At 52.8% G+C, this 57671-nt stretch carries 48 protein-coding genes and 3 pseudogenes (2 of these 51 cut by a window edge); 32 read left to right on the forward strand and 19 right to left on the reverse strand.

From position 1 onward, the window contains the following. Both LJF34_RS16375 and LJF34_RS16380 read left to right on the forward strand, forming a co-directional pair. Positions 1–798 carry the 3' portion of an ArgE/DapE family deacylase gene (locus LJF34_RS16375; RefSeq protein ID WP_231186378.1) on the forward strand. Its footprint begins 459 nt before the window's first position, so the window shows 798 of its 1257 coding nt (coding positions 460–1257); its start codon lies off the left edge, out of view; it ends in the stop codon at positions 796–798. A 202-nt stretch (positions 799–1000) separates the two neighbouring features. Beyond that, entirely contained in the window at positions 1001–1516 is a 516-nt protein-coding gene (locus tag LJF34_RS16380) for an Lrp/AsnC family transcriptional regulator (protein WP_231186379.1), read from the forward strand. Between the two features lie 23 nt (positions 1517–1539). Here the strand turns inward: LJF34_RS16380 and LJF34_RS16385 are convergent. Then, positions 1540–1680, reverse strand: a pseudogene (locus LJF34_RS16385) (integrase core domain-containing protein); the annotation flags it as partial. 73 nt (positions 1681–1753) lie between these two features. On the opposite strand from LJF34_RS16385, the gene LJF34_RS16390 reads away from it, so the two are divergent. Continuing rightward, positions 1754–2056, forward strand: coding sequence for a hypothetical protein (locus LJF34_RS16390; RefSeq protein WP_231186380.1), 303 nt, complete (start codon positions 1754–1756; stop codon positions 2054–2056). A gap of 266 nt (positions 2057–2322) precedes the next feature. Here LJF34_RS16390 and LJF34_RS16395 read toward each other — a convergent pair whose 3' ends face one another. Next, positions 2323–2793, reverse strand: a complete 471-nt coding sequence (locus LJF34_RS16395) for an ArsR family transcriptional regulator (protein WP_231186381.1) — start codon at positions 2791–2793, stop codon at positions 2323–2325. Positions 2794–2908: 115 nt separating this feature from the next. On the opposite strand from LJF34_RS16395, the gene LJF34_RS16400 reads away from it, so the two are divergent. From LJF34_RS16400 to LJF34_RS16420, 4 genes and pseudogenes are all read left to right on the forward strand, one after another. Further along, on the forward strand, positions 2909–3691 hold the full coding sequence (locus tag LJF34_RS16400; protein ID WP_231186382.1) for a hypothetical protein: 783 nt from the start codon (positions 2909–2911) through the stop codon (positions 3689–3691). 155 nt (positions 3692–3846) lie between these two features. Further along, entirely contained in the window at positions 3847–4338 is a 492-nt protein-coding gene (locus LJF34_RS16405) for a hypothetical protein (protein ID WP_231186383.1), read from the forward strand. 19 nt (positions 4339–4357) lie between these two features. Next, positions 4358–4684 carry a ribbon-helix-helix domain-containing protein gene (locus LJF34_RS16410; protein WP_231186384.1) on the forward strand — a complete coding sequence of 109 codons (327 nt, stop codon included), beginning with the start codon at positions 4358–4360 and terminating at the stop codon, positions 4682–4684. 399 nt (positions 4685–5083) lie between these two features. Further along, positions 5084–5344, forward strand: a pseudogene (locus LJF34_RS16420) (hypothetical protein); the annotation flags it as partial. Between the two features lie 40 nt (positions 5345–5384). On the opposite strand, the gene LJF34_RS16425 reads toward LJF34_RS16420, so the two are convergent. Continuing rightward, positions 5385–6452, reverse strand: a complete 1068-nt coding sequence (locus LJF34_RS16425; protein WP_231186386.1) for a MarR family transcriptional regulator — start codon at positions 6450–6452, stop codon at positions 5385–5387. Between the two features lie 231 nt (positions 6453–6683). Here LJF34_RS16425 and LJF34_RS16430 point away from each other — a divergent pair, with 231 nt between their 5' ends. The 3 genes from LJF34_RS16430 (at position 6684) to LJF34_RS16440 (ending at position 7934) form a co-directional block, all read left to right on the forward strand. Further along, positions 6684–6890 (forward strand): hypothetical protein, encoded by a 207-nt coding sequence (locus LJF34_RS16430; RefSeq protein ID WP_231186387.1) that lies wholly within the window; start codon positions 6684–6686, stop codon positions 6888–6890. A gap of 65 nt (positions 6891–6955) precedes the next feature. Then, complete coding sequence (locus LJF34_RS16435) at positions 6956–7234, forward strand: hypothetical protein (protein WP_231186388.1); 279 nt, start codon at positions 6956–6958, stop codon at positions 7232–7234. A gap of 40 nt (positions 7235–7274) precedes the next feature. Further along, entirely contained in the window at positions 7275–7934 is a 660-nt protein-coding gene (locus LJF34_RS16440; protein WP_231186389.1) for a helix-turn-helix domain-containing protein, read from the forward strand. A gap of 297 nt (positions 7935–8231) precedes the next feature. On the opposite strand, the gene LJF34_RS16445 is transcribed toward LJF34_RS16440, so the two are convergent. The 3 genes from LJF34_RS16445 to LJF34_RS16455 form a co-directional block, all read right to left on the reverse strand. Further along, positions 8232–9437: a transposase gene (locus tag LJF34_RS16445; protein WP_231186390.1), complete on the reverse strand. Its 1206-nt coding sequence runs from the start codon at positions 9435–9437 to the stop codon at positions 8232–8234. 120 nt (positions 9438–9557) lie between these two features. Continuing rightward, positions 9558–9857: a hypothetical protein gene (locus tag LJF34_RS16450; protein WP_231186391.1), complete on the reverse strand. Its 300-nt coding sequence runs from the start codon at positions 9855–9857 to the stop codon at positions 9558–9560. Continuing rightward, a complete protein-coding gene (locus LJF34_RS16455) occupies positions 9850–10545 on the reverse strand; it encodes a nucleotidyltransferase domain-containing protein (RefSeq protein WP_231186392.1) in 696 nt (231 codons plus the stop codon). The genes LJF34_RS16450 and LJF34_RS16455 overlap by 8 nt, the downstream gene beginning before the upstream one ends. Before the next feature lie 154 nt (positions 10546–10699). On the opposite strand from LJF34_RS16455, the gene LJF34_RS16460 reads away from it, so the two are divergent. Both LJF34_RS16460 and LJF34_RS16465 read left to right on the forward strand, forming a co-directional pair. Further along, entirely contained in the window at positions 10700–11002 is a 303-nt protein-coding gene (locus LJF34_RS16460) for a hypothetical protein (protein ID WP_231186393.1), read from the forward strand. Positions 11003–12356: 1354 nt separating this feature from the next. Next, positions 12357–13292, forward strand: coding sequence for an ArdC-like ssDNA-binding domain-containing protein (locus LJF34_RS16465; protein WP_231186394.1), 936 nt, complete (start codon positions 12357–12359; stop codon positions 13290–13292). Positions 13293–13349: 57 nt separating this feature from the next. Here LJF34_RS16465 and LJF34_RS16470 read toward each other — a convergent pair whose 3' ends face one another. Further along, positions 13350–13586, reverse strand: a complete 237-nt coding sequence (locus tag LJF34_RS16470) for a hypothetical protein (protein ID WP_231186395.1) — start codon at positions 13584–13586, stop codon at positions 13350–13352. 333 nt (positions 13587–13919) lie between these two features. On the opposite strand from LJF34_RS16470, the gene LJF34_RS16475 reads away from it, so the two are divergent. The 3 genes from LJF34_RS16475 (at position 13920) to pdhA (ending at position 18099) form a co-directional block, all read left to right on the forward strand. Next, positions 13920–14513, forward strand: coding sequence for a hypothetical protein (locus LJF34_RS16475; RefSeq protein WP_231186396.1), 594 nt, complete (start codon positions 13920–13922; stop codon positions 14511–14513). 208 nt (positions 14514–14721) lie between these two features. Next, positions 14722–15924, forward strand: coding sequence for an MFS transporter (locus LJF34_RS16480; RefSeq protein WP_231186397.1), 1203 nt, complete (start codon positions 14722–14724; stop codon positions 15922–15924). A gap of 1056 nt (positions 15925–16980) precedes the next feature. After that, positions 16981–18099, forward strand: a complete 1119-nt coding sequence (gene pdhA / locus LJF34_RS16485; protein ID WP_231186398.1) for a pyruvate dehydrogenase (acetyl-transferring) E1 component subunit alpha — start codon at positions 16981–16983, stop codon at positions 18097–18099. Between the two features lie 95 nt (positions 18100–18194). Here pdhA and LJF34_RS16490 read toward each other — a convergent pair whose 3' ends face one another. Both LJF34_RS16490 and LJF34_RS16495 read right to left on the reverse strand, forming a co-directional pair. Next, the gene (locus LJF34_RS16490) at positions 18195–19094 is read right to left on the reverse strand and encodes a polysaccharide deacetylase (protein WP_231186399.1); all 900 of its coding nucleotides are present in this window, start codon (positions 19092–19094) and stop codon (positions 18195–18197) included. A gap of 1684 nt (positions 19095–20778) precedes the next feature. Then, a complete protein-coding gene (locus LJF34_RS16495) occupies positions 20779–22785 on the reverse strand; it encodes a glycoside hydrolase family 97 protein (protein ID WP_231186400.1) in 2007 nt (668 codons plus the stop codon). Positions 22786–23327: 542 nt separating this feature from the next. Between LJF34_RS16495 and LJF34_RS16500 the strand changes: the two genes are divergently transcribed. After that, entirely contained in the window at positions 23328–23729 is a 402-nt protein-coding gene (locus tag LJF34_RS16500; protein WP_231186401.1) for a cupin domain-containing protein, read from the forward strand. Between the two features lie 42 nt (positions 23730–23771). Here LJF34_RS16500 and LJF34_RS16505 read toward each other — a convergent pair whose 3' ends face one another. From LJF34_RS16505 to LJF34_RS16530, 6 genes are all read right to left on the reverse strand, one after another. Beyond that, a complete protein-coding gene (locus tag LJF34_RS16505) occupies positions 23772–24512 on the reverse strand; it encodes an ATP-binding cassette domain-containing protein (protein ID WP_231186402.1) in 741 nt (246 codons plus the stop codon). After that, a complete protein-coding gene (locus tag LJF34_RS16510; RefSeq protein ID WP_231186403.1) occupies positions 24509–25252 on the reverse strand; it encodes an ATP-binding cassette domain-containing protein in 744 nt (247 codons plus the stop codon). Before LJF34_RS16510 ends, LJF34_RS16505 begins: the two co-directional genes overlap by 4 nt. 1 nt (position 25253) lies before the next feature. Beyond that, the gene (locus LJF34_RS16515) at positions 25254–26273 is read right to left on the reverse strand and encodes an ABC transporter permease (protein ID WP_231186404.1); all 1020 of its coding nucleotides are present in this window, start codon (positions 26271–26273) and stop codon (positions 25254–25256) included. Positions 26274–26390: 117 nt separating this feature from the next. After that, on the reverse strand, positions 26391–27722 hold the full coding sequence (locus tag LJF34_RS16520; protein WP_231186405.1) for a substrate-binding domain-containing protein: 1332 nt from the start codon (positions 27720–27722) through the stop codon (positions 26391–26393). 139 nt (positions 27723–27861) lie between these two features. Then, positions 27862–28683, reverse strand: coding sequence for a phosphoenolpyruvate hydrolase family protein (locus tag LJF34_RS16525; RefSeq protein ID WP_231186705.1), 822 nt, complete (start codon positions 28681–28683; stop codon positions 27862–27864). A gap of 339 nt (positions 28684–29022) precedes the next feature. Continuing rightward, positions 29023–29715, reverse strand: a complete 693-nt coding sequence (locus LJF34_RS16530) for an ArsR family transcriptional regulator (protein ID WP_231186406.1) — start codon at positions 29713–29715, stop codon at positions 29023–29025. Positions 29716–29993: 278 nt separating this feature from the next. On the opposite strand from LJF34_RS16530, the gene LJF34_RS16535 reads away from it, so the two are divergent. From LJF34_RS16535 to LJF34_RS16565, 8 genes and pseudogenes are all read left to right on the forward strand, one after another. Then, positions 29994–31472: an FGGY family carbohydrate kinase gene (locus LJF34_RS16535; RefSeq protein WP_231186407.1), complete on the forward strand. Its 1479-nt coding sequence runs from the start codon at positions 29994–29996 to the stop codon at positions 31470–31472. Positions 31473–31626: 154 nt separating this feature from the next. Then, the gene (locus tag LJF34_RS16540) at positions 31627–35913 is read left to right on the forward strand and encodes a PVC-type heme-binding CxxCH protein (protein ID WP_231186408.1); all 4287 of its coding nucleotides are present in this window, start codon (positions 31627–31629) and stop codon (positions 35911–35913) included. Positions 35914–36533: 620 nt separating this feature from the next. After that, positions 36534–36896 carry an LLM class flavin-dependent oxidoreductase gene (locus LJF34_RS28985; protein ID WP_255666159.1) on the forward strand — a complete coding sequence of 121 codons (363 nt, stop codon included), beginning with the start codon at positions 36534–36536 and terminating at the stop codon, positions 36894–36896. Next, positions 36848–37516 carry an LLM class flavin-dependent oxidoreductase gene (locus tag LJF34_RS28990; RefSeq protein WP_342765879.1) on the forward strand — a complete coding sequence of 223 codons (669 nt, stop codon included), beginning with the start codon at positions 36848–36850 and terminating at the stop codon, positions 37514–37516. The genes LJF34_RS28985 and LJF34_RS28990 overlap by 49 nt, the downstream gene beginning before the upstream one ends. A 127-nt stretch (positions 37517–37643) precedes the next feature. Continuing rightward, positions 37644–38390, forward strand: coding sequence for a hypothetical protein (locus LJF34_RS16550; RefSeq protein ID WP_231186409.1), 747 nt, complete (start codon positions 37644–37646; stop codon positions 38388–38390). A 546-nt stretch (positions 38391–38936) separates the two neighbouring features. Beyond that, positions 38937–39065 (forward strand): annotated as a pseudogene (locus LJF34_RS16555) (RNA-guided endonuclease TnpB family protein); the annotation flags it as partial. A gap of 74 nt (positions 39066–39139) precedes the next feature. After that, positions 39140–40051: a hypothetical protein gene (locus tag LJF34_RS16560; protein WP_231186706.1), complete on the forward strand. Its 912-nt coding sequence runs from the start codon at positions 39140–39142 to the stop codon at positions 40049–40051. 1285 nt (positions 40052–41336) lie between these two features. Then, positions 41337–42170, forward strand: a complete 834-nt coding sequence (locus tag LJF34_RS16565) for a ZIP family metal transporter (RefSeq protein ID WP_231186410.1) — start codon at positions 41337–41339, stop codon at positions 42168–42170. A 544-nt stretch (positions 42171–42714) separates the two neighbouring features. Here LJF34_RS16565 and LJF34_RS16570 read toward each other — a convergent pair. Next, positions 42715–43662, reverse strand: coding sequence for a thioredoxin domain-containing protein (locus LJF34_RS16570; RefSeq protein ID WP_231186411.1), 948 nt, complete (start codon positions 43660–43662; stop codon positions 42715–42717). A gap of 417 nt (positions 43663–44079) precedes the next feature. Continuing rightward, entirely contained in the window at positions 44080–44889 is an 810-nt protein-coding gene (locus tag LJF34_RS16575) for a hypothetical protein (RefSeq protein ID WP_231186412.1), read from the reverse strand. Positions 44890–45188: 299 nt separating this feature from the next. On the opposite strand from LJF34_RS16575, the gene LJF34_RS16580 reads away from it, so the two are divergent. Beyond that, the gene (locus LJF34_RS16580) at positions 45189–46001 is read left to right on the forward strand and encodes an alpha/beta hydrolase (RefSeq protein WP_231186413.1); all 813 of its coding nucleotides are present in this window, start codon (positions 45189–45191) and stop codon (positions 45999–46001) included. 44 nt (positions 46002–46045) lie between these two features. On the opposite strand, the gene LJF34_RS16585 is transcribed toward LJF34_RS16580, so the two are convergent. Further along, on the reverse strand, positions 46046–47089 hold the full coding sequence (locus LJF34_RS16585) for an acyl-CoA thioester hydrolase/BAAT C-terminal domain-containing protein (RefSeq protein WP_231186414.1): 1044 nt from the start codon (positions 47087–47089) through the stop codon (positions 46046–46048). A 1005-nt stretch (positions 47090–48094) separates the two neighbouring features. On the opposite strand from LJF34_RS16585, the gene LJF34_RS16590 reads away from it, so the two are divergent. The 7 genes from LJF34_RS16590 to LJF34_RS16620 all read left to right on the forward strand — a co-directional run bounded on the left by LJF34_RS16590 (position 48095) and on the right by LJF34_RS16620 (position 56242). Beyond that, complete coding sequence (locus tag LJF34_RS16590) at positions 48095–49144, forward strand: transposase (protein ID WP_231186415.1); 1050 nt, start codon at positions 48095–48097, stop codon at positions 49142–49144. A gap of 266 nt (positions 49145–49410) precedes the next feature. Then, positions 49411–49653 carry a hypothetical protein gene (locus tag LJF34_RS16595; RefSeq protein ID WP_231186416.1) on the forward strand — a complete coding sequence of 81 codons (243 nt, stop codon included), beginning with the start codon at positions 49411–49413 and terminating at the stop codon, positions 49651–49653. Positions 49654–49777: 124 nt separating this feature from the next. Beyond that, positions 49778–50434, forward strand: a complete 657-nt coding sequence (locus LJF34_RS16600; protein ID WP_231186417.1) for a Yip1 family protein — start codon at positions 49778–49780, stop codon at positions 50432–50434. A gap of 116 nt (positions 50435–50550) precedes the next feature. Next, positions 50551–51468, forward strand: coding sequence for an ABC transporter ATP-binding protein (locus tag LJF34_RS16605; protein ID WP_231186418.1), 918 nt, complete (start codon positions 50551–50553; stop codon positions 51466–51468). After that, positions 51465–52292 (forward strand): ABC transporter permease subunit, encoded by an 828-nt coding sequence (locus LJF34_RS16610; protein WP_231186419.1) that lies wholly within the window; start codon positions 51465–51467, stop codon positions 52290–52292. The genes LJF34_RS16605 and LJF34_RS16610 overlap by 4 nt, the downstream gene beginning before the upstream one ends. 1461 nt (positions 52293–53753) lie before the next feature. After that, the gene (locus tag LJF34_RS16615; protein ID WP_231186420.1) at positions 53754–55457 is read left to right on the forward strand and encodes an L-lactate permease; all 1704 of its coding nucleotides are present in this window, start codon (positions 53754–53756) and stop codon (positions 55455–55457) included. A gap of 122 nt (positions 55458–55579) precedes the next feature. Further along, positions 55580–56242: an AIM24 family protein gene (locus LJF34_RS16620; RefSeq protein ID WP_231186421.1), complete on the forward strand. Its 663-nt coding sequence runs from the start codon at positions 55580–55582 to the stop codon at positions 56240–56242. Between the two features lie 272 nt (positions 56243–56514). On the opposite strand, the gene LJF34_RS16625 is transcribed toward LJF34_RS16620, so the two are convergent. After that, a protein-coding gene (locus LJF34_RS16625; RefSeq protein ID WP_231186422.1) for a PQQ-binding-like beta-propeller repeat protein crosses the window boundary here: on the reverse strand, positions 56515–57671 show its 3' portion. Its footprint extends 400 nt past the window's final position; the window shows 1157 of its 1557 coding nt (coding positions 401–1557); the start codon falls outside the window, past its right edge — the gene reads right to left on this strand; its stop codon occupies positions 56515–56517.

Below are 57671 nucleotides of genomic sequence, written 5' to 3' on the forward strand. Positions count from 1 at the left end.
TCAATCACACAAAGCATGACGGTCGACGAAGAAACGGGTGGGTTTACTGGCCTCGGCTATCTCGCACGACAAGGTCATCTCGATGGAACCGATTATTGTGTCTACACCGAATGTTTCGACTCCTCCCGGGTCTGTCTCGGTCATCGTGGGGTTCTGAAGTTCAAGATCGTGACACAGGGACGAAAGGCACACGGCTGTATGGCCCACGATGGGATCAACGCTATCTCGACGATGAATGATTTCTTAACACGCATCGAAGAGTATCGGACCGACCTCCACCAACGGACGACTGATCTTCCGGTCACACCCAGTGAGTCTCGACGGGCGGATATCTCGGTGACGATGATGGACGCGGGCTACTCCGAGAATGTCGTTCCGGATCGCTGTACGGCAACATTCTATCGGGTACTCGTTCCAACCGAATCGGTCGCGGATGTCCGGAACGAGATTCGGGAATTGATAGTCAAAACAGAGAACAGTATGGATGCCTCTCTTGATTATGAGGAAATCATGTTCGCGGAACCGACGAGCGTTTCCGAGGATTGCCAAGTGAGCCAAACGTTTGCCAAGAATGTCGAGTCGTTTTACGGGGATTCGGAATTCGTCATTTCCCCTGGGTCTGACGATCAACGCTTTGTCGTCAACGATGCAGGCATCGATCAGTGCATCGTGTATGGTCCGGGACGTTTAGAACAGGCTCACGTCGAGGATGAATACGTCTCGATCGAAGACATTCTTACTGCAATCAAGGTGATGGCAGTTTCGACTGCGCAGCTCATCGGCGATTTGGACGACTAGTTCGTCAGTCGCTGTCTATCAAAATTTGGTCTCTAACTAAGACGTAATCGTCTTCGATCAAACAGAGACGAACAAACAGAAACTAACTTGCAGAAATGGATGTTGGTCTTGTGAAAGATGACTGCCTCTCGAGACAGTTGAACAATGTTCTGTGGATGGCAATTTAATTAGAAGTATTTACCAAAAAGCGTGCTTTACATATATGTTCGGGCGTGAAACTAGCTTAATGACAAAGGGATATTCAGCGAGTGATGATTTTGATGAGGTCGATATGAAGTTGCTTGCTTTTATCGAAGATGATTTCGACGTTAGTTTGGATAAGCTATCAGATGAATTGGAGCTTTCGAAGTCTGCAGTCCATTATCGTCTCAACAAAATGAAAGAAAGCGGAGTAATCAATGGTATCACCGCCGACTTAAACCCAGAGCCGTTTGACCTGGATATGGTGGCGATCACTGAGGTATCCGTCACCCATGAGAAAGGATATTCGACCGATATCGGGAACAAACTCACAGATATCAAGGGTGTAGAACAAGTATACTATACGATGGGTGATGTCGACTTCATGGTTCTTACTCGTGTACAGGATCGAAATCGGATGAACGAAGTCATCGATCAGATGGTTGCTATCGATGGTGTTAACGAAACCTCCTCTCGTTTTGTGATGGATGAAGTAAAAAACAACCCGAAATTCATGGATAATTTCTCTCAAGAGTGATTTATCGAAGCTAAAGGCACTGTCTAGTTTAGCTCCTCCTCGACAGGTGTTCGGTTGTTGAGCGATTGGTGCGGTCTCTGATAGTTATAGTAATGCACAAACTGTTCAAGCTACCGCTGGACGCTCGGCCGACTTCCCACCCACGACGTATGAAAGCGATCGATGTGCTTCGATCGTTCGGTATTTTTCGCCCCCTGAAGGGTGCGGGGCGAATCAGATGTGCCTCGTGGAGCGAGTATGTCCAGTAACAACGTCCTATCCCAATTGACGTTCACGAAGCGAGTTGCAAAGCGCGCCCAGTACGAAGCCCTCGAATTTTCACTCGAAACGAGGGGTGTCCTCGTTCGGAATACGAGCCATGCAAATCCAGCCGATCATGAATATCTCGTCATCGTTCGCGACAGAATCCCCATCGCCTGTGAGTGTCCTGCTGGTGCACGGTACGACGGTGCATGCAAACACCGTGTTGGCGTTGCGATTCGAACGCCACTCTTGCAGGCAGCGACAAACCACTCCCTCGTCGCGGACGGGGGAACGTAAATTGAGAACAAACCGAAAACCCATGCGGAAGATAGCGACCCAGACCAACCAGAAGACTGTGACTGTGATGGACTGGGTGGCTTTCCGTGTTGGCCCTGTGTGCGATCCGGACGTCGCAATCTTCCGGAAGAGTAGTGCGAATCACGTGTGAGTTTGCTTGTCTCTGTACCATCCTCGCCCGCCGTTTACGGCGGGATTCTCTCGCTGATTAAAGATAGCGACGGTCTATTCAGCAGGTCAGGTAACTTTATCAGTCCAACGTCCAATCAGATCGTGTCAAATAAATTGGGTTCGTCAAACTCGAGAGCTTCCGTGACGGCCACCGGAAGAGCTGGCCGCGGTGCGTCCTCATGACGCGTTACCCGCTCCGATTTTTGAGTTTCCTCATACACCGCACGTGCAACCGGAACACCTCGAAGAAAGTTGTGTTCATAGAGGATCTCGACGCCACGTTCAGTTGGCCCCCAGAACTTCGAGGGTAAATTCCGTGTCGACACGTTCGGTTCGTGTACGTAGACGTCGAGGATACCAGCTTCTCGTAACGTCTCAAGTTGATCGAGGATCGCTGCCTCGTTCTTCGGAATCATATAGTCAAGCTCGGCTAGCGACACGAGGTGAGCCGGATGGCCAAGGATCAATTGAATGATGAGGTGGCGAGTCTCCTGCGAGAGCAACTCACGCATTCTTCGTTGCTCTGCAAACGGATCCTCGAACCCTTCAGGGGCCGTATCGCTCATACTTCACAGTAGGGTTCTCGGGTGTATAATGGTTTGGGTCAAATAAGTCAATAGAATTCAGATCTAACTGACTCAATTAGAAACGTCTTTCACTCAGTTAGTCGTACACGGATGTATGAGTGCTCCATCCGTTCCGCCGAATGCTGGGAAGATTATGGCGGCCGTGCAGCGAGCGTTACGAGGACTGGATGTTGGGTCCACGGAAGCCATCCAGATCCTCTCATGGGCAAACAATGAGACACCCGCAATCTACGATCGGGATCAGACCGCATATCTCGTCCTTGGAAGTTATCGTGACCCGTACCTTCGCCGGGTACGGGCAGTCAGTGATCGATTGAACCGTCGATACGGTACATACGCGTTTCTTATTGGCGACCTCACAGACATCGACATCCCACGACTCCCAGAATTTCGCGTGAAGTTCCATATTACAGCAACGCTCAGTGATTACGTCGCAGCCGTGTTCGAACAGGATGCGGGCGGCGAAGTCAACGAACTCGGTAAAATCAGTGAAACCGAGTACTTTGAGAAAGCATACGCTTTCCCTCGCGCCTACCACTGGGAAACAGAAGCACATCTCACAGATGAACACGATGTACTCGCTGCGGCTGCACAACTCATGGTAACCACAGATATCGGTGAGGAGACGAAAACTGCAGAACTGGAGGCACTCGTCGAACGCGCCAAACAAGCTGATATCGACATCACGGTTGACACCCTTGTTGATGAACTCGAAGAGCAAGAGATCGAGGTTCCTTCGTACAGCTGGGTGCATCTGAATGATTTCCGTCTCTTCGAACTACACGGTCGGTGTTACCCCTGGACAACTGAGGATGAGTTACTTGACGTAGCAGACGAGCTTCCCGGGTTACCAAGACCAAGATGGGAGCAACAGTAGGCAATCGCAATCTTCCAAGGGGATAGTGCGAATCCAGTGCAAGTCTGCTCCTCTCGCAGAGTGATTTTATTGGCGCCGGCGATGGGTGCCGGCGCACAGATGAAGTGTTGTGTAATGGAGTTGTGTCGAATCAATACGTCGGCGAGGTGACCGATATGCACCAGGTAATTTACGCACTCGTAGAAGCATCGACTGAAGACACTGCACTTGCATGCGCAAAAGCAGCGTTTGACCGGCTTGTTGGCGCTGGTCCCGACAATGCTGCCATCTTTGATTACTATGTGACGTTCGATGACGAGCGGTCGTCCGTTGCAGGAAAAGCTCGGTGGGGCGAACTTCCGGTCGTCGCACCAGTCGACTCCGACAACGGCGAAAAACTCTTAGAACGTGGCTGGGAGGCAACCAGGCAAGAGTTCGAACGGAATCTCGAACGAGTGAGAACGGCGGTTACCGAGTTCAGTGACGATGAGCTCATGCATGACAAAGACCTCGCCCGCCACGCCTGTTACAATCTTGGCGCATATCGTGGTCCATCGCTCTACCTGTACACTGAATTCGGCGACGCAATCCGTAATCGTGAACACCTTGAGCATGTGCTTGATGCCGACGAGCAGCTGTGGATCATCCCGGCGGATGTCCACTACTGACGAGATGGATAGATCTTCTGTGTCAGAAACCGAAGCTTCTTTTTGTGATACAAGCGTATCACAGCATATAAGCACAGACACCGATTCGGGAACAGACGGGGAGATGGAGAAAATCAACGTTCGGGTTCCACAGGCATTGCTCGTCCAGATTGATGAGGTATGGGAAGAGCGCGGCTATGCAAATAAATCCGAGTTCATCCGCGACGCACTCCGTGATGCAGTCAATCCGCCAACGCAGTTGTCCGAGGAAGCTCTGCAACACCTCGCTGAAAGCCGTGAACAGCGAGAGCGTGATGAAACGCTGTCGCACGATGAGATGAAGGACCGTCTCGGTATCGATGACTGAAATAGAGTGGACACCGAAAGCGCTCGAACTTCTCGAAGGACTTGAAACCGAACCACAAGAGCGGTTGGTCAAGAAACTTGACGAAGCAAAAGATTGGACATCCCATCGACTCGAGAAACTCACCGGCCGTACTACAAACTACGTGCCGGTGACTATCGGGCGATAATAACGTGGAATCGGAACGACGACGTTCTCATCGTCGAAGCCGTCGGTCATCGGCGGAACATCTACGATCGTCATCTTCCGCCGTGACATCCTCCTCCCTGAAGGATGAGGCTTGAGCGCCCTGCTCCGCCGAACATAAACGAAGCAACATCCCCCCTCACGAGTCGAGTGAGGAGAGCGTTTTTCGCCACCTGAAGGGTACGAGGGGAAGACAGAGACCTTCGTGGAGAACACATGCCTGAGTCCAATACACTACCGAGAACGGAAGCTGAGTCGAAACCGGATCCTGAGTCATCAACAGAAACAGAATACGTCGAACGGACTGACGTCGGCGTCTCACTCACCGTGAAGCTCACGCGCAGCATCGACACCTGCGATCAAGATACGATCAGGGCCAAAATGAAGGCGACAACGTTAGAGGAGGCACGGGAAGACATGGAGACGCTGCGGGCGTACGTCAGCGACCTCGCAGCAGACGTACGGCAGATTCAGCCAGCACCCCCCAGGAAGAACGTCGCGTTGCCATCGACCACCTTCACGCTTCAAACGGAGAGTTCGCGGCGTCTGGTTCAGCGCCATCAAGGAACACGAGGTTCTCCCGCCCGACTTGCACCCGCGTGATTGTTCCGTCCTCTTCCATTGTCCTGAGTTTGCGACTCACAGTCGATTTCGACCACGGAGCCTCTGCCGTGATATCGGCCTGCTTCATCCGCCCCCTGTACTGAATCAATAACGACCGAATCCGCTCGTCGTCCGTCAACATATCCTCGTCGACCAAGCTCCCGAGCGAGGACTGGTCCGCCACAGCGTCGCCAGTTGGCGTTGCAGTCGAAGTATTAACACTAGAATGTGTGTCTGCTTGGTCGTCGTTCGACTCATTTCCATCGAACATTGTGGAAAGCACGCTTCGGAGTGTCGAGAGGAGGCCACCGGCAGACTCCTCCCTCGAAGTGGAAGGGCCGGTTGTCTCGCTCATGAGTGTCGTCTCCGTATCCAAAGAACTGGAAGAGGTCAGGGTCCACTCGACATTCCCATCAGAGACCTCAACGACGACATCGAACAACGACTCGAGGGTGTTGATGGTCTCCGGGTCATGGATATCGGGATCCACCTGGAAGTACCCAGTTGCCCCGGCGGCCCGTATGCGGTGGGTGAGAACGTGGAGATACCGAAATGCGGTGTCGAAATCGATGTATTCGAGGAGGATGGTCAATGTCTGCATCGAGACGACTCGTTGTGTGTCGCCGTTCGTCCACGCTTGCAACTGCTGGCTGAGTGGGACGATGATTTCCATCGGATCCGTCGGATCAACGAATTCGGTCGTCACTGAGGCAGGCGTCTGGTCGGCAGTGGCGTCGGCGTGCACCATGCCATTCGCATGGATGAAATGAGTCTCATGCGGGAGTGATCCGATATGCCGCTGCCAGTCTGCGAGCCATTGTTGTGGGGACTGTGTGTAGGTAACGGCGGCCAGTCGTATCTCATCTGCCGACGCCGACGCGACAAGTTTCAGATGCGTTCGGTGCCCGTCCGGCGTGAGTGGTGTGAGGACGAGGACGTTTGCTGGTCCGTGCAACGCATCTACGTTCGTGTGTTCAATCATTTGTCGATTTTCCAACTGGCGGTGCTGGGTTGTCAGTTACAGCACCGAGATCCACTCCGAAAGAGAAAGACGTAGAAATCAAGATAGTCGCTCGTAGAGAGCACCATACTATGAATTTTCTGTTTTCTCCCGGTCGTCTTATGTGTGAGCAGAACCGTCTGATTCGATACGAAAGAAAGCGGAGAGGCGGCCTCAACGTATTTGAGGCTGACTACGTAATGGACAGGCGAGATGAACTCAGAGGCAGTCAGCTACCAAACTGAGCTGCTCACCGAACTCATTGAAGCTGGTGAAGCCGAGGGAGTGATATCAACCACCAAGGTAGAGCAACTCCGCACACGAATTATAGAAGCAAATTCGGGGAGCGAAATTGCCGACTTGTGGGCGGAATTGGAGCACACGTACGGTGTGCTTAACGAAGAAAACTGGTCGACGTAAGCGATAAGAGCTTTTTTCGCCCCCTGAAGGGTGCGGGGGCAGACAAAGACCCTCGTAGAGTACACATGACTGAGACCAGCACAGTCCCGAGTAGGGACGCTGAATCAAATCCAAATCACGAGTCATCAACCGAAACGGAGTACGTCGAACGGACTGACGTCGGTGTTTCACTCACGGTAAAGCTCTCTCGTGGAACTGGCACGCGAGATCAGGACACGATCAGGGCCAAAGTGAAGGCGACAACACTAGACGAGGCGCGGGAAGACATGAACACGCTTCGGGAATACATCCACGACTTCGCTGAAGACGCTGGCCAGATCCAGCCAGCAGACTCACACGAATAGTAATTCTTTTGGGTGTTGCACAGAATTGTGCTACTATAGGATGTACGAAGTATGTGGTGAGAAGGAGCTCAAGGTCATCCTCGCGCTTGATCAAGGAGATTCCATCTCCGGCGTCGCACGGAAAATCGACGAGAATCGAGAGACGATTCGCCGTGTTGTGAACCGCATTGAGGAAACGGGGTACGTCGCGTACGATAATGGCCTCCATCTCGTCGATCAGACGATTCGAGACGTCGGTCTCGAGTTTTTGACTGCGACAGCAGATATCTCGCCACCGTCGATCTCAGAAGCGTATGTTCTCCCGCAGTTCGCGGGTATGGAGTATGCATTCATTGCCATCGATGCGATCTATGTCTGGACCCGTGGTGGCTACCAAGTTGCTCGCGATCCGGAGGACTATCCGCTGTTCATTGCCGTCCACGAGTCCGACGTCGACGCCTGGACGGAGTTCTTCGATCGGTTCGGAATCCCGACTGCGAAGAAACGCCAGCCCGCCGATGACCTCAACGGCGCCATCCAGGTCGTCCTCGAACCACAGTCACAGATCGAGGCCGAGATGGTCGACGGACGACCCGTCATCTCACTCCAGGAAACCGTGGCGTTCGCAAACGAGTACTACGCGACCTTTGAATCAGCACTCGACATGCTCGGACGGATGTACGACGACATCGACACTGATGCGAACTACCGCATGGACTGACTGGAATTCCCTACAGGCTCTTTATGGACGTTTAACTATTGCAGCAGCACTCGTATGACTGCTGACTGAAATTTTTCACATGGTCATGGATCGTGACAGCAAGACCGAACATCATTCCAGCTTGCTCAGCGGTTGCAACCGTATCGCGATAATACGCTGCCGATCGATTGTCAGTGTAGAGCGTCTGGAGACGGCGAGCCGTCTCCTCGGAGAAGACACCGAGTGCCGCGGCACGGTCGTAGGCTCGCGTGTCAACTACCCCGGCGTAAACGCCGGGGCTTGTCGGTGAACTCCCGTTCACGCCGAAACTTCGGCGGACGAAAACTCGTCACTCACGTTCAACGTTCCCGACTTCAGGGCCAGTTGACGGTTGGCCCGTCCACGCGGAGACTTTTGCCCTGCGTGGACATGCTTTATTCCGATGTTCTTTGCCGCGTTGTAGTCTGCATGAGCCTCGTAGCCGCACTTTCGACAACAGAACCGCTCCTGTTTCGGGCGGTTCCCACGTTCGGTGTGACCGCACTTTGAACACCGTTGGGACGTATACGCCGGGTCTACCTGTGTGGTCGACATCCCGAACTCTGTGGCTTTGTACTCGACGTACTCGTAGAGCCGTCTGAATGCCCATGCGTGGAACGCTTTCGCGCCCGGCATACGGTCTCGAATATCGGTGAGGTCCTCGAAGGCGATTGTAGAACAGTCGTGAGTTCTTGCTTCTTGAACGAGGGCCTTCGAGAGACGGTGGAGGTAGTCTTCCGCCCATCGGCTTTCCCGGTCGCCGATCCCGTCGATAGTTCGGTGAGCCGATTCCGTCCCAGTCTGTTGCAGTGAGCCACGAATCGTCTCGTATTCGCGACGTCGGTGATTGAGGTAGCCGCCCGACCACATGCAGCCCGTCGATGTAGCAGCTATCATCTTTACGCCAAGGTCGACGCCGAGGACCGTCCCGCCCTCGGCATCCAGCGGCTCGTCGTCTTTGGCTACGCCGACGTGAAGATAGTACTCGCCATCGCGGTAGTGAAGCGTCGATTCCCGAAGCTCCCACTCGTCGTTTCGCAGGTACGTCGTCTGTGGGTTCTCGCCTTCCGGGGGAAGGATGTACTCGGCTGTTACGCGCCCGTTGACCGCCGCAAGCGTACAGTGGTCGTCGCGGTACGTCACCGCGTTTTTGTTGTAGACCACGGTGTTTGCCGTGAACGTGGGTTGGGTGGCGTACTTCCCGTTCTGCCATGCCGATATGACGCCCTTCACCGAGTCCGCCGCGTAGTTCCGGGCGGCACAGACGAGATCAGCGTTCAGCCCGTCAGTGGCTTGGCGGACCTGCTGATACGTGAGGTGGTGGAGCTTCGTTTTCGACGTAATGACGTATCCGTCGTCGTTGCGCTCGAACGCGCGGTCTGCGACCAGTTGAGCGGCTTGACGGAACCGCTCGGTGGTTTCGCGGAGATTGTCGCGCCGCTCGTCGGGAACGGCTAATTTCACAACAACGGTACGTCGAATCACAGTTCCATATATAACACCAACTATTATAAAAGCATGAGAGTTGGATAGCTGATTGAAGCGGTTGTGTAGTGGAGTTTACGCGATTCCCGCCCGGCCTCAAGGCCGGGATTCCCTCGCTATTTAAAGATGGTTCTGAAAGTTGTCGATCGAGTCGTTCGATGCAGATAGGGCATAGAATTCCAAGGTCCGCTCGATGGCTGCGAACGACATCTCGATGACGCTCGTATGGTAGCCATCGTGTTTACGGAGGGTGCGACACGCATCGAGGAGTCGGCACGCCTTTCGGAGCTGTATAACCGGCGGCTGATTCGCCTCCGGATCGAGGTTTTCTTCGTACTCGGGTGCGCCGGTCGTGTAGCCGCCGAATGCATCCTCAGCTCGATCAAGCGCGTCGAGAACCGACGATGAATCCTCAGGCACTGGTCAACACCTCCTCCTTGAGATCCCGGAATGCCTCGCTCTCGTGGAGCGTGATCGCATCCGTGAAAATATCTGTGAGTCGGTCGGCATAGCCGCGGGCCGACTCAATTGACTCAACCATCACTTGGAACTCGTATCGCTCCCCGTCGAACCGTTCCTGTCCGAGTTCCGTTGCGATCTCGTTCGCCCGATGCTGCTCGCCGCGTGAATCTTCCACCAACACCCACAGATCGATATCGCTCTGCCTGTCCGCCTGTCCTCGAGCGACACTCCCGAAAACGAGGACACCTCGGACGTCGTCCAGTCCTGTGTGGAGTCGGTCGAGCGCCGTTCGGATAGGCTCGTGAAACTCCGACTGTGGAATCCGAAGGACTGGATCATCCGGCTTGGTTACTCTGGGCCGATTGATACCGACTGGACGCCGATTTCCCTCGGCCTCTGCGGTCACGAGGCCGTTGTCCTCAAGAATATCGACGGCACTCTTGATGGAGTACGTCGAGTGTTCGGTGAGCCGGCTCAATTCCCGAATTGTGAAAGTCTCGTACGGGTTGTCGAGGAGCAGGCGGAGGATATCGTTCGTGGCTTTATGTCGAAACAACTCCGGATTCGGTGCCGGAACTGGAAGCTGGATGGCTCCCCCCTCATTCGACCTCGTGGTCTCGTCGTCCGAACCATTCTGTTTTGCCATACCTAACACGTTTGCTCTAACAACACAGTATTTAAAGTATCTTGCGATGGACTACTGGGCAGGACAACTGGGACTGAACGACGGGATTTCACTATTCCTCGTCAGAGAGCACTGTTTGTCGTCGCCTTGAGGGCGCGGAGGCGAACTCCCAGTCGTGGCCCCAGTTGATTCAGCCGACGGTGAGGAGCTTGTAGAACGTGGGTGGGCGGCAACCAAACAGGAGTTCGAACGGAATCTCGACCGGGTGCGAACGGCAGTCGACGAGTTCAGTTCTGACGATTTTATGCACGACAAGAATCTTGCTCGGCACGCCTGCTACAATCTTGGCGCGTATCGTGGTCCATCACTCTACCTGTACACCGAGTTCGGCGATGCGATTCGTAATCGTGAACACCTCGATCATGTACTCAGTGCTGACGAACAGCTGTGGATAATCCCGGCGGATGTCCACTACTAGGGGTCAGGCTAGCCTGAGTGTAAAACAGAAGCAGACGAATCGTCGTATCGTCACACCGCACTGTTAACAAACCGTTTCACGGTCGTTACTTGAGAGACCTTTCTGTGGTTTGGGTGCGGGCATTACCGTTTCGGACTGCTGTTGCCGACATACACTCGAGACAGCCGAACACTTCGTCGTTGTTATTCCCGAAAATACGGGCGAACTCCGGTGTTATAAATGAACCACAGTTCCGACATCGACGCTCATTGTGACCGGCGTTCCCTTGGATCGCTTGTTGTGGCTGATGCATGGTCGAAGAAACGTGTTCAGGCGTCGTTCATCCGCTGCCGGGTTTCAGCCCCACATTGGGTGCATTCCGTGATACGATATGGTTCTCGTGAGAATGCAGCGTTCTCCTTTTTGTCACTTTCCGTGACGAGTTCGACCGATACACTGTGGGGTGTCTTCGCCGCACAGTTTTCGCACTGTTCAACTATTTCGTTTGAGTGGCACTGTCTAGTTAAGAGATTCTGTTGTAAAGTGGCGTTTCAACGTCTCTACCATGAGTAGCTACCGAATCTCTTCGTCTCATCATGACTAGGTTTTCGGTGAAGCAATCGAATTCAGTCTTCTCACAGTGCAGTCGATCTAAATCTCAAAAATTAGTATGTATGACTAGTGCATAAATTCCCGCCAATTGTGCCGCTGCCACTTGGTTTTCCTTATCTAGACAGTGCCGTTTGAGTTAGACTGTGGTACAGACATTGTAATCATTCTAGAGGATGTGGGCGATTCAGCAATCTCGAAGTAGTGTCGAAGCAGTTTCTCCCTCTCTCTACTAGATGATAGTTGTCGGCGATCAGTCGGTCTATTCGTTGCATATGCAAGGCCCTCATCTGTGACCGTTTCGATCCAACAGAATTTTCTCAGCATATATCTGAAAACAGATATCAGCGGACTATATTTATTACTAACAATGTCAATATACAATCACGGCTGGTGCTGGAAGCCACGTTTAAACGGAATCAGGAGACATCGAATTCTACGGTTTCAGTTGATCCACAGGTAGGACACGAATTTTCGGCCGTGTCGAGTGACGTCCCACAGTGGCGACATTCGAGAATGACAGATTCATCCAAAGAGAGCCACTGCCGTACTATTACCGGGAGCGCCATCGTATCTGTCCTCTCTGATTCAACGCAATAAAAAATTCGGCCACTTTTCAATCTTATATTAAATCACACAGTGTGACAGAGTCGGCAGGAGTGCCCGAAGAGACACAGTTAGCCAGTATCAAACGAATCCACTAGAAATTTTTTCGGCCCCCAAGGGGTGCGGGGCGCTCGATAGAAGCGTCCGTGTTCGAAAATCAATGGCTCAGAGTACTACCTCTGTGGTGTCGTTCGACGACTTCGACACCCGACGTGACGAAATGCACAGCACGATCGAACACTGGATCGACGACCTCACTGCCTTGACTGACGAGGCGAGAGCAAGTCAACAATTCCAGGAGTGGCTAGATGTCCAGTCGAAGTTCCATGACTACTCCCATCGGAACACGCTCTTGATCACGCTTCAATGTCCAAACGCGACGAAGGTCGCTGGGTACAACACCTGGCGAACTGACTTCGATCGTCACGTCAAGGAAGGCGAAAGCGGAATCTGGATCTGGGCACCCATCATCACGAAGCAGTGTCCCGACTGCGAAAATTCACCGAGCTACCACGAGCAAAGCGAGTGTGAATACGACGAATTACCGCCTGAAGCGTGGTCGAAAGGACTGGTCGGATTCAAACCCGCAGCTGTTTTCGATATATCTCAGACAGAGGGCGAACCACTTCCCGAATTGGAGACCGAAGCAACCGGAAATGCTGAAGATCTCGTGCCCACCATCCAAGATGCAGCTAATGAGCTCGATGTGACGGTTCGTATCGTCGACGCTGACGACTGGGAACACGGCAAGGCGAAGGGCGTCTGCAAACAGCGGAGTCTGTACGATCTCCAGCCCATCGTGGAGGCAAAAGCACGGGCAAATCAGGCGGATCTCGCTGTGACGCTCATCCACGAATACGCGCACGCATTGCTACATTTCGATGTTGACGATGAGTGTGAGCGATCAAAACGTGAGGTCGAAGCAGAAGCCGTCGCGTACATCGTCGGTCGGTACGTCGGATTGGATACGAGTGGCTCAGCGTTCTACCTCGCAGCATGGCAGGACGATGATTCGGACGCGATTCAAGATCGGCTTGGACGAATCCGTAGGACGGCAGCGACAATTATCGAGGTAGTCAAACAGAGAAGGGAGTAAGTGTAGGACCGTCGAATTCGAGTGCCGAATATGACTTTACGACCGAGGACATCCTCGCTATTCAGGTCGGTGATCAGTCAGCCGGAGCTTTCCTTCGACTTCGTAGATGTGGCCCCGCATGTAGAGTCGTTCGATGATATCTTCGGCCGCTGGCTGCTCAAGCTCTTCACGATCCTTGAGGGTTGCGTACGCTTGCTCGTACGTGAGTTCTCCGTCACTCGGCAGTGCGTTTGCGAGTGTCTCAAGCGATTCTTGCGCAAGTGGTGTGAGTGGCGATCGCCGATTCGAAATCATTGATATAATCAAAGACACCTACTACCGACGTAAATCCTTGGGACAATGTGACACACACTCGCTTCATTAGTGATCTCATGATGGACGGGAAATACACGGCGTAGAAGGGTAGTAGGGGTACTGGATCCACGCCGAACACTGGGTTACGGTGACGGGAGTCCTCTTTTCGAAGGCGATTGATAAAGAGGTCAGCCAACCGGTGCGGAAGTGAAACGAAACGCTGGCTCGTCAGAAGAGTACCTTCGCTAGATATGCTACTCTTGCTTTTTTGCTCAAAAACATCTTGCCGATCAGGTCGATAACCCGACTCGCTTACGCCTTGCACTCGACAGCATGCAGACATTCTCCCCGGGTACAGGGAAGTCAATAGTTGAGGGGCTGCATCGACCGGGTGCAGTCCGCGAGAATGGTAAGATACGAGACGTTCTACCGGCGTGGCAGACTCGTGAGTTTGCGTTTGACGGGATTCTTAAAAAGGCCGTCACAGTGCCGTGGGGTGATGTCTCAACCGCTTTCTACGCGAGGAATATTCCGAACATCGAAACGTATGCGACAATTACTGAGCATGCTCTCGAGGTGATGAAGCGCTCGGGGAGATTTTCACAGATTCTCGGATCGAGACCAGTTCAAGACATATTAAAGATCCTGATCGATACCGTGGTCACTGGCCCGACTGCAGCACAACGTGAACAAAATGTGACGCGGATTGTTGGAGAAGTAGAAACTGATACCGGTGAACAGGCGAGTGCACACTTACAGACACCGGATACATATGATCTGACCGCAGAGACTGCCGTCGAATCAGCTCGCCGTGTCCTTGACAACGAACCAAAACCAGGCTTCCTAACACCCGGTGAAGCGTTCGGTCCGGATTATGTACTCACATTTGCGGGTGTGGAACGCCGAGATATCAACGTACCTGATTGAAGGCAAATATAGCAAATGATCAGTATATCTGAACGGTTTGGCTGTTTCGGAGACGCCGGAGTTCGGGCCTGTATGAGCGGCAACAATCTGGTTACAATCATCCCGAACACAGATTGGCAAACCAGAGTGCCCATGGCTCTTCGAATTTCGTGTTCATGGAAGAAACAGAACTGGTTTGACAATGCTCTGAGAACCGAGTACATAGACTGTGAGTGGCCAACCAACTACAGAAAGTTTTCACCGCGAGACGCTCGGTCTGCTCATCGGTTTCTTTGTGCTTTCGACGGCGGCTGCAGCCTATGAGATCGCTCCGGCAAGCGTCTTACCGGTGATTCAAGAATCACTCGAACTCAAGGCGAGTACGGCAGGGTGGCTCGTCAGCATTATGTACGCGACTGCGGTTGTCACCAGCGTCCCTGCTGGCATCGCCATCGACCGCTTTTCGGTGCGGCGGGTAATCATCTTCGGCACCGTCGCACTTGTTGTCGCGGGAGTCTGGGGCTGGTATGCGGCCACTGCCGGTGCGTTTCTCTGGCTGCTCGTCTCGCGTGTGCTCGGCGGTATCGCGTATGTCATCTTCTGGAACGCGGGTGGGAACGTCGTTGGAAGCGCCGTTGCACCGCGCCAGCGGGCGACCGCCGTTGGGGTGTTTACCGCAAGCGCACCCGTTGGATTCGCACTCGGTCAATTCGGCAGTCCCCTCATCGCAACTGTTGCTGGGTGGCCTGCAATCCTCCCACTGTATGCCGCCATGGGCGTTGTCGGTGTCACTATTTTCTTGTTTGCTACCCGTCATCACGTTCCCGGGATTGATGCGTCTTCACCGGATCGAACAGCGCTACGCGAAATGTTCACTAATCAAGCGGTTTGGACCGTCTGTGTGCTCTGCTTTCTCGCCTACTCACTGTATCTCTTTGTCAATACGTGGCTACCGAGCTACTTAGTCAGCGGATTCGACATCTCGCTGGCAGCGAGCGGCCTGCTGACCGCGCTGTTCCCGGCGATTGGAGCGATTGGACGGTCGAGTAGCGGTGTCATCTCTGACCGCGTTTTCAGCGGAAAACGTCGCCCCGTTGTAGTGTCGTCGTTCGTCGTTGCCACACCAGCAGTCGTCGCCTTCGCATTTATCTCCCGACTTGGGCTCGTTGGCGGGGCAGTGGTCGTCGTCGGCTTTGCTATCCAGCTCGTTACTGGACTGCTCTTTTCGTATATCGCTGAACTCGTGCCGGCGACGGTGCAGACTACGGCTGTTTCGTTGCTAACGAGCGTCGGCCTGCTGGGCGCGTTTGCTGCACCGATCGCCGCCGGCACCATCATCGACCGCGCAGGCTATGGCCCGGCGTTTTTCGTCGCCGGTGGGGTCGCCCTCATTGGTGTCCTCTTAGCGCTACGCGCACCCGAGCCCACTTAAGTGAGTGTCTTCTGATAGTAGTTGATTGGGTTGGTCTGATGGCTACCAGAGTGGTTTCAGCAAGTATGCTGAATGTCGAGTGCATTGGTCAGAGCACGATTGATCCACTGTCTGCGTCGCTTACGACCGACCAGTCCGGGCGTGCAACCTAATAGGGACACTGTACTGGTGGTCTCCGGGGTTCTCGTGGCTCTATTATGGACTGTGTGAGTGTATATGGACCCATGGTCGAGGGCATAAAGGAGGTACCGTAAGCACAAAATTTGATTTTAGTCGCATTCAAGACGATCGATCCCAAAGCATCGCGTCCAGAGATTGGTACCGACGTTGTCGACGTACTCATCGATGTGTTTGACCCAGCAGCTGGTCAAACCACGTTCTCGCTGTACGAACAGGTGAATCCAGATGCGCTCGAAGAGATTATCGAAGCAAGCACGTCGAAAAGAGTGATATTGAGGTGTGATTCACGATCGAGGACTATCTTGTAACCGTTCGGAGTGACTACACCATCCTCATCTAGAAATCGCTTGGAGCACAATGTGGTGGTAACGAGAAATTCCGACACAAGTAGCCGGCCAGAGAGGAGTAACGAGTCGAACAGCAGTACGTTAGTAGACCATACTAACTTCAACCTTATCGAGTGAGAAATGGGAATTTACTCCGGAGTAGCTACCCTAGGGTAACTACTCGTCCCACCAGTTCGTAGCTAGTGATATGAGCACCGAGTTGGGAACTGATGACGGTGCGGACAACCGCGAACTAGTCCATTTTGTGACCCAACAGACGCGGTTCACTGGCTGTTTCTATACAACTATTCGACAGAATACGTTAGTTGGGTGCTGACAAACGAGGAACTGACTACTCCTGGATTGACATAATTCAAACTGGCATCGTACGATACTCCTGAGTACGGTAGTTGTCTCGGCGCCTATCGGTGAGAAATCTACCGAAGGCAGCGCGAATACTGGCTACTTCGTTTGTGGTCGAAATTACACGATCATTTCTGCCGTTACCGACCCTACGTTTCTTGTGACCGGTCGAGCAACGTATGCGATAATGACACACACAGCCGAACTACTATCACGCGATCCAACCGATCGAATCCAAGTTTTAGACGCGGACGGCCACGTCGTCACACCGGAACTCGTGCCCGACGTCGATGATGAGACGTTCGTCGCGATGTACCGCGATATGCGGTTCTGTCGTCGGTTCGACGAGCGCGTCATCAGTTTACAGCGACAGGGTCGTCTCGGAACCTACTCGTCATTGGCCGGCCAGGAGGGTGCACAGATCGGCTCGACGTACGCATTGGCCGACGAGGACATCATCTCGTACCAATACCGCGAACACGGCGCTGTTGTCGCACGAGGATTCCCGTGGGAGTACGTACTGTACTGGGCGGGTGACGAACACGGAAACGCGGCACTCGCGGAGAAGAACATCCTGCCGCTCAACATCACCATCGGCGATCACCTCCCGCACGCGGTCGGGATGGCATGGGCGGCGAAATTACGAGGTGATGACGCCGTGACGGTCGCTCACTTCGGCGACGGTGCGACGTCGGAAGGGGATTTCCACGAGGCACTCAATTTCGCGGGTGTGTTTGACGTTCCGGCGGTGTTCATCTGCAACAACAACCAATGGGCCATCTCCGTCCCCGTCGAGCGTCAGACGGCCAGCGCAACCTTCGCACAGAAAGCGCATGCCTACGGTTTTGAAGGCGTCCAGGCCGACGGCATGGATCCGCTCGCGATGTACGCCGTAACGGAAGCCGCTCGCGAGAAGGCGACCCACCCGACCGAAGGTCATCCACGTCCGACGCTGATCGAAGCCGTTCAGTATCGATTCGGCGCACACACGACTGCCGACGACCCCTCCGTCTATCGTGACCAAGCGGACGTCGAACGCTGGCGTCAGCGTGATCCACTGGATCGGTTCGAGACGTTCCTCCGCGACACGGATCGCCTCGACGACGCCGAAATCGACCGTATCGATTCCGAAATCGATGATACGCTCGCACATCTGATCGAATCGGTGGAGGAACACGATGCCGATCCGGATGAGATGTTCGACTATACGTTCGCCGAACCGACCGATCGGCTTCGGAATCAGCGCGAGTATCTACGCTCGCTTCGTCGGACGTACGGCGATGACGCGCTGTTACAGGACGAGTGAGATCCTCCCGCGCATAAAAACGCCATTCGTCATCGTCACAGCACGTATATCGAAAAGGGGAACGTCGAAACCCGATCGACGGTCGAGGTGGCCGTCTAGACGTAGTCTCCCCGACTCTCGTACGCGGATGGATCACTCTTGAACGTCCGTGCGATCTCCTCGAGGGTCTTGAATTCGGCCTTTTCGTGGCCTTTGATGTACTGGATGAACTCCTCGAGGTGAGAGATCATGTGCGGAAGCCCGTGAAGGTCGGGATGGATCGTCAACGTATAAACGCCGGCACCGCGCCGGTTGTACAGGAAGTCGAACTGTTGTTTGTAGTATTGTTCGTACATCATCGCGGGGTTCTTGTATCCCGCGTGGTACAGTGGCTGTTTGACGAACAACATCGGTGGAATATCGTCCCGGTACCAGCTGATCGGGATTTCGACGACGTCCGTCTCGTCGCCGTACTGATAGGGCTCCATCCACGTTTCCGGAGACTGATCGTATTGGATCTTCTCCCAGGAATCGCCTTTTCGCATCCACGTCGGCTCGAACTGGGTCTCCATCAAACTACTATCGTAGAGGAAGCCGTGTTTTTCGACGAGGTCGGGGGTGTTTTCGCTGTATTCCCACCAGCTAGCACGGTGGCCGACGGGTTCCTCGCCGGTTACGTCCTCGACGAGGTCGATGGAGGTCTCGATGATCTCGTCCTCCTGTTCGCGGGCGAGATCGGTGGGGTTCTCGTGTGAATAGCCGTGGATACCGATCTCGTGTCCGCCCGCCGCGATGGCTTCGACTTCGTCGCGGAACGTTTCGATCGTGTGTCCGGGGACGTACCACGACGTCTCGATGTTCTCGTCCTCGAATAGTTGAACGAGTCGAGGGATGCCCTCCTTCCCCGCCGAGATCCCGCGGGAGAGATCGGCGGGTGAGTCTTCGCCACCGTACGAGCCGAGCCAGCCTGCCACGCAATCAGCGTCTACGCCGATCGCCACATCGATATCACTCATGGTGTAATCCCGAACTAGAACGCGAAGATGCTTAGGCGTATGCCAATCCGTAGGCTATTGCTCGTCCCCGAAATTCCGTATAATAGTATTATTTGATATACAATTTCAACACCGAAGGTGACGGATATAATCGGCGCGTAGAAAACGGACGTTCACGGGGGAAAGTCGACGAACGAAGTATCCGCTCGAACGACGAGCGATACCGACCACTTGAGATTTCGCGGTGGGGCCGTGGTATCCCTTCTGGGTGGCCCGGTACTCGTGTTGTCTACGAGACAGTATCGGATTTGGAGTTCGGAGACGACATGTTCACGATGGCGGTACAGAGTCGTTCTGAAGGGGAAACGGTGAAGCTGCGGTCGGGTGCACGAAACTGGTATGAAGGACGTGCGTCAGTGGCCGTAACCGGTGGAAAACGCTGTTTTTCGGACGGGATCGTCGGGAAGAGTAGCCGCTCCGAGGTTCTTTATTCGCTGTAGTACGATTGTGCTGCGAGTTGAAACTCACATTTCGTCTTCGGCTTGCAATATTAATAATAACTTAGATATATTTAATATGGTGTCTATCCGAGTTGTGGATAGATGGAGAACCGGAACGAACCAACGAAAAAGGAACCCCATCAGTTGAGCGATTTCACTCTCATCTGTCAAAACTAAAACGGAGGGGTTCGTCATTACTCGTCGTTGGAAACGTTCCACGAGATGTGCATCACCAAGCGTGTTCGAGGATGCTGGGCGATCCAATCGAAACACGGAGACTGCTTTTCGTTTGTACCGATGCGAGTCGGTCATCGGTCACTGACCGTCTCCCTGCGGACGGCTGTTGTTCGACAGCAAACGATGTTACCATCGTCAACCAAGCAATCCCGACGAGGAACGCGGTCGCATCCCCCTCACCCTCCCAGTTTGATCTGGGAGGAATCTCGGAACGGAGAGTAACCAGTAACGAACTCACTGAACTGGGTATTACGATTTCGGAGTGTATCGACGAGTTTGAACACCGATCCGGTGACTTGGCGCCAGCAGAGCTCCGGGTCTGTTTCGACTCGATAACCCCTCTCCTCGAACACGATGAAAGGACGCTTTTTCAGTTCCTTCACATACTAACTGGACGGATCAGATCGGTCAATGGGATGAGTCATTTCCATCTTCCAGTACCCTATGAGTCGGCTATCGTTTCAGTAGTAACTCCGCTATTCGATGCCGTTATCGAACTTCGTGCGATCGATGGCCATCCACAACAACGCTGGCGGCTTCGGGACGAGGACATCACGACTGATTGGATGATACCACGGGATGATTCGGCACCAAATAGATAGATATACGATATATCTCCGGAGAACCCGATGGAATCTGGCATTACTTTATTATCAGATAGTGTGTTGGCTATCCTACAGTGACGGACTCGGATCGGTTTGGGATATCCAATTAAACTTCATCACCGGTCGCCGATTGTGTGTCATGTAGCTCAACCGTATCTTTGCTACCGTCGATGCGGATATGTTGTCCAGTTCGAATCCGCGCCGTCGCTCTCCGAGTACGCCGAAATGTCAGTGGAGCAGTTGACACGATGAAGGGAGTAGTTGTACTCTCGTCCACATGTATCGACAGTATCCACTCACTGCCCTTCGAGAGTATCGGACAGTGGGGCATCTGCTGTCCCGATGCTTGCCGTCGTATCTTCCTCAATCACGATGGGGAACGAAGCGAACGACGAATCCTCCATTTTCGGGAGCTGAGACCGAGAGTGACTCGGAGTTCGTAACTGTCGTCCGATCGAGTTCTAATGTGGATTGGTCGTCGAGGCTGTCGCTCGTTATTTCGGCATCGTAACGTCGACAATCGCTCAGGAATGAGAGCGGTATCTCGACCGTTCGAGCGTCACCGGCGATGATGCTGCCGACGAACCACTCACGATCCGAACGACGGGCGAGGGTTGCCTCCTCACCGGGCCGGCCGCGAAGGAAGTGTGATTCATCCCATGCCGCCGACACTGTCGAGAGAACGCGCTCGGCCAGCGGATACGAGCGGTATGTTTCGACGCTGTCCGCGAAATGCTGCCAATCGGAATGATACACGACTGAGAGGGCGAGTTCGTGGCCGAGCGTCGTCTTAGGAGGCTCATCGCTCGCGGAAAACGTCACGGGGGTATAGTCCATCGGGCCGACGACGTTCCGCGTAAACGGGAGAATGGCATTATGCGTCGGTGTCACTTCGCCGAACTTGTACTGCTCGGCGCCATGGACCGCCTCAGACGTCATCAGGTGGGGCCACGTGCGCCGTCTGCCTTTTGGAACAGTTGCCCCGTGGAAGTTGATCATGAGTTCGCGCTCGGCAGTTGCTGCTAACGCCTCGTCGTACCACTCCATTACCGTCTGGAGATCCGAATTCATATAATCGACTTTGACGCCGGCGACGCCCCACTCGCTCATTTGATCGAGTATTGCCTCGCGTTCGGCCTCGGCGTTCATATAGTACCACGGAAGCCAAACGAGGATTCCAACATCACGTTCGGTAGCGTACTCGACGAGGTCTGGGAGCCACTCGTCATCCCACCCACGGTCTACGAGGGAGTACTCCCATCCCTGTTCTGCCGCATAATCGACGTATTCTTTCTGTGTTTCGTAGCTCTGTGGACTCCCGCTATCGGACCACCACGACCACGCAGAACGACCGGGGCGAATCCAGGATTCGTCCTCGATCTGAGAGGGCTGGCCGAGCGCCGCCACGATATCCGATTCGACGATCGTTTCAAGACTGCCGACGAGTGCGACCCGCCACGGTGTCGCGAGCGGTCGTTCGGCACTCACGTACTCCGGAAGGCCGTACGTATCCGCGAACTCTAATTCGAAGAGATAGGGATCATCATCGTAGTCGGTATCCTCGTTGTCGTCGGTCGCTTCATCGCTTCCCGTATCGTTCGCATCGTCGACTTCCAAATGTGATGCAGAGTACCGGCCGTCTACATCAGCCTCCGTGATGAACAACCACGACCCGTCTTCAACCTCGAACAGTGAAGGAAACCCATAGGCGCCCGTCGCTGTTTTGGCGGATGTCTCCGTCCATATCTCCTCGTAAGAATCCTCGTACCCTCTATCGTATGGCAGAAGCCATCCCGTGGTATCCTCGGAGACGCGGAACGAACTCGCCTCGCCGGTGATGACGACGTCACCGTCGCCTTGCAGCTGATACCGATAGGCGATACCGTCGTTCGAAGCTCGAACCTGTATATCGAGTGGCGTTCCGTTCGCTGTGACAAATGAGAACGTTGCTTCGATCGCTTCGTATGTGTACTCCGATTGGTCGCCACCGTGTGTCTCATATCGGTCGGTTACCCGCTGGGTACTGCGTCCCTCAAAGCTGAGGCCGGTCGTCAAATCCTCTTCGAAGGTAGCAATGCCTAGAGGCGAGGGCTCCATAAGCGTCGTTCCATCGCGGCTCACGGTGAGTGATACCGCACCGTTCGACGTTGCATGTGTGAGTGTCGCTGTTACGGCTCCATTGGGACTCGTGACCGTCCATGCATTGGATCTGGCCGTCGGATCCGCGTTTGCCGTTTGCGCTTCGGAGGCAAGTACTCCCGCCGCTGGAACCGTTGCAGCTGCTCCTTGTAGTAGCGTTCGTCGTGTGAGCCCACTTCGTTCGCCCTTTTGTCCATCCCCGTTTCGTTGCTGGGTGTGTCTTTTTACCATCCATTCGGACAACGCCTAATGACCATTAATAATCATCGGATGATATTAAAATCAAAATACACGATATGGATATATATATATATATGGAGTTTGGCTCATAGCAGATGATGCTAATTTCGGCGCTTACGTACTCGTCGATGGTGAATATACGGCTAGTAGCTCACTATTGTGGGAATCGATCAAAGATCAATATAAAAACCGAATTGCAATTTGTCCATACAAACCAATCTAGAAAATAGTCTGAGCCAATAATACTGCCCAGTCAGTTTTACTGACCAGTTTGTCCACACAGTATGACTAGTTAGACTGTGTCATATATCTCAAAAATCGTTACTGACTGGAAAGTGGTCAGAAATTTCCGGCGGAAATTACATTTACTTCCACGGGTGAACTGCATGTATCACTCAAGCTACTGCGATCACGGGTAAGGGTTCTCTATTCAAATAGAAGCACACCTCGGATCATCAGGTATTTCGGTTTCTTGGCGATTTATGACACCCAAAGATAAAAAATTTTAAGGAAGACAATAGCTATGTATTACCATGGTAGAGGAATTTATCGACCATGATTCGCTTGAAACCGTCGTGTTTGAATGGGGGCAGAGTAAATGGATGAGCACTCCTGACATCACTGGTGCAGAATCATTCAGTGTTGGTCAAGTACAACTCGAACCGGGGAAGGCCCACGAACGTCACGCTCATCAAGACAGTGAAGAAGTCCTTTATTTCCTTAGCGGAGAAGGAATACAAATGATCGATGACAAGGAAAAGACCGTATCCGCAGGAGATGTTGTTTATATCCCTGATGGTGTAGAACATAGCACAGAAAATACGTCATGGGAGCCACTCCGGTTTCTCGCTATGTATGGACCACCTGGTCCAGAATCAGAAATACAAGATATGCCCGACAACACAGTTCTTCCTCCCGGAGAGCTGCCGGACTAGCGAACTGGCAATGAGTGCTTCCTCATTGAACTAAATAGTATCCTACATCATACAATCGACGATGGTATCTGTGGATAAGTTTGCCGGACGATCAGAAAGGGTTATTTTGCCCTGATTCAATATCATTATCTCATCAACTAGTTCTCTGACAATATCCAGATCATGAGATACGAGGATGATAGAAGTATCTGAATTCTTCCGAAGGTTGCGAACAAAATCCACCACTAGATCCCGATCACCTCTTGATAGTTCTGTGAGTGGTTCATCGAGCATCAGCACTTCCGGTTCTGAAGCGATCGACCGACTAATCGATAAAATTTGTTTCTGACCTCCAGTGAGATCTTCGACTTTATCGTTGGGATCTAGTGAATCGACACCATATTTCGCAAGCTGATTATCTACTTCTTCAACCATTCGATTTTTATTTATGGTTTTTAACGGACCATATCTAGTAGTCAATTCGCGTCCCATGAAGAAATTTTCCCAGACAGTTGTCGAATCAACCAACGCCATGTATTGATACGTCATGTTAATACCTGCTTCAAACGCTTCTTGGGGATTTCTAAATGATATCTCCTCTCCGCTTATATATATCTTCCCGCTATCTGGTTGAAGGTATCCATTTAGGATCTTTAATAACGTTGACTTACCAGCACCATTGTCTCCTACTAGACCTAATATTGAATTCTGGTTGAGTCCAAATGAGACGCTTGTAAGTGCCTCTACTGCGCCATAACTTTTTGAAATACCATCGACGGTCAGAGCATTTTCATCTGGATTCATACGCTTCCCTCCATCATTAGGCGGTCACATTTTTTTCGACCGATTGATTCATTATCGAATTTCCCGACCATATTTCCCCGTCTGAGTATCATTATGTCATCCACTTCCCCTTCTATCGTGCTATACCATTGGCTGGTGATGATTATCGACCCAGTTTTTGAATACTCATGTAAGACCTTCCAAAGTTGGTTTATCGCGCGTTCCGATAACCCTCTAAAGGGCTCATCAAGTAATAGAAGGTCCGGTTCCGATTCAACGGCACGGCTTACTACGAGAATACGACGCTGGCCACCCGATAATTCGAGTGCTTTCTTGTTTGGGTCGAAGTCGAACCCATACTCTGTCAGCAGTTCTTGGACGTTTGACTCCATATCGTTCCTATCGACTGTCTTGATTATTCCATATTCTTTGGTCTTCTCTCTTCCCATGAAAAAATTCTCCCAAACTGCAGCCCCATCGACTAGTGCAAATTCCTCATAGGTCATCGCAACACCGCTATTTCGAGCATCTTGAGGACTATCTGGTGAATAGTTATCCCCTCCTAAGTATAGTGTCCCGCTATCTCGTTGGACGTATCCGTTCAGGATTTTTAGCAGGGTTGATTTGCCAGCACCGTTATCGCCTACCAATCCGAGGATCGAATTTTGTTCAACTTCGAATGAAACATCTTCGAGCGCTACAACTTCTTGATAACTTTTGGAAAGGTTTTCCACTCTGAGATTGGGCATATCCGCTGCCATTTTATGCACCACCCGGAAGCACGTTTTCCAAGCTCTCTTGTCTCTTCAATTCCATGAAAACAACTGCGACGAACACCAAGAGGCCTTGTACCAATTGGAATTCGTATCCACTCACACCGGCGACTCGGGTTATCGTTAAGATGAGTTGGACAAGCAGTGCACCGGCTGGAACGTTGATAATTTTACCAGTCCCTCCAAATAGGGAAACACCGGCGATCACGGGTGCCGCGATTGCTGGCATTAGTATATCAGCCCCTGTACCGGAGGATATTACACCCACCCGTCCAATGAGTGCGATTCCGCCGATTGATGCCAAAATGGAGCTAATAAGAAATGCGTGTCTCCGATATTTTGACGCTTCTATTCCCATTCGACTAGCTGAATCAGGGTCACCCCCGACTAAGAAGAGACGTCGTCCGCTCACCGTCTTCACACTATAAAACCACATTATTGCTACTACGATCACAGTGAGGATGACCAGGTTTCGAACTGGTCCTGTAGATCCTACTCCGATCGTTTGGTAAAACTCCGGGAGGTTCGCGAGAGTACGGCCCTGAGTAAGAGAGAGGACTGCTCCTTGGAGTGCCCACCACGACGCCAAAGTTTGGATGAGAGACGGAACTCCAATTTTTGTGATAACAAACCCATTACCATATCCTATTATCAGTGCGGTAATGATCGTAACTGGAAATGCAACGAGTCCTGGTAGCCCGTACTCTTGTATCACCAGTACCCCGACTAGCGGTGCAAATAATAGCACGCTAACGATTGAGAGGTCGATTTCCGCGACGATAAGTGCAAATGCCATCCCAATCGCAAGAATTGTAACCGCTGTAGACTGTAACAGGACTGTTTGTATGGTTTTATATTCAAACAATTGTGGGAGAAAAAACCCAGCAACGATATATAGCCCTATCGTGAGTACCCACGGGAAGTAATCCTGCAGTGCGTTTTGAATAATGGCATTGTTACTCTTTCTCACGTATTCGACGATGCCTGCATCACTATTACTCCGTTTCATAGTACGTGTATCATATTCAAGGGATATAAACTTACGTATTATGTTAAAATTGTAACATTAAAGATATCTCTACTCAGTTTGAACCCCCCAGTATATTGGATGAATTCGAATAACTGATTATATTTTACTCAGGTAATCTAGTTTTTCACCGTAATCGCCGTTTTTAAGATTCTTGTTGAATTCGTTAACCAGCGTATCTACGTAGCCCGGTTTCTCGCCTTGAGTGTTGAACTCAACATCCATCAATTCAGTTCGACCTTTCCAAGCCGGCCAGACGTTTGCCCAATGGTTGTGCTTGTTGCAGTTGTCTCGGGAAAGTGCATATGGCTCCGGTGGTGAGATGCCGACTGGGACACCATACTCTGATTTTTCAATTTTAATTTTACCCTTTGATTCTCCCCAATAGAGATCAACCGGATCTTCTGGTGTCTCTGTTGTTGTGCCAATTGGCACTTCCGGGATTTCTTTCCCGGATTTTTGGATCGATGGGTCATTCAAAATATGGTCATAGAATAGCTTGCTAATATTTTGAGTGATACAGAACGGTGTCTGAGGCACAGTTATATCTTGTAACCCTTTCCGCACGAACATCGCAGAGCTAGGGTATCCATCGATACCGGCCACGAAAATGTGCTTTTCATGTTCTGCGTGGTATAGCATATTATTTGCCGCTAAGGCATTCAAAATCACCTGTGAATATGCTCCGTCACTATCTGCGAGTACAGCATCAGCGCGATTTCCCGAAAAGTAAGTCTGTGCAGCATTAGACCAACTATTGATAGTCCCGCCTGCTGCGATTTGTTTATACTTGACGTTTGGATTATCCTTCATCAGTGATTTCACGGACTTCGCTCGCTTGTTCCAACCCGTAACGTCAGGATCTCCCTGAAAATGCACAATTGTTTTCCCATTTGGGGATCCGTATTTTTCTTCAAGCCAGTCGAGTGCTTTGTTTGCCATCAGCTTTCCCATCTTTTCATCTGATGATTGAATATTATGCGTGACTCCTTTTCCAACACCGTCTTTATTGCCCGCTACAGGTGTATTGTATTTGCTTTTTGCCGTCTCAATGGCCTGTTTGTGTGCTCCAAAGGATGCCGGATTTACGATTAGTGCGTCATGATTTTGTGCACGGGTAAGGATTTCATCGTTCATCGCTGCTGGGTCCCATCCCGGGAAACTAAATGAAAAATCCCAATCTCGTTTGTGTGCTTCGATGAGATTGCCAGCAGGCATTGCTCGCCACCACGTCGATTCCGATGTAGGACCAATGAAATGGATTGATTTGCCATTATCCCATTTTGATCCCTTCGTTACTCCGCCGGAGTTTTCACCTTCTCCTGGATTATTTGCACATCCTGATAGTGCGACAACTGTTGTTGCACCTGCAGTTTTGAGAAATGTACGTCTATTCGCTAGTAGTTTGCGACCATCGTTAGTATTGTTCATCGGTACCAGTCACCAGTCACGCCCCATTGGTAATAAAGCATTTGGTTTTACATTAATGCTCAAATATATAAATATAATTATGTCTCTTGGACGACTCTACCTTGGCCTGCTCTCGGTAGTCGCTACGTGAATACGGCGTTCACAGTGATTTGAATTCCTCCACTTGTTCTTGGATGGCACCCTCTGTGGGTAAACGCTCCATACTCGACGCTCCGAAAAAGCCGTGGATACCCTCGGTGTTCTCAAGAGAATATGCAACATCCTCCGGTTCAGCGAGCGCACCACCATGGGAAATCACGAAGACATCGGAGTTCGTCTCCACTGCTGCATCACGCATTTTCTGAACTTTGTTGGCGGCAGCATCCAGCGTAGAGACATCTTTCGCCCCGATATCCCCACCACGTGTTAATCCTAAGTGTGCCACGATAACGTCAGCACCAACGTCCGCCATTCTGCGTGCCTGATCTTCATTAAACACGTATGGCGCAGTGAACAACCCTCTGTTACTCGCATTCTCTATCATCTCGATCTCCTGTTCATACCCAAGTCCGAGATCGTCCAATTCCTTTCCAAACTGTCCATCGATGAGCCCGTGTGTGGGGAAATTTTGTACCCCAGAAAAACCGAGCCGTTTGATCTCTTCGAGGAATACATCCATATCTCGAAATGGATCTGAACCGTGGACTCCAGCTAAGACTGGTGTATCCTCGACTACAGGAATCACTTCATCTGCCATGTCCACGACGATCTCGTTAGCATCGCCGTAGGCAAGAAGACCGGCATGGGAGCCACGTCCGCCCATACGATACCGCCCAGAGTTGTAGATGATTATGAGGTCTGTTCCTCCTCGTTCTGCAAACTTTGCGGAGATCCCGGTTCCTGCACCAGATCCAATAATCGGTTCATCGTTATCGATGGTTTCATGCAATCTTTCTCGTATTTCCTCACGAGTATACTTCATTGGCACATAACCATCTGCTACTGACAGACCAATCATTAATATAGTTATTGTATAAAATATTTTAATTCCACATCTGAGGAAGGTTGGATCTCGCTTGCTCCCATAATATACCGACACACTACTTGACGATGGGCGAGTCAATATTTAAAAACCAACAATTCCTCGCGTATCGTTCTGCGAGATAGAACCAACCTCGAAAGCGAGATATGGACCATCGAAGAAGTAACAATCAACTGTTTCCCCACGAGTCTTGTTGGTTATCTTCCCGACTGATCGCTATGATAGCTTCACGAACGGCTGCAACGTCATTACATTATTAGCTGTGTAATGGAAGTGGCGTTAATACCGAGTATAGCTGACATCGAGTCGCAGTTCACTGATCGCGTTTAGAAGTTGGTCACAGATCTCATTCTCATATTTGGCATTTTTGAATCTATGCGAAGGTCCTGTGATCGTTAGTACTCCATGCAGGGTCTGTTCTGTGTCCACAAGTGGAGCAGCGATACTACGAAGACCTTCGATGAACGTTTCGTCATCGACGATATAGTTTGGAGTACCTCCATTTTGTCCCGACGCTAAATCATCAATATCTGCGAAAACTTCGCCAGCAACGATCGTACTTGGTGGAATTCGTTGTCCCACCCGTATATTTGTATTCGCCGCTCGATCGCCTTTTTCTATAAATAGAATTACTGCAGCCGAATTATCCTTTACAATGAATTGGCTGATCTCTCCAGTTTCGTCTGCTATCTCACGAACCTTTTCATGAATGTGGGAAAATTCTGGATTTCTAGTTTGGATACCGCCTGAAAAGTCAAGGAATCGGAACCCCAATCTGTAGCTTCCATCTTCTCTATCTACATAATCTCTGAGGTAAAGCGTTTTTAGGTGATTATGGATCGTGCTCTTTGATGGACCGAGTTCACCCGCGATTTCTGAAACACCGCTTTTACCGTTCTCATGTAGAAATTCAATAATTTCGAGCGTAGTTTGAGTCACTTGTACCGGTACATTAGGGGTCTTCCCTGCCATAGTATATCCGTTTAAAGTGGAGATATAAAATAGTTCTGCCAGACAGAACCTCTTCATAGCGCGATTCCGATCGAATAATTGCTAATGATTTACTATCGTTGTAATTAATACTTCCAGCCTATTTTTCCTGTTTTCCATCGTTCTACCTAGCAGAACGCAATTCGGGAAAAACGATCTCTATAAGTCTGTGGTGAACATGGGAGTTGTTATACTATCCCAATCATTATATTAAAGGAATACCTATTGTATTGTAATCATTCCGCACAAAGGAGTCAATAATGTCTGAAACTCACCTCATCGGAATCGACATGGAAATTCAGGAATTTCGTATCACCGCCTATGATCGAAGCGGGAACAAAGTGTTAGGATCAAAGGCCGAGTTTGATCAGTATTCCATCGACGATTGGGTTCGAGCTCTTAGAGATGCATCTGTGTTCCTTCCGAAAGGGAGAAATATCGTGACAGCAGTCGGTACTTCTGGTACGATTGTGCCGGTAGACAAATATGGAACGCCAGTATTCGAGCCGCAATGGTATTTTGAAACCGCTCCTGAACAAGCGACTCGTCTAAGAAAGCTAGAGATTGCCAACGATCTTCCCAATAGACGGCTTCTCCTTTCTGCCTCTAGTCCCATCCCGAAGATTCTTGCTCTACGAGAGCAGAATCCGGACCGATTTGAGGAAATCGAATGGATACTGAGCCCTACAACGTGGCTTTTGTACCGCTTGCACATGCAAAACGGCGAAAGGTGGAGAGATATCGAGACAGATTGGAATAACGCTCTTAAGTTTGGTGCAGATATTTCCACAACCAGTCCGCAGTGGTATGAGCCAGTATTTGATACACTAGACCTCTCGTTGGATATTTTGCCGGAGATTACCGCTCCCGGTTCGTGGATCGGTCACGCAGAGAGTCAGTTAGCCAGTGAAATGGGACTTAGAGACGCAGAGATCTATCACGGATTGACCGATGGAAATGCTTCTGCTCTCGCTGCTGGATCAATTCAAAGCGGAGATTGTAGCATTATCTGTGGAACCTCAAGCGTCATTAAATATGCATCTCAGGAAATAGACGCCGATAACTCATTGTATTTCCATCGTCATCCTATACAGGGATATCTCGCGAGTGCAGCATTTGATACCGGCTATATTTTGCGGTGGTTTTGTGAGAATGTTTTAGATACTAGCCTGTCTTCTGGATTAAAGCTTGCTCAATCTACGAATGCAGGTGATGAACCGCGGGTGTTCATACAGGGCGACAGAAGTCCATTTTTCAATCCCGATGTAGGTACGACTATACTGGATTTTTGGCCGGAAGATAAAGAATCACCCGAGGAAACGAGGGGGCGATTAGTCCGTGGATTCGCAACTGGAATTGCTCTGTCAGAAAATACGTATTTTGACCTCCTCGAAAACCAATTCGATAATCTCAACACCGTCCACCTAATCTCGGGCGGTAAATCCCGAGGACAGGGACCTTTCACATGGTGGAATACGCTTAGAGCTTCAATTTGGGAACAAGAAGTTATAAAAATGGAACCGAGGACTTCCGCTGGTGCCCTAATTCCCACCGCTCTTGAAGCTTCTATCTATCCGGATGTCAAAAAAGCAAGCGATACGCTTTTACATAGTCACGGTCCGATTCCCGCAGACGAATCTATTCATAGCTTGTATGAAGAAGAGAGAACCGAGTTCAAAGAAAATTGGGAGACAATCAACCATCTATACAAGATGATTAGGGATCGGCGCGATTCCTAAGCGAATATGGCGTAAAAATACTATAACTTGGCTGTTTGGGCACCTAGACTCTTGCAATCTCTGTGGTGCACTTCATAGTAATCTTTAGAGTTTATTATTAATTAAGTTTAAGTACTTTCAATGTCAAGGATGCATTCGCCAAGGAGGCACTACTATGAAAAATAAAGATAGTACGCAATCTAAAGGTCAGTTAGTCACAAGTAGGCGAAAAGTCATGCAAGCAACTGGTGGGTTGGGTTTGGCCGGTTTCATTAATGCAATCGATCCTGTTAAGGGAGAAAAGATTGCCGATGATTCAAATATCGATTGGATCAAAGTACTCTGCTTAGGTGGTCCTGCCGGTGGTAGTCATAACGGCCCTGCGCGTGCGATTCAGATCGTTCCTTATCTTCTTGACCGTGGAATTGAAGTCGAGTACACTGATCGCCAATCGGATCTCGAAGAAGATACTCTTCATCGCTATGACGCGCTGATGATGTACGATAACCATTCCGGACTCACCCAAGATCAAGAAGATTCCCTGATCGATTTCGTGAACAACGGTGGTGGATTCGTCGCGCTTCATAGTGCATCCGGATCGTTCACGGGTTCAGATCGATTTATCGATCTGATTGGTGGACAGTTCCTCAGACATAATACCGGCGAGATGACTACAAATCATGTCAAACCAAACCATCCCGTTTTGAGCAATTTGGATCCGATTCAGAGCTGGGACGAAACGTACCGGCACCAAAACCTCAATCCTGATAATATCGTCCTGGCATACGGAGAGTTTCCTGATTACGGACCAAATGAAGATCCTGAACCCTGGACCTGGGTGCGTAATGAAGGAGATGGTCGCGTTTTCTATACTGCCTGGGGTCACGGACCAGAACCATGGTCTAAAGACGGATTCAAAAGGTTAGTAGAAAATGCGATCAGATGGACAACTGATAACGAAGATACGATTGCGGAAGATACACGCGCCCTCGATACGTTGGACTTCATTGAGCCGCCAGATGAAATCCCCTATTTTGGGCCGGCTGATGAAGTGCCGTCCGAGGTCGGTGAGGGTACAAACTGGGAACTCATGCAAGAGGGACTTTCACCGACGGAGTCGATGAAACGCACGATCACTCCTGAAGGTTTTGAGTTAGAACCCTATGTTACCGAGGATATGTTCCCGGATGGTATTGAAGGAAATATCCTCGACGTAGAGTTTGATGCTCGGGGTCGTGCCTGGATCGCAATAACGAAAGACTATCCGAATGACTTGGGCGAGGGGCGTGATAAAATTCTCATCTGCGAGGATTCAGACGGTGATGGGAAGGCTGATAAATTCACCGTCTTTGCGGACGGACTCTCGATACCCCTCAATATGGTACTCACCGAAGAGGGCGTTATCACCGTCAATCTCGGCGAGTTCGATGATAACGGAAGTATCGTTCATCTTAAAGACACTACTGGTGACGGCACAGCCGACGAATGGGATGAACTGTTCTCTGGATTCGGGACCGGCGACACTCACGCCAGTGCTAATCAGCTTGAATGGGGAATTGATAATTGGATTTGGGGTCAAGTAGGTTACTCTGGTTTCTCCGGAACGATTGACGATAAAGAAACTAGCTTTAACACCTGCGTCTTTCGGTTCAAGCCGGATGGTTCTGCTCTCGAAGTCGTGGCAAGCCTCCCCGGAAACCAGGCGGGGTTGGGATTCAACGAGGAAGGTCTCGCGTTTGCGTCTGCTGCTACTACTGAGCAGCCGAGTAATTATATTTCAATCCCTCAACGGTACTACGAAATGGTGAATGGATTCTCGGCGTCCACATTGGATGCGATCTCCGATTCGAATCGGATTTTACCTATGACCGATCGCTATCGGCAAGGTGATCGATTCCGAGGCTTCACAGCGGCCGCGGGACACGAGATCTATACTGCCCGTAAATACCCAAAGAAATACTGGAATCAAGCTGGGTTTGTTAGCGAACCAACTGGGCATCTGCTCGGCACGTTCTATCTCAAACCAGACGGTGCAAATTATACTGCACACTACCCCCATAATTTGGCTGCAAGTCAGGATTCTTGGTTCTCGCCAATCTACTCGAATGTCGGTCCTGATGGCATGCTCTGGTTTATTGACTGGTATAATTATGTCATTCTCCATAATACACTAGGCGATCAAGAGCATGGCAGAGGAAACGCATATATAAATAATATGAGGGATATCTCGCATTGCAGACTGTACCGTGTTACGTACGGTGACGACACGGATTTACCACAAAGAGACCTTAGCAGTGCAACTCCCGAAACATTGGTCGAAACGCTAACTGACGACAATATGTTCTGGAGAGATACTGCTCAACGAATGCTTGTTGAGCGAGAGGATACGGATATTGTATCCGATCTGATCGACCTGATCGAGGATTCATCAACTGATGAATTGGGACTCAATCCAGGAGCAATTCACTCACTTTGGACCCTTCATGGTCTCGGTGTTTTGTTCGAAGATGGTAATGAAAACGCACTACTAGCCGCAAGAGATGCATTATCCCACCCTTCGAGTGGGGTTCGATTGAATGCTCTTCGAGTTCTACCGGAAACGAAAGCGACTAGAGATCAGATAGTAGAGAGCGACGTTCTGAATGATGAAAATGCTAGGGTACAGATGTGGGCGCTACTCGCACTTGCTGGATGTCCGCAGTCTGATGCAGTCGGTGAAGTTATCTATGAGACGATACGCAAAGAAGAGAACTATAGCGATGAGCTGTTAGTGGATGCTGCGACTTCGGCTGGAGCTCAACACGCTGACGGGTTTTTGACTGCGTATGAGGAAAATGAAGATACATCAGATGATGATGACAAACCAAATCTACTGACTAATCCATCATTTGAAAAATCTACTGCAAGCGTTATGCCCGGAGAGTGGACGACTAAAAAGTGGTCCGGGTCGGCAAGTTTTTCGGCTACGGAAACATCACGCACTGGAACATACAGTGCCCGGATATCGTCTCCTGAGGGCGTTGATGGTTCTTGGCAGCACACAGTCTCTGTCGAGCCCAATACAGAATATACTTACACTGCTTGGCTCAAGACTGAAAATCTACAGCTCAAGGATTCCTCGGCTGAAGGTGCTTTCATCAATATCGGTGAGCTGGCCGAAGATACTGTAAGTAATACAGTTACAGAAGGGACTAATGATTGGACAAAGGTTGAAATTGATTTCAACAGTGGTGATCATGAACAGTTGACCCTTAACGCAACGTTGGGGGGTTGGGGCTTAGCAACTGGTACGGTATGGTTCGACGACATCTCCCTCAAGGGATCGGACGGTACGAATCTTGTTTCAAACTCTTCATTCGAAGACGTTACTGGGGATTCTGAGCCCGACGCTCCAGAATCGTGGGATACTACCACGTATCAAGGCGATGGGGAATACTCATATGCAACAATAGGGAAAACCGGAGATAGTAGCGTAAAAATCGTTTCTAGTGGGGGGATTGATGGAAGCTGGTCACAAGAAGTCTCCGTTGAGCCGAACGCTACATACGAATTCACCGCTTGGGTTAAAACCGAAGATCTGCAATCGGGTGATTCCTATGGAGCGATCATTAATCCTCATCAAATGGGCCAGAGTGTTGTTAGCAATGCACCGGATGACGGTACCAATGATTGGACCAAGCTATCAACCATCTTTACCACCGGTAACGATCAACAATCGGTGCAACTCAACCTCACAATGGGTGGATGGGGATTCGCAACCGGTACTGTGTGGTTTGACGATACCAAATTGATCAAAACGATCGGAAGTGGAAAAGGATTAGAAACCGTCTATCAGCGCGTCAAACAACACAAAGAACTCGAGGACGATGACGACAATGATGATAATGGAGATGACAGTGGGCCAATTGACCCAACGTCTACAATTCAATTCGATGCGAAGACGAGTGGTTGGGTTGGTACTGAACCGGACTCCATTAATGAGGACACAAATCCGACGCTCTTACTAGTGTCCGGAGAAACGTACACTATCAAGTGGACGAACGGAGACGGTGCTCCACACGACTTTTATATTCTCGATTCAGAGGGGAACGAAATTGAAGGAACTGAACTCGTATTGGAACAAGGTGAATCTGCAACTATCGAATTCACCGCTACGGAAGAAATCGCCGGATACTACTGTTCTGTTCACCCCACTTCGATGCGAGGATCTGTTGAATTTGAAAGCGATGGAGGAGACCAACAGCCGCCTGCGATCGTTGGTGATTCTAGACCAACTGATCCAGATGGGGATGGTCACTATGAGGATATTAACGGTGACGGCGACGTGAATTATAAGGATGTCGTTGATCTCTTCGGGCACTTTGAGGACGATGCTGTACAGAACAATCCAGACGCATTCGACTTCAATGATAATGGTCAACTCGACTTTGATGATATCATTGAGCTCTTCAACTCTATCTAACCCTCAAATAATTTATTAACAATAACTCATGCGTAGTGTGATGTTAACACTGAGCAATCAACACTTCGGCGGTAGTCGATTCTCTGCCAATCGTTGGAAATGATTGGCTTTCCACGTCTAGCCTGAATGATCATTCCGGTCTAGATTTCCGATATTTAAATAACAATCTTACTGGTTCGAACGGTGGTGTATTGGGGAATTCCCACACGACTAAGATCGGTCAAATTGTCATTCATTGTTTATTTAGACAATGATTTGGCGTTGTCGACAGTTGGACGAGCTTATATTCCGATATCCAAGCCATTTTCAAATGAACCTGCTCCCTTATCGACAATCTATCATCCGAAGCTGTTTACAATTGTGGGTTTAGAGCGAGTTTTTATTGATATTTTCCGTTTATAATTCTATAATGTCGTATTATTAGTTTTCCTGGTTGCATACTATCTCCAACGCTATCACATACGATATTACTGCTTGGGCAGTGTTACTGGTGAGTCTGACTACATAATATTGTATTTCTTCCACAATTGTGTTTGGGTTAATATCATCGCTAACCGAACTGGGCCGGAACGTCTCCAACTACCCAGCATATTTTCACCCGTCAGCACGTGGGAAAGACCATGCCAACCGATCTCCTGTTGCCGCAGGTGACGACCCTCGACCAGACCGAACTCGGCGTCCGGGCAGAAGCACTCGGCTACGATGGACTCTGGCTCGGCGAACTCTGGGGGACGAGTTCGGTCGTTCAACTCACTGACATCGCCGCTCACACCGAAACGGTCGATCTCGGGACGGCGATACTCAACGTCTTCTCGCGGTCTCCCGCCGTTTTGGCGATGACGGCAGCCACGCTCGATCGGGTCTCCGACGGGAGATTTCGGCTGGGCGTTGGGACGTCGACGCAGAAAGCTATCGAGGACCTCCACGGCATGGAGTGGACGACCCTAACCCGGTTCGGCGAGCGCACGAGACCATCGAATTGACCGAGGCGTTTCTCGGAGACGATGGCCGCGTGGACTACGACGGTGATATCTTTAGGGTGCGGGATTTCCCGTCGCTGGACACCGACGTACCCATCTATCACGCCGCGCTCGGGCGGGCAAATCGGCGCGTCGTCGCACGGCTCTGTGATGGCTGGATTCCGCACAACGTGCCGTTTCCGGACCTCGAAGATGCCTTCGCGTACATCGCCGACCACGCGGTGGCGGCCGGTCGTGATGACACTATCGAGGTCGCACCGTACATCCCCGCCGCCGTCAGCGACGATATCGAGGCGGCCAAGGATGCCATCCGCGGTCATGTCGCCTACTACGTCGGAAACGGTCGAGGCTACGAGCAGTCGGTTGCACAGCGATTCCCGGACGACGCGGCTGCCGTCGCCACGGCGTGGCGTGAGGGTGACCGCGAGACGGCCGTCAGGAACGTCACCGACGATATGGTGACGGCGCTCGGTGTCGCGGGAACGCCGGAAGGGGCCCGTGAGCAGTTCCGTTCGATTGCCGATATCGACTGCGTCACGCGACCGATGGTGACGATTCCGAGCAACGCCGACGAGGAAATGACCGAGCGCACTATCGACGCGTTGGCCCCGTCGAGCTACTGAGGATCGTATCGTGATGACGATGCGAGCAGGGGATCGATGGTGTAAGCGCTTTGTGACATTCAATTCACTGTCCAATTCTGGCCAATAAAGTATAATACCCTCGCTTCTATCGTGCTAGTAAGTAACAATGGCACAGACCGGAAAACGGTTAATCGACCACACATCGCTGCCACGCGCGGAGCGACTCACCGAGAAGGAAGAAGTTCAGATTCGGGCTGAAACCGAAGCGTTCGAGGACTTTCTCGACCGGCTCGAAGAGATACCGCCTCATCCCTATCGAACCGATGGTGGTTCGTTGGTTGGCACGGACACGTCACGTTCGAGTACCTCCCCGAATTTGGTTCTGGAGGCGTATCGTGAAACGGTCCTCGCCGTCGATCACTGGGAAGACGAATATAGGGAGGGGACAGCCCACGCGAGCATCGAACACGAGTTCGGGCCGGAAGTCGCAGCGGGGTTGGCAGGTGGGTCGGCGACCTGGTCACAACCGTTGTGGAATCAGATCAAGAGTGCCGCCGAGGACGCTGTCGAAATCCGCCAACGGTCGTACTCCCTGATGGCAGCGGAACGCCAGCAACTCGACGAACTCCGCGGTTCGCTGACCGACGTTGGTGACGTGCTTGCGGCGATCGAACGCGGTGAATTCGCCTTCGATGAGAGCAACGATCGATTAACGTCAATACGACAAAAACTCGATGAGTTGACGCACGATCAGCAATCGTATTTGCATCGACGCAATAGATCGAACGAAGAGTTGTTCACGACATACGTCTATGCTGACCTCGACACCGAGTATCCGGGATTGGCAGCCCTCGCGACGGCCCGCCAACTGCTCGAACGTATCGAACTACGCCATTGGGCAGGTATGAGCTGATATACTTTCGGCGGTCGTGAAACGTAGACACGGATGACGATTCCGTCCGAGTACTCGCGAAGCTTCTCGGGGCACGATCCCCATCCGTCGTGATCAAATGCCGATCCAGCACTCATCCGGAGACGACAGAAATCCCGCTCACTAAGGCGTTTCTGAATCAGTCGTCAGTGATGTCATACGGCCAGTATTGAAAGACGGATACAGAACAAAACGGACGAGTCGATATCTTCTCCACCTCTTTGTGTCTATACTCGTAGGATTTTCAACAGGCTGTGATGGTACGCGATGACGTGGAATGTGTCTGCCTATGGGGCCGCCGTCAGTGGTAGTTTGCTGATAATTATATATCCTCCAACTGTTTTGTGTTGCATGGCTTCACCGGGGATACTTCGATTGATGACCGATCTTTGGGAGGAATCGGTGGATCGAATCTATCTTTCTTCACGGAGTGAATCCCGCCGTTTACGGCGGGAGTGAATCCGACAACTCCTACGCAATCTATCGCCGATGGCAGACCGGATATTCAACGCTAATCCACACCATTAAGTACGGCAGAAGATAACTCCGAGTCCTCACGGCGAGGATAGGAGTAACGGCTGTGTGGCACAGCCATCGACATACGTGTTCGACCGCGAGAGCGGGATATTTCGCACGAGAGAACAAGTCGTGTCGTAGACCAGCAAATATCCCACCTGCGGGACGGGAAGCCCTGCCGTTTACGGCGGGGAGGATGCCACCCGACCGTCGATATCGATACGGGCAAAGTTACCTATCCAGAGGCGGCCGCTCGCCTCGATGAAGGAGACGATTCTGCGTTCAAAGTGTTAGAAATGCTCGCGGAACAGGACCGTCTTCGGACGGAGTTTCAGGAGAAACAGTATATCTGTCCGTATTGCGGGACGAAAGGAATGCAGTATACGTCCGCCTGTGCCTCCTGTGGCTCCCCGGAGACGGTTCGGACGGAGCAATATCGACACGCGGCGTGCGATCACGAGGGTATGCAAGACCAGTTCGTCGACGATGACGGCGTCGTGTGTCCGGAGTGTGAGATGGGCCTCAAATCGCTCGAACAACTGGAATCGGACGCCGCCAACTTCTGCCAAAACTGTGAGACGATATTCGAAACTGCGGATCACCGACTTCGATGTCGAGACTGCCATCTCGTCACCCAACCGACGCGGGCGACCGAACGAATTCTTCACCAATATTCCCTCACCGACCAAGGGAAGAAATGGGTCGAAGAACAACTGACCGCGCGCCAGTTAGTCGTCGAGACGCTCAAAGACAGGACGCTACGGGTGGAAATCGACACGACGGTAACTACCGGTTCGGGCGAGGAGATTCCGGTCCACGTTCATGCCCTGGACGAATTGCTCGACGACCGCATCATTGCTGCAGTACACGAACGGCCATATGAGCGTGAAATTGCACACCTGTTGACGGTCGCATCGGAAGTCGACGCACACGCGATATTGGTCACGACCTCCGGAACGGTTGTCGGGGAAGATATCGACCAACTCGTCACGGATGATCGGTTGACGACCCTCGAGTTGACGAAAGGGGGTGCGCTTCAACGGAACTACGAAATCGTCTCCGATCCAGGCACGCAACACTCGTTCGTCGGGCGCATTACCGATATCTTCAAACCTCAAACCGGATAGTCTCGAGACTTCCGGCGATGCGACTCAGCTTTGCATCTGGCGCCGAAGTAGACGAAAGTGGCAGTGTCCCCTCGCGAAAGGTGAGTCGGAGCAGTCGAACGTTACGATTTCAGTCGACCCGAAGGTCGGACATCGCTGGGTTGCGGACATGAGCGTCGTTCCGCAGACGTCGAAAAACGCATCCGTTAGTGATCTCGGTTCGATAAGCATCGACTGAGTGACTGTTTCGGTGCGTTCGTGTTAAATAATTAAATGGAAGGCACTGTATAACAATACCAAATGCGGTCATTGGATGTGTTGGAGCGTCGTAGGAAGCCTCCCGAGTCGCCATAGATCCTACGCGCTCGACCACATTCAACCAACGCCGTGTTGTACGTCATACACGCCGACATCGGTCGTGCCTACAGTCCGGGCACGACCAACCTCCCGAACAGGGTCCGGGTGAGAACGGGTTGCTTGTTGGTAGAAGCACCATCGACACCGCGTCGATGGCGGCCACTTCGTGGCCCCGGTGGTTCGATTCCACCCCCGTTCGTCCTTTCGCTACGAGTTCAGTATCTTCGTCCTGTTCTCTTACTCCCCATATTATCCGATACGAACTGCGGGGTCACTCGACTCTCGGACGCGAAGTGGCTGGATACCCGAAGGGATGGCGATAGTGGACCCCGACGAATGGGATTCATCCACTGACGCGATAGATTCCGCTCATCTACCGACGGGAAACTCACGATGTGAGAATACGATGTAGGTTTTCGTGAGCCTCCCGTATCCGTCTCTCGGGCAGTGCATGGACTTCGGTGTCTCCGTCCATCTCTCGGTTTTTACGGGTCGCGATTTGTTCCGATTGGGTGGCCGATAACCCGTACAGAACGGTATCCATGCCCTCACGTTTCGTGGCGACCACCACCGCGTATGGTTCTGTCGCTTGATGCGCGTTCGTGTCGTCACTCGGTTTTTGATGAACTACTGACATCGTGTCGATTAGTCTCCCATGGTAGCCTCCCTACTACCACCGAACACGTACGTCGCGAACGATGAAAAATCCCCACGTGGCATCCAGGACACATATACGATCGATCATTTACCGAAACGTAACTAACGAGCGAGCGTCACGGATCGTACACCCGATGTCAACTCTGGACGATCGAAATACACACCATTCCGTTCGTGATCCCTCAGCTCGTCCGATCTGTGGGTTTCCGACGTTCGTCAGCGTCGAGCAAGGGAAATGGTTCTTGAGGAGGGACGGGACGATGACTATGTTCGACGCTACTGATGGTTCAATATGGCTTCCGTAGTGGAGTTGTTCGTCCGGATCGTCGGCGACAATCCGGTGATGCAGGGACTCGTCGGGGGAATCGTTATCGCGCTGATGAACCTGTTCGGTGCATCGCTCGTACTCGTCTGGCGGGACCCTTCGGAGCGTGCGCTCGATGGCGCGCTCGGATTCGCGGCCGGTGTGATGCTCGCGGCGGCCTTCACGAGCCTCATCATCCCCGGCATAGAACAGTACTCCGGTGGGAATCCGATTCCCACGCTCATCGGCATCGTACTCGGAGTCGTCTTTCTCGATCGGGCGGACGGACTCGTTCCACATGCACATTATCTCCTGACCGGGCGTACGCGTTCGGATGAAGCCAACCCGGGTACATCCCTCCCGCTCGATAACGAGCGGCTGACGCCAGTCATCCTCTTCATATTGGCGATCACGCTCCACAATATGCCGGAGGGATTGGCCGTGGGTGTCGGCTTCGGATCCGGCAACATCGAAAACGCGATCCCCCTCATGCTCGCGATCGGTATCCAGAACATTCCTGAAGGGCTCGCCGTCTCGGTGGCCGCAATCAACGCAGGACTGGACGAACGTTTCTACGCTGCCTTCGCCGGGATTCGTTCGGGGATCGTAGAAATTCCGCTCGCAGTGGTGGGCGCATTCGCTGTGAGCGCAGTCGCTCCATTACTCCCGTATGCGATGGGCTTCGCCGCGGGAGCGATGCTCTTCGTCATCTCGGATGAGATCATTCCGGAAACCCACACGCGTGGATACGAACGGATCGCTACGCTCGGGGCCATGGCCGGCGTGGTCGTTATGCTCTATCTCGACGTCAGTTTGGGATGACGACACTCTCGGATCATTCTATCGGTGCGATAGACGTCGAAACCCACCGGCTTTTCTGTGCTGTCCACCAACCGACACTGGTTGTCGGCGGATGAACGCGGCCAGTTGTGAGGATACCATCTGTTACCCGGCTAATCGTGGTGATAGACGTGACAATGTTTCAGGTGAAGAGCCGTCGCTATCCCACTCTCGTTTCCGACGGGAAGTAAGGGTGCGCGGTTGGGTGGATCAGGAGTGATGGCGCCAGACCCGGAGCCGATTTAGCTCGCTCGTGCAACCACGCAACGTTAGAACCGTCTTCCACGTTCGGTAAATACTTTGTGGTGATTTCAGAAACAAAACAGTAATTTCCAGAATAATCATGCTCGGTGTCTGTCGTAGAATCGATGTACTGGATACTATCGCGAAAATCCAGCCCATTCACGTCTCGAATGGGTCGAATCGGTGCGTAGAAAACGTGAGAACTTCCTCTCAAAACGGCCGTCGGTTCGGAACTCTACAGGCGGAGCAGGCCGAGTGCCTCGGGACTTGACCCCTAAGTGGTTCACCCAAGTTGCTGTGGGTCGACCGTTTCACCGTTTTTGTAGACGACCGCACCGTCTCCGATGGTGAAGTGGTTAATTTCCCCCGAAATCGTGTAGCTATCCCGCCACGGACCGACTTTGCCATTGACCGTAGACCCGGAGAGTTTGTCGGACCAATCCTTCGAAGCGTCCATCGCGGTACTCTTTTCGAGCGTCCCGTCTACGCTCAGTTCGTACTCCGTCCATCCGTCCGTCTTGGTTCCGTCGATGGTGAGTGTCGTTTCGGATGACGAGGCAGACGACGAAGACGACCCGGAAATCTGGGAGCCGATCCAATCGAGGAGGGAGTCCGTATCGTGATGCGGGGCCGTCGTCTCCCCGTTGAGTTCCATCGTGGGTGTGAACGAAACACCGTAGCTACCAGCGACGTCCGCCGTTTGATCGATTGCGTTGTTGTAGTCTCCGTCTTTTGCGTTGCTGATAATCTCCGATCGATCGCCGACTCCTGCCGATTCGAGGTGGTTTCGCATCTCCCCGTACGTGACCGTGCCCGAGACGCGATCGTCGAACATCATCTCGAAGAAGTCCCAGTATTCGCCGGGTTGTTCGTTCCAAGCACTCAGCGCGACTTCCGAGATACGCGGGTCGCTGCTGGAGATATAGTACGTCGACGATCCATGGGAACTCGTTCCCGGCGGCTGAAGGGCCAGTGCGCGAAACTCGATGTTAAGCTGGCCTGTGCTGACGTATTCATCGATAACGTCCTTAAGATTGTTGTTGACGAAGTTCTGCGTGTACGGGCACTTGAAGTTGCCAAAGACCGTCGCCGTCGGATTGTCCACGTCCGTTCCCATCGTCGCATATTTGAGGTCCGTGTCGTCGGGAACCGGTGCCCCGCTGACGGACGGTGCCGCACTCGCGGTCCCCGCTACCCCGAGACCGACTGCTGCTGCAGATACTGTTTTCATGAATGTACGTCGGGTTGAGGTCTGTTGCGCCATCGGATTACCCCACTAAGGGGGGAATAAAAATCCCAGTTGATCGTTCAGATGTTCTACTCGATTGTGGCAATTTCCGAACTGTTTCGAAAGAGTGGGAGTCGATAAAACGAAACGAATCTTTGAGGATTAATTCTGGATCCTCCCGAATTACATCGTATAAAATAATAGGCGAAACTAGTTTACCATTATAAATTTTGTTTTCATTGTACAAAATCGTTTACAAGCTATAAAAAGACCAATATCCTTCCTCGTTCGGTTTATACACGAACATACTGAATCTATGCTGCTCCATCTACGTGGTATGATACCAAAGCACGAGGATGCTTCAATATTGGGGATACTGAGTTTCACCGCACCTGAACGCACCGCTCTTCCTACGCAAAACTATACATCAGTTAGCACGTTCGAGTGGTTCTTCCGCTGACGCGACTCACGACGATTATTCTCGAGGTTTGCCCGTATCGTTTCCTCGTATAGTTCCGTTCCATCAGTAATTCCACACAGGTTCACCGCGGGATTGATGTCGATAACGTAGATGGACTTGTGAACGAGGATATCCAACTCGAATAGGGTGAGGTCGAACAGTTTCTGAACGCGACCGACGTAGCGGGCGAGACTGGTCGTGACGGGTTTCTCCCTGGGAACGCCCCCGTCGTGTGGAAGTCTCACGACACGGACCTCATCACCGATACCGAACACCTTGTAGCTTCGGTGCGGAACGACGTACTTTTCGACCAGTTGTTCGTCCGGGAAATCGTATGAACCGGCGAGATGGATGGCGAAATCGTGGCCGTCGGAGTGGAATTCGCTTCTCGGTTTAACGATGGCAGGCGGACGAAGGGTAATCGTTTCCGCTTGGCCGTACTGGAACTCGGGGACCATCACCCCTCCCCGTCGGAGCGTCCGATAGCAATCGAAGCGGTCGGACGTGATGTGTGCTCCCGCATAGCTGTTGAGCGTCGGAATCCCGGCCTCGCGGGCGCGTTTGAGATCCGAAAGGGCGGCGGGATGCCAATGTGCCATGTGGTAGAAGTCGAGTCCGAGTTCCTCGAGATCGGGATGTTCGGCTCTGGGATTCAAGAACACGAGCGTCGCCCAGGACTGTAACCGGTCGAGCAGTTCGAGTTTGACGTCGTTACCGCGGTCGCACCAGTAGGAAACGCCGATTAGCGGCCGGCCGGTCGAAGTCGTCATGGGTCTCTATCAGGTACTAATTCGACCGTTCGAGTTCTCGCTGACCGCAGTCCGTCGTATTTCTCCATATGCTACTAGCTGTCTCTCGAGAGATTGAAGTGTGCCCCAAACCAGTCGGGGGGAGAAGACCACGGACTTGGCGGAATTCGAGTATATCACCATCACAGATGTGGTTTTTCGAACGGCACTATGCTATATTTCACGATAGCAGGGGGACCGATTAGTCATCTACGGTGAATTCCCCACCGTTTCCTGAAGGCGAATACTTACTCCATTGCTCGCATTCGTTCTACGGGACAATGGCCGATAGCGGACTACGACGATTGACCAACCGTCGATGGAAGCTGGGAATTGGTATCCTTCTGGTCGTCATCTTCATCGTGGTCGGTGGCGTCGTGGTGTACTTCTCACTCCCGCATCACGGGACGACGTCTTCGGTACAGTCCGTGGTGACGGACCCACGCGTTTCGCTTTCGACCGCGGACGGTGTGACGGTTCTCTCCCCAACGAACGGAACCTCGACCGTCGGGTTGGTTTTCTACCCTGGCGCGCGCGTCGCACCGGACGCCTATTATGCCTCCCTCGCACCGTTGGTACGACGTGCCAACGTGACGGTCTTCATCCCGAAAATGCCACTCAACGTTGCCCTCCTCGATGTGGGCGCTCCGGGAGAAATTCGGTCTCGACAGCCTGAGATTCGGACGTGGTTCGTCGGTGGGCATTCGCTCGGGGGCGTTGCCGCCTGTCGATATACACGCTCACACGACGTTCGTGGACTGGTACTGTTCGCGTCGTACTGCGATAGGAACGTGAGCGAACGACCGATGAGCGTGCTCAGTGTTACCGGCAGTCGGGATACCGTTCTCAACCGGGAGGCATACCGGAAGAACGGAGACCTCCATCCGCCAAACGCGACGTTCCGAGAGATTTCCGGGATGAACCACACGGAATTCGGCTCCTATCGCGGTCAACGGGGAGTCTCGCGGGCGACCATCTCATACGGTGTCGCACACCGGCGACTAGCAGACATCGTCGTCCCTTGGGTGGCGAACGAGTTGGCCACCGCGATAGTAGAGCCCTTGCCGTCACTCTCTTCGTTCCGTTCGTCGTGACCAGTTCTCGTGCCTTTGAATACCTCTGTTAGGCGAACCCTCGCTCATTGAAAGCGATAGTCTAAGTAATCGAGGACCGTCGGCCAAGAGTCCGCTGCGGCCCGCGCGTTCGCTCTCGGACCACCTCCATTGGCATCGTTCGTCGGGGCTCCGGTGTAGTCGGCATAGGGGACTCCAAAGATGTGACCCGAATTGCAGTACGTCCGAAGACCGAACGGGAATGAATGGTCGTTTCGTCGTAGCCGATCGACCGTCAGCGCCGACACTGCGGTCGAGGGCCACTGCTGGTCGTCCCCGCCGGCGAACAGCAAGACGGGTCCGTTTATTTGCTCGACGGGAACGAGCACCTGTTCGAGAACCCGCGCTGGAACTCGAGACCGAATCGCGTCCGGGAGCGATTCGGCGTGACAGCGGTCTCGACTGTGGTTTTCGATCGCATCGAAAACCGTTCGGATCGCATTCGGTTTCGCGATCCGCGACCCGTTTCGAGTCCAGGCGGGTCGACTGATGTACGCTCTCGGGGGGACGCCAGCGACTCCGTGTCGTACGACACCGCCCCCGGAGTATCCAACTACTGCCACCGGTCCGTCATGCTCTATGGCAGTCAGTAGTGCGGCCTCGACACCGCGTGAAATTCCGAGTAACCCGACTCCGCTGTCCAAAACCCCTGGCCGGTTCGTCAGCCACCGAATCGCCATATCGAAGTATTCGAGTGGAATTCGCTCGAGCGAGCCCGGTAACCCCGGTGCATCGAAGTACTGTACTGCAAAGGTCGTGTATCCGTGCGTCGCCAGCATCTCGCTCAACCGATGCGGTATCGAGGCCGACGCGCCGTGAAGTGTAAGGACACCCGGGTGCGGTCCCGGTGTCGGTGGTTCGTAGAGACACCCGACCAACCCGTTCGCTTCGACCGACCGCCGTGATATCTCGGGGTCGGTCAGTACTCGTGACTGTGAGATACGCGGTGTCGAAGGGCCGAAAAGTCCGGAACGGGCCTGAAGCGAGAGCGTGACCGAATTCTGCTCACCCATGAGGAAGTTCGGTGACGACCCAAAGAGGCTCTCGAAGGAGAGACGGTGAAGAACCATTGTGACCCCCGATTGCTTCGCGAGTCGCCGCCCCCGATTCGAACCGTACCAAGTCCGCTTCGGCGTGTTAGCCGTTAACTCCGCGTTCGAGAGCGTCGCAACTCCGTTTTCGTCGGGCCGAAGGGACCACGACCCCGTGTATTCGTGGCCCGCTGTATCGGTTGCTGTACATTCGACTGTCACCGAGGTTCGCGGTTCGAAACCACGTAATCGAATTCGTGGCGGATTTCCCACTCGTGAGCGACGTGGACAGCGAATCGACCCTTCGTTCCTACTCGAGGAGAACTCACCGAGGCAGCCAGCAGTAGAGGCCGTGACCGCGGCAAGACCAGATGCCAACAACGTACGTCGAGAGCGGTGTTCGAGCGCCATCCGAACTAGTTAGTAAACATATATATCCGGGTAACTTAAAATCTCGCATCCAGTACCGACAACGAACGACCGGGCGGACTTTGACCGCGGTGTTCCGTTCACACCGTCCGAAGAATGCTCTCTTCTACTAATTGAGCGCCGTTACGAGAGATAGAGCGAGCCGCCGATCGTGATTCCAACCGTGCCGACCCACATGAAGAACAGCGCTTTTACCGCCCTCATCCGCGTGACTCCACTCTGTTCCACGAGTGACGAGGAAAGCGCCCCTATCATGGCACCGAACAACAGTACGCAGAGGAGGGAACCCCCAACGAGAAAGAGGGAGAAAAGGAGGCCAGATGTAGACCGGGGCACCTCTGATTGACTCATTCTTGTTTACTCTCTCAACCGCGTACCGTAGTATTTACTGAATATTCTAGTTATAACATATCATACCTGTCCGTTCAGGCTCGTGAGAGCCGACGGAACCGAATACAAGCCGAATGCGCCGGTAGCAGTAATTGCGGAAGTGCAAAGAGAAAGCCCTGTGCTTTAGCGCGGGATGAATCCGACACTACCCTCCACGAACCACTGACAATAGCATGGCCTGGTATTCCAATAGATTCTTGAGACAACATACTCATTACAACTGTAATGGTTACGGTGACAGTTACCGCAAAGTTCTACAACCCATCCCTCTCACGCAAGAAAGAGTGGCAACGCGCTACTCGCCTCTACCGTGACACCAAACAATTCTGTATCGAAGGATGGGAGAACGGCGACTTCGGGAAGTCCGTGACCACAGCCAGCATTGGCAACGACCTCTACTCGGCCATCCAGAACCAAGCCATTCGAGAGGCAAAATCCGACCACAACAAGGACGGAGAGGTTCGCTACCGAGAAAGTCAGCCGTTCGCCGTCAACAACCAAAACTGGGAAATCGACTTGACGGAGAACGGTACGGTCGTCGTCGGCTTCCCGTGCGTCTTCCAATGGTGGTACACACCTATTGAAGTGTACGATGACATAGCCGACCCCATAGATCGTTTGGTTGAGGGTGATGCCAAGAAGACGCGACTTCAAGTGTACCGCCGTGGCGACGACTGGTACTGTACGTTCACCGCCGAGTACGACGCTGATACGTCGGGTGAGACACCCATCGGTGTCGATATTGGCGAACGGCACATCCTCGCGGTGACGGCCTACGGTGAGAGTGAGTCAATGCTGGTATCGGGTGGTGAAGCGAAGTACGTTCGGCGCAAATATCGTTCCCTACGCGATTTGCTTTCGGAAGCGGGTGCGCTTCGCGCACGTAACCGTGTGGGTGACAAAGAACAGCGTCGAATCAAAGACTTGAACCACAAACTCTCCCGTCGCCTCATCACGTTTACGGAGCAGTTCGAGAATCCCGTCATTCGGATGGAAAACCTTGAAGGTATCCGCGAGAACAGTTCGTGGTCGGGTGTCCACGCGTGGCACTTCCACCAACTCCAACAGTTCATTACGTATAAAGCCGAACGCGCTGGTATCCGCGTCGAGAAGGTTGACGCCTACCATACCAGCCAGCGGTGTTCGGCGTGTGGGTCGATGGGAACTCGTGATGGCGACCACTTTTCGTGTTCGGAGTGCGGTCGTGGACGACACGCCGACCTGAACGCTTCGGAAAATATTGCACAACGGGAGGGTGAACCATGCACGGGCTAACACTTCGGGTGAGGCGAACCGTGCTCCCTCGCTGGTTGAATAACCAGCCGTCGTTGACGCTCGCTGTATGCGGGGAGGAAGGCCCCATTGACAGGGCTGTACGCGCTGGAAAGCACACTGTTGGTCACAACTCGGTGGCTACCGCTGACGTTCCACGCGAAAGCGTACTTGAGAACCGAGGAAACGCGCAACCTGAATATCCCCTTTGGGGAATCCCCATCCCTTAGAGCGGGGAGGATGTCAAGCCCCCGAATGGTACGAGGCCAATGGCTACACTCGGAACGAAGTCCTCTATCGAGTCGCGGCCGACGCTCCCGACGAGGGCGATGGGTCCGACGGGGACGAATCGAGCGATGAGGATTCGAACGGTGAGAATTCGGACGAAGACGGGGCCCGCTGGGGACGAATCGGGCGACGAAAACTCGGACGGGGACGACTCGGATGGAGATGACTCGGACGGGGAAAACCAACGGGGAGACGACAAATCGGAGGACGACCGCTGTAAGTAGGTCCTCGTCACCTGCCTACGCTTCGCCAGGGAGTTCAGCAGCCACCTCGGAAATCGGGGATTTCCTCCATTAAAATCCTTTCTAAAGAGAAATATTAATGGTGCTACTCGATAGATTCGGAGATATGGTCCTCGAAATACTCTCCAAACCGCGATCGTTTTTCGACGAGCAAGTCGAAAATCCGAGCCTCCTGATTCCAACCGTTATCGTCCTGCTCGCGGCGCTCGTCGCCGCAGCGGGAACCGCTCCACGCGTGGAAGTATCCGGTCAGCTCATCACGAACGGGGTGCAATCCCAAGGGCAACAGATGAATCAATCCACCGCCGATGCCATCGGGACGTTTTCGAGCGTTTTCGGAATCGTCTTTGGATTCCTCGGCGTGATGATCGTCTGGGTCGTGTACAGCGTCGTTTTCTACGCAATCGCCCGCTTCGCGTTCGGTGGCGATGGCTCTCTGGGTGATACGTTCGCCTTCACTGGTTGGGGTTATATCCCGCTCCTCATCAGTCAAGTCATCAGCGCCATCGCCGCCTATTACGTCTACGCAGGCGCGACCCTGCCCGACAACAATCAAGCGGCACAAGCCGCATTCCAAGAACTCCAAAACGACCCGGCGCTCTTCATCGCGAGCATCGTCGGCATCGTGTTGCTGGCGTGGAGCGGTTGGATTTGGACGGCGGGAATGGAGAAACTGCACGGCCTCTCGCGCCGAAACGCCATCATCACCGTCGGAATTCCCGTCGGCATCGCCCTGATTCTGAATATCCTGAGCGTCGTCTAAAGAATACAGCGAGAGTTCCACCGACGCACCGCAGGATGCGCTCGTCATGTTCGCGCATTCTGGACAGTTTTCTTAGCTAAACATTCTTAAGCAATGTCTTCATTTATCCGAACGGAATGTCTGTTATCAGGCTCGACGATGTCACGAAACGATTCGGTTCCGTGACTGCCCTCCAAGACCTTGACCTGACCGTCCACGACGGCGAAATTTACGGCTTTCTGGGCCCGAACGGTTCCGGAAAATCGACGACCATCAACCTCCTGTTGGATTTCATCCGCCCGACGGGCGGGCAGGTGACGCTCTTCGATATGGATGCCCACGCCGAGTCACAGCGGATTCGCGAGCGCGTGGGCGTCCTGCCGGACGGATTCGACGTGTACGACCGCCTCACTGGCGTGCAACATCTCGAACTGACCATCGAGTCGAAACGGGCGGACGATGAGCCGATGGAAATCCTCGAACGCGTCGGCATCGCGGATGCCGCCGACCGTCGCGCGGGAAACTACTCGAAAGGCATGACCCAGCGGTTGGTACTCGGCATGGCGCTCGTCGGCCAACCGGACCTCATCGTTCTCGACGAACCGTCGACGGGATTGGACCCGAACGGAGCGCGCGAAATGCGCGAAATAATCCTCGAAGAGAATCGACGCGGCGCGACCGTCTTCTTCTCCAGCCACATTCTCGACCAAGTCGAGGCGGTGTGTGACCGGGTCAGTATTCTGTCCAACGGGTCGCTCGTGGCCGAGGATTCGATTCGCAACCTCAGACGAAAGATGAGCGCGACGACCGAGCTAACCCTCGTCGTCTCCGAAGTGACGCCCGAGGTACTCGCTGCGATCCGCAGCTGCGAGGGAATCGAGAAGGTGACGAACGAAGATACCCGGATTACGGTCGCTATCGCCGACGGATCGAAAGCGGAAGTCATCGACGCCGTCGAATCCACCGGCGTGAATCTACAGGACTTCTCGATACGCGAAGCCTCGCTCGAAGATCTCTTTGCCGCGTACACGGAAGGGGAGGCGATGACGGCATGAGCTGGCAGGTCATCGCGAAAAAGGAGGTTCGAGACGCGAGCCGTTCGCGGCGTTTGTTCGCGCTGATCGTCGCGTTCGTGCTCTTCTTCGCGGGGGTTTCGTTCGTGGTCATCAAAATCTCGAACTTCTTCCAGGGGAGCGACTCGGTACAGATTCCCGTCATCGTCTCCCTGACGACGCCGCTCGGAATCTTCCTGCCCGCCGTGGGAATCTTCTCCGGGTATCGTTCGATAGTGGGCGAACGCGAGTCGGGCAGCCTCAAACTGCTGCTCTCGTTGCCCCACACGCGAACGGACGTCGTGTTCGGGAAGTTCATCGGTCGAACGGCGATCGTTTCGCTCGCGACGGTGGTCGGGTTTCTCGTCGGTGGTGCCATTATCGTCGCGCTCGGCGCGACGCTGGCCGTGACCGACTATCTCGTCCTCGTCCTCCTGTCGCTCGTTCTGGGAGCGACGTTCGTCAGCGTCAGCGTCGGCGTCTCCGCCGGCCTGCGCTCGGAGAACCTGATCGTGTTGATCGGTTTCGGATTGGTCGTGTTGTTCACGCTCCTCTGGGGAGTGCTGACGGCCGTGTTGGGACTCATCCTACGGCGGTACGGTATCGGTTCGGCCGCGTTCCAAACCGATCTGCTCTCCTTCATCCGGGTGGTCAATCCACAGACGGCGTTCAAGCACGCGTTCTCGGCCGTCTCCGCGGCGAACACTGCCCCCGCTGCTGATGCGTTCTGGCAACAGGGCTGGTTCGGTTTCGTCATCCTCGCCCTTTGGATCGTTCTCCCGCTCGCGTTCGGGCGATGGCGGTTCGCCCGCGCGGAACTGACGTGAACCGGCCGCGGGGACTTCATTCGCCGGTCTATCCGTTACTCTCCGTTCGAAACGTACGCTCGGCGTAGCAACGAGACGCTGGTTACGAATTCCACGGAATCGAACGGGAATCCGGTCGGTGATTGTTGACATCCTCCCCGCCGTAAACGGCGAGGATTCCTTCGTGGGGCGTCGGGCTGTCCAACGCTACCCCGAAGGCAACTTCCTCTCCACACGTGGAGAGTACCGGGTTCGTGCGCTACACGTCGGCCCTCGAAACGAGGGTCAGGCGTATTCGCCCGTCCGAGGTGGACGCGTATCCGCTTGTGCCGTACCCAATACCGCCTGAACCGAGGCGTCCGAATATTGGGCAACCACCCACCTTTGAACAGTGGACGGACACAGGTCGTGCCATCGACCGAACTCTACCGACCCGCGTCAGCAGAGTGGACAACCGCGAACGGGGCAGGCTTTGGTATGCCGTCGCCCCCTCGTTTGCGCGGCCGTTGCCGACTGCCTCCAGTGACGGGTAGGGGTTCTGTGAGGACGGCGAACGAGTCCGAACCACGTACTCCCCGGCGGGTTTGCCACCGGCGGGCGTGGAACCGTCCGTATCGGCGGGAAGCGACCCCGGTGCTTCCGATTGATACTTTACGCGATTGGCTTGTCTCAAGGTACGACGCCAGCAATAGTGTAGTTTTCGGTCGCGTAAAGGGGTGTACGGCGCGTATTCCCGGCCTGAAGGGCGAGGATTTGCGCCTGTTTTTACGTAATAGGGGTCGGTAGACTGCTTATTTCCGATGGTGAGGACACGGTCTGCCCGGGAACGGAACGACGCATTGACACGGGACGCTAGAGTCCCCGTCAGTGCGTCCGCAGATCGGTTGCCCGATGGAGTTCGTATGCGGGGTATTCTGGGACATATCCATTTTGTACTATGACTGTAGTTAAATATATTTTTGAATATCGTTGAGGTGTGTCTGACGAACGCACAATGATAGATGGTGTAAGATGGTTATCCTTAAGAAATGTTTCCGAAGAGGACCGGTTTCTTCCAGAAATATCCGTTTTTCAGGCCATTGTGGGGAGATCTCCGTCTCTTTTGGATAGCTCTGTTATAGTGGACGAAACTCCAGTATGCGTGTGAAACGCATGCAATAGCGTGGGGAAGGACACGAACTTCGAGTCGTGATACGGTGAATCGAAGTTGTCCGACGAGCGCCTCCCAACCCGCTCTGATGGAGATCACGTTAGTTCCATTTTTGTACATATTGATATTATTAGAGCAAACGATAATTATATATCCCGTTCTGTGTACCTTCGGCCCATGACAGGTGGTACCGACAAACGGAGAGTAGCGATGAGGCGGCGGGGACGATACCGTCCGGTTGCAGACGCGGTATCGATGAACGAACCGGACGAAAGGTGCGCCGAGAGATCACCGAGTAAGCCGTCGAAGACGAAGCAAGGTGGTGAATCGCCATGGCAAGCGCACTCGAAATAGTTCTCGCGGTCCTGCCGCTGGCAGTCATCGCCTACCTCATGATCGGACGGTTTTGGCCCGCCACGCGTGCGATGCCGCTCGCGTGGCTTTCCGCCGTCGTCATCGGCTTCGTGAGTTGGGGAATGACGCCGACGTGGATCGTGGCCGCGACGATAAACGGCTTCGTCACCGCGGCGAACATTCTCTGGATCGTTTTCGGCGCGATCTTGCTGTTGTACACGCTGAAACAGACCGGTGCCTTCGAAACTATCAACGCCGGGTTCACCTCCATCAGCGAGGACCGACGCGTGCAGGTCGTCCTCCTCGTCTTCCTGATGGGATCGTTCATCGAGGCCGCCGCGGGATTCGGAACCCCGGCGGCCGTCGTCGGCCCGCTGTTGGTCGGTCTGGGCTTCCCCCCGCTCGCGGCTGTCGTCGTCGCGCTCACCGGGAATCTGATGGCCATCACCTTCGGTGCGGTGGGGACGCCGCTCATCATCGGGTTGCAGGACACGTTTGCAACGGCGAACGTAACGACGCCCGCGGGGACGACGGTACCCGAATGGGTCGCGCAAATCGGCATGTGGGCTGCGTCGTTTCATGTCATCGTCGGAATGCTGTTGCCCTTCATCGGCGTCGCCATGATGACGCGGTTCTTCGGCGAAGAGCGTTCCATCAAGCCCGCACTCGAAGTGCTGCCGCTCACCCTGTTCGCGTGGTTCACGTTCGCGGTTCCGTACTGGCTGACGGCGTACTTCGTCGGGCCGACGTTCCCCGGCCTCATCGGCGCGATGAGCGGGATGCTGTTCACGGTCGGCGCGCTGAAAGCCGGGTATTTCCATCCCGACGAGGAGTGGGACTTCGCCCCGCAGGAACTCTGGCCGGACCACTGGGTCGGCGACATCGAACCCGGCGAGACGTCTCAAGGCGACCGATCCGTCGCGGCAGACGGCGGCGTCGTGACGAGGCAGATGCCCCTTTGGAAGGCGTGGACGCCGTACGCACTGCTGGCGGCACTGCTGGTACTCACCCGCGTCTGGACTCCCCTCACCGACTTCCTGACCAGTACGCTCGTCCTCAAGTGGTCGAACATCCTCGGAACCGGCCTCGACAACGACTTCGCTCTCCTGTACCTACCGGGAGCGGTGTTCGTCGTCGTTCACCTCATCACCATTCCGCTGCACGGCATGAACGGACGCCAGATAAAGGATTCGTGGGTCGAAACGGCCGAAAACGTCACTCCCGCGGTCATCGCGCTATTGTTCGCGGTTGCGACCGTTCAAATCATGATTCAGTCGGGGAAGGCCGCCAATATCGACAGCATGCTGGTCATCCTTTCGGACGCGACGGCGAACTTCGCCGGTGGCGTCTATCCGTTCTTCGCGTCGCTTGTGGGCGCGTTCGGCGCGTTCCTTGCCGGATCGAACACGGTGAGCGACATCCTGTTCGGGACGTTCCAGTACAACGTCGCCGAGAACCTCGCCGTGTCGCGAACCATCCTCGTCGGCGCACAGGCCGTCGGCGGTGCGATCGGGAACCTCATCGCGGTTCACAACGTCGTCGCGGCGCTCGCAGTCGTCGGCCTCGTGGGACAGGAGGGACGCGTCATTCGACTCGAACTCCTCCCGCTGGCTTACTATGCGACCATGACTGGCATCCTGACGATGCTGTTCGTTTACGTCATCTTCCCCGGCGTTTTCTGACGCCGTCACACTTTTTTCGACCCGGACGCGTTTCACACGCCGTAATCGTTCCACAACCCGGTCATATTTCGAGCGATAACTACAAACGGATGTGCTGAATTACCACTGTTGGGTATCAATCGATGAATCTCGACGAATTTGTAACCCTGCACGCACCGAACGAAACGCAAAACACTTTCGAACTGGAGAGTTCGAAGATGCTCGACATCTCTGTGGACGGGAGCATCATGGCACGAGCGGGGTCGATGGTCGGCTACACCGGGGAGATCTCCTTCGAACAGAAATCGGCCGGTGGACTGACGGGAATGCTGAAACAGAAGGCCACCGGTGAAGGTGCGGTGATGATGAAGGCGACCGGAACCGGACATCTCTATCTGGCCGACCAAGGCAAGGAAGTCCAACTCCTCGAACTCGACGCCGACGACGAAATCAGCGTCAACGGAAACGACGTATTGGCGTTCGAGGACAGCATCACGTGGGACATCAAGATGATGAAGAGTATTGCCGGAGCGTCCTCGGGCGGTCTGTTCAACGTGTATCTCGAGGGACCGGGATATATCGCGATAACGACACACGGTGAACCCCTCGTCGTCCCGACGCCGGTCAACACCGACCCCAATGCGACCGTCGCATGGAGCAGCAACGTCTCGCCGAGTTCGAAGCGGGATTTGAACCTCAAGAGCTTTATCGGACGCACTTCCGGAGAGACGTACCAGCTTCAGTTCGCTGAGGAGGGAGGATTCGTCATCATCCAGCCGTACGAAGAAAGACAATCTCTAGAATAGTATCGCACAATCTTTCCTATCAAAGACAACGTGTTCTTTGTTTACGCTATAGCTTCGGTTGTGTTTCTAATCTTATCTGATGCAGTCTGTTCTCAAATAGATAGAGAATTGCACAAATTCGGACCTTTTGATCCAACTCCAGATGACTTACGCGGGGTATTGTGTGTCTATATTCATATAGATTATATGTTGGAATTGGGATGGCTATGTAATATAGAAATGCCAAATAGAATAAGAACCACAAGAAGGTTTGAAAAGTGTAAAGAAGTGGTTTACTCTAAGGAAGATCGAAGATATGCCACGAGACCAGATAGACCACCGATCGCTGTGAGCGTACCGAAACCAGGCTGACCATTGGACGAGGTCGTTTTGGTCGGACCTGTGGTACTCATCGTACTAGATACTGTCGTCCCGCTCGTTTCTGTTGTCTGAGCTATTTTTGTGGACGAGCTCGATTTGGTGCTGCCAGTGACCGTAGATCGAGTAGTTGAACCCGTGTCCGTCTTCGTTGAGGTCGTATTTGTATTGGTTGAGCTCGTCGTTGTTTTCTTTGTCGTGGTTTTGGTAGTGTTCGAGCCCACGTCTCTCCCCAGAACATGGAAGTTTCCGTACTCAGTGTACATCCAATCCGTAGTTGAGTTCATTGGATATGTTGACGTGTATATTTTTCCATTAGCAACAATTGGAGAATTAGCTGCGGGACCATACTCCTCAAAATTCCACCCGCCGAATTCGTGACGCCATTGCTGTTTGCCAGATGCAGCATCTAGCGCTAAAACGACTGCGTTACCTGTGTCAGTCCCGAAATCACTTCGCCCGCCAGCATAGAGAATACCATTGCCTACGGACAACGCTCCCGAGATTGTTGCATTTGCATCATATGACCAAGTCTCCTCCCCATTGCCCACATCGAGTGCGTAGATGGTTTTTCCGGTGTGGAATAGAACGTTATTATCCGCGATTGTAAGTCGAGGGTTCGCCCAATTGACTTCGGTTTCAGCTGAATATGACCAGTGAACTGACCCATCGTTACTGGATCGGGCTTTTATCACCACTTTAGAGTTACTAGTGTTCTTGACACCGAAAACTATCCCATTTGATACAGTTTGGAGCCTCTCTTTCTCACTGGATACATTCCATACCATGGACCCATCATCAGCATTCAACGCGATGCCATTTTCGTAGAAGAGGAGATCATCCGCAAAACAAGCCGGTCCACTGGCCACATCAGTCTGCCATATGACCTCACCAGTGTTCAAGTCATGCTCGCCGGCACGACCTGAACCGCTGGCAAACAGTCTACCATTTACGATTAACGGATTCGTAAGACCGGATGAATCCTCCTTATTCCATTTCTGTTCCCCGGTAGCGGCATCGAGAGCGAAAAAACCCGATGAATTAGAGGATTCCGATCCATTAGTGCCAAAAT

Source organism: Haladaptatus sp. DYF46, assembly GCF_021083305.1.
GTDB lineage: Archaea > Halobacteriota > Halobacteria > Halobacteriales > Haladaptataceae > Haladaptatus.

Bases quoted from the DNA above. Each gene is read 5' to 3' on its own strand.
- LJF34_RS16575 (WP_231186412.1), bottom strand. From the start codon at position 44,889: ATGACGACTTCGACCGGCCGGCCGCTAATCGGCGTTTCCTACTGGTGC.
- LJF34_RS28985 (WP_255666159.1), top strand. From the start codon at position 36,534: ATGCCAACCGATCTCCTGTTGCCGCAGGTGACGACCCTCGACCAGACC.
- LJF34_RS16440 (WP_231186389.1), top strand. From the start codon at position 7,275: ATGTACGAAGTATGTGGTGAGAAGGAGCTCAAGGTCATCCTCGCGCTT.
- LJF34_RS16605 (WP_231186418.1), top strand. From the start codon at position 50,551: ATGTCTGTTATCAGGCTCGACGATGTCACGAAACGATTCGGTTCCGTG.
- LJF34_RS16475 (WP_231186396.1), top strand. From the start codon at position 13,920: ATGCAGACATTCTCCCCGGGTACAGGGAAGTCAATAGTTGAGGGGCTG.
- LJF34_RS16500 (WP_231186401.1), top strand. From the start codon at position 23,328: ATGGTAGAGGAATTTATCGACCATGATTCGCTTGAAACCGTCGTGTTT.
- LJF34_RS16570 (WP_231186411.1), bottom strand. From the start codon at position 43,662: ATGAAAACAGTATCTGCAGCAGCAGTCGGTCTCGGGGTAGCGGGGACC.
- LJF34_RS16425 (WP_231186386.1), bottom strand. From the start codon at position 6,452: ATGATTGAACACACGAACGTAGATGCGTTGCACGGACCAGCAAACGTC.
- LJF34_RS16405 (WP_231186383.1), top strand. From the start codon at position 3,847: ATGCACCAGGTAATTTACGCACTCGTAGAAGCATCGACTGAAGACACT.
- LJF34_RS16595 (WP_231186416.1), top strand. From the start codon at position 49,411: ATGGCTACACTCGGAACGAAGTCCTCTATCGAGTCGCGGCCGACGCTC.
- LJF34_RS16540 (WP_231186408.1), top strand. From the start codon at position 31,627: ATGAAAAATAAAGATAGTACGCAATCTAAAGGTCAGTTAGTCACAAGT.
- LJF34_RS16470 (WP_231186395.1), bottom strand. From the start codon at position 13,586: ATGATTTCGAATCGGCGATCGCCACTCACACCACTTGCGCAAGAATCG.
- LJF34_RS16580 (WP_231186413.1), top strand. From the start codon at position 45,189: ATGGCCGATAGCGGACTACGACGATTGACCAACCGTCGATGGAAGCTG.
- LJF34_RS16550 (WP_231186409.1), top strand. From the start codon at position 37,644: ATGGCACAGACCGGAAAACGGTTAATCGACCACACATCGCTGCCACGC.
- LJF34_RS16590 (WP_231186415.1), top strand. From the start codon at position 48,095: ATGGTTACGGTGACAGTTACCGCAAAGTTCTACAACCCATCCCTCTCA.
- LJF34_RS16515 (WP_231186404.1), bottom strand. From the start codon at position 26,273: ATGAAACGGAGTAATAGTGATGCAGGCATCGTCGAATACGTGAGAAAG.
- LJF34_RS16490 (WP_231186399.1), bottom strand. From the start codon at position 19,094: ATGAGTGATATCGATGTGGCGATCGGCGTAGACGCTGATTGCGTGGCA.
- LJF34_RS16525 (WP_231186705.1), bottom strand. From the start codon at position 28,683: ATGAAGTATACTCGTGAGGAAATACGAGAAAGATTGCATGAAACCATC.
- LJF34_RS16465 (WP_231186394.1), top strand. From the start codon at position 12,357: ATGGCTCAGAGTACTACCTCTGTGGTGTCGTTCGACGACTTCGACACC.
- LJF34_RS16510 (WP_231186403.1), bottom strand. From the start codon at position 25,252: ATGGCAGCGGATATGCCCAATCTCAGAGTGGAAAACCTTTCCAAAAGT.
- LJF34_RS16400 (WP_231186382.1), top strand. From the start codon at position 2,909: ATGAGTGCTCCATCCGTTCCGCCGAATGCTGGGAAGATTATGGCGGCC.
- LJF34_RS16390 (WP_231186380.1), top strand. From the start codon at position 1,754: ATGTCCAGTAACAACGTCCTATCCCAATTGACGTTCACGAAGCGAGTT.
- LJF34_RS16585 (WP_231186414.1), bottom strand. From the start codon at position 47,089: ATGGTTCTTCACCGTCTCTCCTTCGAGAGCCTCTTTGGGTCGTCACCG.
- LJF34_RS16535 (WP_231186407.1), top strand. From the start codon at position 29,994: ATGTCTGAAACTCACCTCATCGGAATCGACATGGAAATTCAGGAATTT.
- LJF34_RS16380 (WP_231186379.1), top strand. From the start codon at position 1,001: ATGTTCGGGCGTGAAACTAGCTTAATGACAAAGGGATATTCAGCGAGT.
- pdhA (WP_231186398.1), top strand. From the start codon at position 16,981: ATGACACACACAGCCGAACTACTATCACGCGATCCAACCGATCGAATC.
- LJF34_RS16505 (WP_231186402.1), bottom strand. From the start codon at position 24,512: ATGAATCCAGATGAAAATGCTCTGACCGTCGATGGTATTTCAAAAAGT.
- LJF34_RS16530 (WP_231186406.1), bottom strand. From the start codon at position 29,715: ATGGCAGGGAAGACCCCTAATGTACCGGTACAAGTGACTCAAACTACG.
- LJF34_RS16435 (WP_231186388.1), top strand. From the start codon at position 6,956: ATGACTGAGACCAGCACAGTCCCGAGTAGGGACGCTGAATCAAATCCA.
- LJF34_RS16395 (WP_231186381.1), bottom strand. From the start codon at position 2,793: ATGAGCGATACGGCCCCTGAAGGGTTCGAGGATCCGTTTGCAGAGCAA.
- LJF34_RS16610 (WP_231186419.1), top strand. From the start codon at position 51,465: ATGAGCTGGCAGGTCATCGCGAAAAAGGAGGTTCGAGACGCGAGCCGT.
- LJF34_RS16455 (WP_231186392.1), bottom strand. From the start codon at position 10,545: ATGGCAAAACAGAATGGTTCGGACGACGAGACCACGAGGTCGAATGAG.
- LJF34_RS16565 (WP_231186410.1), top strand. From the start codon at position 41,337: ATGGCTTCCGTAGTGGAGTTGTTCGTCCGGATCGTCGGCGACAATCCG.
- LJF34_RS16520 (WP_231186405.1), bottom strand. From the start codon at position 27,722: ATGAACAATACTAACGATGGTCGCAAACTACTAGCGAATAGACGTACA.
- LJF34_RS16495 (WP_231186400.1), bottom strand. From the start codon at position 22,785: ATGGTAAAAAGACACACCCAGCAACGAAACGGGGATGGACAAAAGGGC.
- LJF34_RS16600 (WP_231186417.1), top strand. From the start codon at position 49,778: ATGGTCCTCGAAATACTCTCCAAACCGCGATCGTTTTTCGACGAGCAA.
- LJF34_RS16620 (WP_231186421.1), top strand. From the start codon at position 55,580: ATGAATCTCGACGAATTTGTAACCCTGCACGCACCGAACGAAACGCAA.
- LJF34_RS16615 (WP_231186420.1), top strand. From the start codon at position 53,754: ATGGCAAGCGCACTCGAAATAGTTCTCGCGGTCCTGCCGCTGGCAGTC.
- LJF34_RS16430 (WP_231186387.1), top strand. From the start codon at position 6,684: ATGAACTCAGAGGCAGTCAGCTACCAAACTGAGCTGCTCACCGAACTC.